Genomic DNA, 57,671 nt, shown 5'->3' with positions numbered 1-57,671 from the left:
TGAATTTTTTCGGCATCTCGGCCTCCAGATCACCAGACTTGATGAAGAGGATGTCGAGTTGCATCTTCCATATAAACAGGAATTGGACAATGTACAGAGTACTGTGCATGGCGGCGTCTATATGAGTGTCCTGGATACGGCGATGGGATTGAAAATCCGCCAGCTCGGTTTAGAAGCGCCGGTGACAATCCAGATGCAGACACAGTTCCTTAAACCTCTGATCGGGGAATCCATGACCGCAAGAGCCGCGCTGATCAGCCAGAACCGGAGTACCGTACTGATAGAAGGGAAACTGTATAACGAGGCAGGCGAACTGATCGGTTACGCCACCGCAACCTTTAAAGTATCAATGACAAGGAAGTGATTCAGTTTGAAAACCATTTTGCTGACGGGCTTTGAACCGTTCCTTGATTATCCCGTGAATCCGACGATGCGGATTGCGGAAGAGTTGGACGGGGCAACGATTGGAGACTATCAGGTTTGCTCGAGAATGCTGCCTGTGGATTTCGGAAAGGCGTCTGCCAGGCTGATCGGGGTCATCCGCGAAGTGGAACCGGACATCACGGTTTCGCTTGGACTGGCGGCCGGCCGGTACAAAATCACGCCTGAAAGGGTTGCAGTGAATGTGAAGGATGGGGACACTGACAATGAGGGGTACCATCCAGTGGATGAACCGATTGAAGAAGAGGCACCGGACGCCTACTTTACGACGCTTCCAGTCCGCGCAATGGTTGATTCACTCCTTGAAGCAGGACTCCCGGCTGAAATCTCCAACACTGCCGGCACATATTTGTGCAATAACGTCATGTACGCCGGTCTTCACTACGCCAGCACGGAAAATCAGGAGATGAAATCAGGCTTTATCCATATTCCTGCTTCGCACGAGCTGGCCATTCGACATGGAAAAATACCAAGCTGGAGCCATGACGACCTGCTCCGGGGAGTCAGGGTCTGCCTGGAAACCATCGTAGGTAAACCTGAGGATGAATGAGGCATGCAGCCGTATTTTTCATCATCTTGAATGGGTGGCAGGATCAGTCGGGGAAATAACCTCTTACTTGAAGGCCGAAGACTTCGACTATCGTACGGACCCGGAAAAACGGTCACTCGGTGAACTGCTCTCACATATCGCCCTCATTTGTGAAGCAGACGCACGGATCTCCGATGAAGCGACGGAAAAAGAAATGACCGACTACTATCTCACGTCGAAAATAAACTCGCCGGAAGAAATGCGTGCTGCACTCCGCGCCAACCTAGAGGGTCTCCAACAACGGTACGAGGGATATACCGAAACGGAGTTGAGCGAGACCACCACATCGTGGTGGGGAACGACGGACACCCGGTTGGGCTGGCTCGTACAGATCCTCACCCACATTGCGCATCACCGCGGGCAGCTTCATTCGATGCTCGTCCGGATGGGGAAGGAGCCGGCCGTCCATTTGTTTGAATAGTAAAAAGCGGCGTTTCCCAAATCTGGGGAATGCCGCTTTTTTTAATCAAAATGCAATGTAAATTTTTATCGCTCTGTAGTGAAATGATTTACTGCTGGACCAAACGGACGAGAAGGTGCGCGAGTGTGTGCTGCTGTTCTTTGTCCGCGACTTTCCACAGTTGCTGTAGCAGATGCTCTTCCCGGTTACGCGGTTCCTCATGCTTCATGAGGTAGTTGGCGACCATTTCGGCACCCTTGGCCAGCTGCTCCTCATTCAGGCCCATTTTTTCGCCTTTATCGACCTTGTCGGAGAGGAATTGCTTGAAGCGGTTAAAGTTCTCGAGAATCAGGTCTTTTTCTTCACTGTTGTACTCCTGCATCTTGTCTTCAATCTGATTTTTAAAGTTGTCCATTTCGGGCTCCTTTCTGATTTCAATCTGATTAAAGTATTTCCCTCCCGTAACAAACTCAAACGTAGGAAGAAGATGGGGGAAGAGGAATAATCTTAATACGGCGTGACTAAATTACTATTTTTAACTGAATACAAAAAACCTTTTGAATATTTATTCTATATATTTTACAATGTATCTATTATTCCGAATGATTGCGAAGGAGGTCATCATTCATGAAGGTTGGAAGCGTTTACACCGAGGGGAGTACGGCTCCGGAAGTGGAACAGCGGACGGCACCGGTACAAAAGGGGGATATCGACTTTGCCCGGGTTGCTCAGAGCAACCGGTTTAGGACATTAACGGAGAAGAAGAAAAAGTTTATTTTGCCGCTTACCGTTTTCTTTCTGGTGTTTTACTTCTCCTTGCCAATCCTGACGTCGTACACCAATGTTCTGGAAAGACCGGCGATTGGTGATATTTCTTGGGCGTGGATTTATGCCGTTGCCCAGTTCATCATGACTTGGGTGCTTTGCATAGTGTACGTCCGCAGATTCCAGAAGTTCGACAAGGATGCGGAGGAAATTATTGAGACGGAGATCAAGGGGGGCTAAGTTTTGAGTACTACAGTCATTGTTCTGTTTTTGAGCATTGTCCTGCTGACACTGTATATTACCTGGTGGGCGGCGAAGCGGACGACAAATGCCGGTGAATTCTATACGGCTGGCGGCGGCCTGACCGGATGGCAAAACGGCCTAGCCATAGCGGGAGATTATCTGTCCGCTGCTTCGTTCCTGGGGATCGCCGGGATGATCGCACTTTTCGGTTTTGATGGGTTCTTTTATTCAATCGGCTTCCTGATTGCGTATCTCGTTGTCATGTTCCTTGTGGCAGAACCGCTCCGAAACCTCGGCAAGTATACACTTGCGGACATGATCAATTCTCGCTTTGATGCAAAGAAGGTTCGTGCGGCGGCTGCCTTCAGCACCATTACCATCGTCATTTTTTATATGATTGCACAGCTGGTCGGGGCAGGGGCGCTGATTCAGCTTTTGTTCGGTATTCCTTACTGGATTGCGGTCCTGATCGTAGGGGTCATGATGACCATTTATGTACTCTTCGGCGGAATGACGGCGACCAGCTGGGTGCAGATCGTCAAGGCAGTCCTGCTCATGCTCGGTACCGTCGTCATAGCAGCACTTGTCTTTGCACGCTTCGACTTCAGCATCATGACGATGTTCAGCGAAGTCAAGACAGCCACTTCGCACGGGGAAGCCTTCCTGCAGCCGGGACTCAAGTATACGGTACCGCTTGATACAATTTCCCTTATGCTGGCACTTGTCCTTGGCACTGCAGGTCTTCCGCATATCCTGATGCGCTTCTTTACGGTCAAGGATGCCAAAACGGCACGCAGTTCCGTTGTCACGGCGACATGGATTGTCGGGATCTTCTATATCCTGACCATCTTCCTTGGCTTCGGCGCCGCGGCGTTTGTGGGCCATGATGCGATTGTGGCTGCAAACTCTGCCGGAAACATGGCTGCACCGCTTCTTGCGGAAGCACTCGGCGGGGACCTGCTCATGTCATTCGTCTCGGCAGTGGCATTCGCAACCATTCTTGCAGTGGTGGCGGGCCTGGTCCTGACGGGGGCCTCAGCATTCGCGCATGACATCTACGGCCAGATCATCAAGAAGGGACAAGCCACACAGAAACAGGAGATGAAGGCTGCACGCCAGGCTTCCCTTTGGGTTTCGGTCTTCTCGATTCTCCTGGCGCTCGGCGCACAGTCCCTGAACGTGGCATTCCTCGTATCACTTGCTTTCTGTGTCGCGGCCAGTGCGAACCTTCCCGTCATTCTGTACACGATTTATTGGAAACGGTTCAACACGACTGGCGCCATCACGGCGATGCTGTTTGGCCTCATTTCGGCACTTGTTCTCGTCGCAGTGAGCCCGAACGTCCTGTCGCCGGAAGCCGGTGCGGCCATGTTCGTCGGCGAGCCGCTCTTCCCGCTTACGAACCCGGCAATCGTTTCCGTACCGCTCGGCTTCCTCGGCGGCTGGATCGGTACTGTCCTTTCTAAAGAAGCGGATGCCCGGCGTTTTGCAGAGGTGTCGGTACGCGCAAACACCGGATACCGTGAGTAACACCATACGACAAAGCCGCTCCTGCCGGAAGATCCGGCATGGAGCGGCTTTGTCTTTGCAATTGTGAATACAGGGAGCAGTGGTGCGGAGAGGGTCAGGCAATGAAATCTTCCTCTGGCATGTCTGCTGGTTGTTTCTTCATATAATACCGGCCCTTGGTCGCAATCGCGAGGACGACGGTCAGGATGGCAGCAAGAATGGCCGCGAAAAACGCTGCGGTGCTGGCAAGGAATTCACCCATGAAGCCGAGTGCGGCAATTGTACCAAGGATGCTCGCGACAATCAGGGAAACGGTTCCGACCGGATTCCACTTATACAGGTATTGCTGACGGGCCTCGTAGTAGAGCGGCCCGATTTTCAACACTTTTTTCACGATGAGCGCATCGGCGACCAGCACGGCGGCCCAAGCGAGCAGGAATACGCCCTGGAATGTCATGACGGCACCGAGGTGGTCGACGATTCCGCCAAGCATCAGCATGATCGCGGCGATGCCCGATACAACGACCCAGAAGCGTCGGCCCGGTGTGAAGCGGAACATGTTCTCGAAGAAGTTAGAAAGGGACAGCGAAGCGCTGTAGATGTTGGTCACATTGATGCGGAGCTGGGTCAGCATCGTAAAGAGTGCACCGCCGAGTCCCAGAAGCGTGACGATGTAGACGCCCGGGTTGGCTTCGGCAAGGCGGACGCCGAACCAGATTCCAAGACCGCCCATGATGCCGAAGCAGAAGAACTGAGGGACAAATCCGATGATGATGGAGCCTTTTTTGATGTCTTTCGGTTTGAGGAACCGGGTGTAGTCGGAAGCGAGCAGGGCGGTGAGTCCCATGATCCCATGGTGCATCCCGATGCACGCGAGAAGTGCTGTGCCGCCCACCTCTACGCCTTCAGGCATATACGTCCAGAATGAGCCTTCATAAACCGAAGGAGTAAAAAAGGAGAATGCGATTGCTGCGATCAGGAAGATAAAGAAGATCGGAAGGGACCACTTTTGAAGCTTGTCCAGCTGTTTGATGCCGAACCAATTCAGAGGGATGACAATGGTTCCGAAGAAAATGATGAGCACCCATTCAGGGATGGAAGGGAAGAAAGTGTAGACAGCGGCAACCAGGATCAGCCCTTCAAACGCAACGTAAAGGATAAAGTTGGATGCGTAGATCAGGGAGGTGAGCGAGGCGCCGATATAGCCGAATCCGCCGCCCCTTGACATCAGGTTGACGTTCATGCCGGATTTCGCTGAGAAATAGGCGATAAACGAACCAAGGACGCCGGCAACGATAATGGCATAAGCTGAGGAGATCAGGGCGTTGATGGCACCGAACTGCAGAGCCATGACACTGCCCATCTGGAAGTAGAAAATCGCAGTGGCGATTCCGAAAGTGATATTTGTGATGCTCAGCCATCCCATGTTCCGTTCGGAACGAGGGACGCGGTCCAATGAATAGTCGTCAGTATGTGCTTCTTGTGCCGTTGTCTGCTTTTCTACGGACACTGAAGTCATTCGATCACTCCTTATTCTATTTTGGTTATGGATTTGGTTGACCACACTCCCATGTGATGGTTTTCACAATCTGCAACTAAAACAGCATAACAAATATTTTGCATATCGGCAAGGCGTGTTCTAACTCAGAACGCGACAAGGGAACCGCTCCCTTGCCGTGTTATTGATCAGTTGGATTAAAGGGCTTGGAGCATACCGCCGTCGATGACGATAGACTGACCGGTGAGATACGTATTGGCGCCGGAGGCGAGGAAGACGACGGCGCGTGCAAATTCTTCCGGTTGGCCGTAGCGGCCCATCGGGATCTGCTGCTTGTGTGTTTCGGTCACTTCTTCTTGTGTAACCCCTGTTTTCTGTGCCAGGATGGTATCCAATTCGATGATCCGGTCGGTTTCGATTCTGCCGGGCCCCACTGTATTCACAAGGATGTTCGACGATGCATATTCCCTGGCGAGAGATTTCGATAGTCCGACCATGCCGGCACGGAATGTGTTGGACAGGATCAGCCCGTCGATCACTTCCTTCGTGGAAGAAGAGGAGATATTGACGATGCGACCCCATTTGTTTTTTTGCATGGCCGGCAGGACCTCGCGGATGGTCCGCGTGTAGCTCAGCAGGTTCTGCTCGAATGCGCGGCTCCATTCCATATCTTCCAAATCAGAAAATCCGCCGGCCTTCGGTCCCCCTGTGTTATTGACCAGAATATCCACATCGCCAAATGCTTCCCGGACTTTATGGAATAGCTTGGCGATATCCTCTCCGCGGGACATGTCGCACGGGTGGAAATGAATCTTGTCATTCCCGTATATCCTCTTTAACTCCGAGGCAGTGTTTTCAAGAGAGTTAGGGTTTCTGCTCGTCAGGAAGACCGCCGCCCCTTCCTTTGCAAACTCCAATGCGATGGCGCGGCCAAGTCCTTTGCTGGAGGCCATCACCAGCACGTTTTTGCACTTTAATCCCAATTCCATGAATATTCCCCTTTCATCCTTCATAACCCGATTGTACCGGAAAACGGCCGTTCTGGTCGGGATTCATCACATTTTGTCATGACTGCTTGAGGGTTACTGGTGGCAAAGGTAAGATGAAAGAAGGTTTGATTGATATTCATTGAAGCAGGGGGAGCGGTGTCCATGAAAAAAATCGTACAGCTTGCGCTGATCTTCCTCTTTTATTACTTAGGGGTGCAGGTCAAAGAATGGCTCGGCTTGCCGATCCCCGGCAGCATCATCGGGCTTTTGCTTCTCCTCGTGTTCATTACCTTGTTCAAAAACCTTTCGGTAAATGCCCATGCGGACGGTGCCTCCATCCTGATTCGCAACTTCACCTTGTTTTTCATCCCGACAACGGTCGCCATCATCCTATACCTGGACCTGTTTCGGACATGGAATGCGATCTCATTTGTGACAGTGCTCGTGAGCACACTTCTGACCATCGCGTTGACCGCCTTGGCGATTGAGCGTTCTGTCGGAAAGGAGGAGGCGTGATGAATATGGGCATCACTTACTTGTTCGGCGCACTGTTGACGCTGGGTACATATGCAATCGGCATTGGTCTTTATAAGCGGTACAAAAAAACTTGGCTGCAGCCGCTGATTGTAGCGACGGTCCTGATCGGCGCAATGCTGCTAGTAGCGGACATTCCCTATGATACGTATATGAAGGGAGCCAATTTGTGGAACTGGCTGCTCGGTCCGGCGGTTGTTGCGCTTGCTTATCCGCTGTACTTTAACCTGCCGATGGTGAAGAAATACTTTGGGCCGATCCTTCTTGGCGTGGCTGGGGGAGGACTGTTTGGCCTATTCAGCGGTTATTTGCTGACAAAGTGGCTAGGTGCGGACACAGCGGTAGCCACTTCGACCATTCCGAAAAATGCCACGACACCGATTGCCATCGAGCTGTCCGAGATGGTCGGCGGCATCCCGTCGCTCACTGTTGTGTATGTGATGATTGCCGGCATCGGCGGTGCGGTACTCGGCATCCCGATTCTTGACAAGCTGGGCATCCGCCATCCGGTCGCCCGTGGTCTCAGCATCGGTATCGCGTCGCACGGATTCGGCACTGCGAAGCTTTTTGAGACGAGCGACAGGGAAGGCTCTGTCAGCACGGTTGCCTATATCCTGACGGCGATTCTGATTACGGTTGTCTGTACGATCTTTTTCAGTTAGCAAGCAGAAGGGACAGATTGCAACATGCTATAAATTGTAAATAAAAAATTTGAATATTGGTGTTATATTTGTTGTATTATGCTTATTGGTTGAGGTGGATAAATTTGAACAGGCAACTGAACGAAATTAATCTGTTGCGTGCAATTGCGTGCATTGCTGTTGTAGTGACCCATTCAATTACCAATTACGCGAAAACCTATGAGCCTGCTCTCTTCGATCAGGATAAATTCATTACATATTTTCGTTTCGCCTTGCTTTGGGCTACTCCTGTATTTGTAATGATTTCAGAGGTACTCATTTCAAAAAATTATCCCAATGGCGTAAGAAAGGGATTTTTGTTAAAAAGGGTCAAGTATATTTTGGTTCCCTATATTCTGATTGGCTTGCTCAAGAGCTATATGCATTCTGAAGGTCAATGGTCGGTCTTTTTCCAGCGTTCTTGGGAAATTGTAGTTCTTGGGCATTGGCATGGCTTTTTTGTTTTGGTTATTTTCCAATTTTATATTCTACATATTTTGCTGGGACGCTTCTTGCAGAAGTCTCATCCACTTCCCCCTATTTTAATTTCTTTCGTTTTGTCATTTACATATTTGTATATACATGCAGGTAATAAAGAATATCGTGTATTCATTGAACAAGTGTATCCTTTTTGGGATCGGACCATTTTTATCGGATGGCTCTTTTATTTCGTAGTGGCTTTCTATATCGGACAAAATTATGAAAGAGTATTAATCTTCTTTACAAAACATTTTTATATCCCGCTAATTACTGCAGTTGTATCGTATGTAATGATGATGAATAGGGTGATGGACAGGGTTTTTGTATCTGTAAAAAGTGATCGGTATGACATGCTCATTTTCGCTTTGTCTGTCTTCATTCTTGCATTAGTTTTATTGAGAATGATTAAAAAACCCAATCATACACTTATCAAGTTGAGTCATTTTTCATTCTTCATCTACTTGACACATCAGCTGACTCTTCCTTATTTAAGCAACCTTACTCAGACAGTGGCAAACACTTTTTGGTCCCACGTGGTCATTTTGACCTTCTTGGGTTTGGCGACATCGATCGGTTGGGCAATGTTATTTTATGAGTCGCGTCTTACCAAACTATTTACTGGAAGAATTAAAGCATTAGATCAACTGGCTAGATGATAGATGTAAGAAAAGCGCTATTCGGGTATTCAGAATGGCGTTGGATTTTCTTTTTTAATAAGGAGAGCTGGCTCTCAAGAAAGTCGAAGAACGGCTGGGTTCATAAAAAGCGCCATTCCGGCAAGTCCGGAATGGCGCTTTTACTCGGTCCGTTATTCAGAAGTCAGAACGCGCCCGATCCGCCACCTCCGCCTCCAACCCCCCCGCCAGAGCTTGTCTGGGAAGATGAAGTGTAAGATTGGGCAGCGTGTTCACCGGCGATTGCAAAGGAGCTGTTCATGATGAGCGGATCATAAGCGAGTACGGCTGGCGTCATATGAGCGGCAGACTGATGGGTTTCCGCAAATCGGGCAAACGGCAGGTCGATGTCTTGGTTTTTCGTGCCGATTGCATAGATGTATCCTCTCATCCGTTCTTCACGAGGCAACGAAGACCAGTTTTCAGCATCAGATTCCTTGAACTGCCCGGCAAAGTGCAGCCACATTTCACGAAGCTGGTGGCCTTTCTCGCTTAGTGGACGATAAAAGGCGGCTGTGGCCAGAGCGGCCAGTGCAAGCGGAATGGCGAGGACCAGATGAATCCAGGCTTCTCCCAAGCCCAGGTAGACAGCTGTGCCTGCAATGACGCTGCCGGTGAAGATTAGAATGGCGGAGAAGACTGGATTCTTCTGTTTTAATCCGGCTTTCTGGAGTTCTCGTGAAACCGCACCGCTCCATTCTGCAATCCGGTTGCTATACTCTGCAGCCTGTCCGTCGTCTTCTGTCCGCTTTTTTAGTTCTTCGAGGTCGAAACCGCCTGTCTCGTCGCCGAAGCGATTGAATAGAAGGGAGCGGAAGATCTCTTCGTGCTCAAGCTCTGGTGGATTGTCGGTTTCCTTAAAACGGGTTTTCGACACCTGAATGACCTGGCCTTTCCGGATGAGGTCGAGAAGCGCGGCAGAAAGGCGTTCCGGTCCGGTGTCAATGGCAGGAGACATGAACTGCATGACGGCCGGCATGCTGACGATTTCGCCGGGTGTCCTGAAGCCGGTTGCTTCTGCAGAGCGTCGCGCTTCCGCCAATTTTCTCCGGGAGTGGCTCCATTCTCTAAAGAACAGCCCAAGAAGGAGAGTGAAGGCCGCAGGAAGTGCGATATTCCCGGCCAGAACAGCATTCCGGTGGCGTGCAGCCGCGGTTTCCTGCTCCTTGGCGATCCGTGTGCGCTCCTCGGCAAGTTTGTCACGGATAGTCCCCTCTACGGTTTTCAGGGAAGGGAAGAGTGAGGCATCAAACACCACGCGGATATCACCGTTTTGACCTGAACCGACATGACCCAGGTCAAAACGGGCCGTGCCGTCCGGATTGATGGTCCCGGTATCCGCTGCTTCATCGTAGCCGATCAGTTCCGTACCGGAAGTCGGTCGGGGAGGGGCAACGGAGATGACCATGTTGGCGTACTCCGATTCATTGCGGTCGTCAAAAAAAGGCCAGTAAAACTCGGCTCCATCCTCGTACCGGGTAACCGCCCCCTCCATCCGGTAGCGGAGTTCCACGATCACGCTTTCATCCTCGCCGCCGCGGAAAATCTTGTACAGGTCACCGTCTTTCTCGGTCTTGAGGGGGCGGCTGTCCTCGAAAGCCTTGAACCCGGTGAGTTTGGTATGCTCCTTCGGAACAAGCATCCGGGTCACTCCGTTGAATTCCCCATCGAATTCATACGTATGGAACTCCGTGACGCTGACCCCACCCGATGCATCCACAATTGCTTCGATCCGGCTATTGGTAATTTCAAAGTCGACAGCAAAGGCTGCTGCAGGCAGCAGGAAAAACAAAACCATTACAGTTGCCGCAATGTTGATCGATCGCTTCATGATGTGCACCTCCGTTCCTACCCACTTGATTGGTTTTACGTTCAGGGAAAGACAAAAGTTTCAAAACTTAAATTTTGCAGGGGCCAATCTCTGTTTTTATCATGATAACCTGCTACACCAGTAATCATTATTCCGATCCGAATGCCTTCACTCCAAGATTCATTGTACAATGAAGGAAAGGGAGGGGATGGAATTGAAAGCGCATACAAATGTGGCGGCGGAAAAGGTTGTGTCCTATACGGGAACGGAACTTCATACAAAGGGGTGGCAGCAGGAGGCGGCACTCCGGATGATCATGAACAATCTCCACCCGGATGTTGCGGAGCATCCGGATCGGCTGGTCGTCTATGGGGGAATCGGCAAGGCGGCGCGGAATTGGGAAGCATTCGATGCAATTGTCGCTGTGCTGAAGCGGCTGGAAAATGATGAGACACTTTTGGTCCAGTCGGGAAAGCCGGTGGCCGTATTCCGTACACACCTTGATGCGCCTCGAGTGCTCATCGCCAACTCAAACCTGGTTCCGGCCTACGCGGACTGGGAGACGTTCCATGAACTCGACCGCAGAGGCCTCATGATGTATGGCCAGATGACTGCGGGAAGCTGGATCTATATCGGTTCCCAGGGGATTGTGCAGGGTACCTATGAGACGTTCGCAGAACTGGCCCGCCAGCATTTCGGCGGTTCGCTGAAAGGCACGATCACACTCACGGCGGGGCTCGGCGGGATGGGCGGCGCGCAGCCTCTTGCCGTCACGATGGCAGGTGGGGTCTGTATCGCCATCGAGGTAGATGAAAGCAGAATCGATAAGCGCATCCGGACACGATACCTGGATACGAAGACTGCCTCTGCGGATGAGGCCATCCGCCTGGCGGAGGAAGCGAAGAGAAACGGCAAGGCACTTTCCATCGGGTTGCTTGGTAACGCATCCGATTTATTGCCGGATCTGTTGGCCCGCGGGTTCGTTCCGGATGTTCTTACAGACCAGACCTCGGCGCATGACCCTCTGAACGGCTATGTTCCGGCTGGAATGACAGTGGAGGAGGCGCTGGCACTCCGTGTATCGGATCCGGAACTAGCCGTGGAAAAAGCGAAAGCATCGATGGCTTGCCACGTCCGCGCCATGCTCGTCATGAAGGACAAAGGTGCGGTGACGTTCGATTATGGAAACAACATCCGCCAAGTGGCCAAAGATGAGGGCGTCGGGCGGGCATTCGATTTCCCGGGATTCGTCCCCGCCTATATCCGGCCCCAGTTCTGCGAGGGCAGGGGCCCGTTCCGCTGGGTGGCGCTGTCGGGCGATCCTGAAGATATCCTGAAAACGGATGAAGTGATTTTGCGGGAGTTTAGCGATAATGCCCATCTCTGCAACTGGATCCGAATGGCGCGCGAGAAAATCGAGTTCCAAGGACTCCCGTCCCGGATCTGCTGGTTCGGATACGGGGAGCGCGCCCGCTTCGGGAAAATCATTAACGGCATGGTCGCATCAGGCGAACTAAATGCACCGATCGTGATAGGCCGGGACCATCTGGATTCAGGTTCAGTCGCCTCGCCGAACCGCGAAACGGAAGCGATGAAAGACGGCTCCGATGTGGTGTCCGATTGGCCGATCCTGAATGCACTTATCAATGCCGTCGGCGGAGCAACCTGGGTTTCCGTTCATCACGGCGGTGGCGTCGGTATGGGTTACTCCCAGCATGCGGGGATGGTGATTGTTGCCGACGGCTCGAAGGAAGCGGAAGTGCGGCTGGAGAGGGTGCTGACGACCGACCCGGGGATGGGCATCGTCCGTCATGCGGATGCAGGTTACGAGCTTGCCATCCGGACAGCGCGGGACAAGGGCGTCGATATCCCGATGCTCGAAAAGGAGGATGATCTGTCATGAGAAGACCTCTCTGGATCAAACATGCCGCGCAGCTCGTGACCGTCGCAGGCGGAAAGGGGCCGAGGATCGGGGCGGAAATGTCGGAACTCGGCCTGATTGAGGACGGAAGTGTATGGGTTGAAAACGGAGAAATCAAAGCTGTCGGCACAACTGCCGAGCTGGAGGCACAGTTCGGTGAATGGGCGGAAGACGCCGATGTTTACGAGGCAAAAGGACGGCTCGTGACACCCGGGCTGATCGATCCGCATACACACTTCGTCTATGGAGGCAGCCGTGAAAAGGAATTCGAAATGCGGCTTGAAGGCGCATCCTATATGGACATCATGAATGCCGGCGGCGGCATTCACGCGACCGCCCGGATGACCAGGAAAGCGACAGAGGAAGAGCTGTATCGGCAGGCGGAACGCAGGCTTGATTCGTTTCTGCGGCATGGGGTGACAACAGTCGAGGGAAAGAGCGGCTACGGGATGGAACTCCAGACCGAGCTTAAGCAGCTGAATGTCATGAAACAGCTGAACGAACGGCATCCGGTTGACATCATCCCGACTTTCATGGGCGCACACGCGGTCCCGCCGGAATTCAAGGGCAGGGAAGATGACTTCGTCCGTCTGATCATTGACGAAATGATTCCGGCCGTTGCAGCGGATCAGCTTGCAGTATTCAATGATGTTTTTTGCGAAGTCGGTGTCTATACGCCCGAACAATCCCGGCGTATCTTGGAAGCAGGCAAGCGGCATGGGCTGGCACCGAAAATCCATGCCGATGAAATTGAACCTTATGGAGGGGCGGAACTTGCGGCTGAAGTCGGCGCCGTCTCTGCAGAACACCTGCTCAAAGCATCCGTAGAAGGCATCCGGCAGATGGCGGCAGCGGGCGTGATTGCATGCCTGCTGCCTGCGACTGCATTGTACTTGAGGGAAGAAGCCGCACAGGGCAGGGAAATGATCGACGCGGGTGTCCCCGTCGCCATCTCGACCGACTGCAATCCCGGCTCTTCCCCTACGACCTCGATGCCGCTTGTCATGAACCTGGCGTGCATCTCCATGAGGATGACTCCGGCAGAGGCGCTCGTTGCGGCCACCATCAATGCGGCACACGCTATCGGAATGCAAGACAAAGCAGGTTCGATCGAGCCAGGCAAGCAGGCCGACCTCGTCATTTGGAACGTGGAGAACTATCAGGAACTCCAATACCTGTTCGGCATCAACCATGTCGGCGCCGTCTGGAAAAAAGGAGAAAAAGTGATCTGACCAAGGTTAATACAGCATTCGGGTACGCGGGGGCATCACCCGGGGGTGATAGGAAATCAGCAAGGGATAGAAGCTGCCTCTTGGACGTATTTTGAATGCCAGTGATCACCTGCCTTTAATGAAAGCAAAACAAAAAGCAGATGGCAGTCCGGAAAGCAGATCCTGCTTTTACCCGGTGCCGTCTGCTTGATTATTTAGGCAGGACACAACAATTTCTTTTCCTGGTTGAAAGTACGCCGCATGATTTCTCTCTCGAGTAGCATGATGAAGCATGGATTGAGCCCGTGTGCAATCGCCGTAAGATAGGTGTCAATAAGCTGATCGTCTGTTAGTCTGTCCAACTTGTTCACCTCCGGTGGATGATCACAGCCTTGTGGATGCGGGGCGCATTTCCCACATTCACAATGTACCAAAGAAATAATTCGGGAACAACTGTTCCGTTATCCACAAAAAAAGGTGGATAACCTGTTGATAGTGTTTGTGAATGGTGCTTCATTGCATGTTTGTCGGTGTGGATGATGTGCATAGAGTTATCCACAGATTCTGGACAAGTCGGATTTTGTCGAAAAGTTTTCTGCCTGCCGCATCATTTTTCGGCTTTCAGCTACATAGAATAGCAGGTTCATTGACTCGCCCGAAGCGGTATAATGAAAAGGGAACCATTAATCAGGCAGCGAATGGAGTGGATCATCATGGAGCAATTCCTGAACAGCCGGCAGACCGAGATGCTCGGCCTTCTCGAGCAGCTTGTCAATACTGACTCCGGCTCAAGAAACAAGGCGGGAATCGACAAAATCGGAAGCATCCTGAAAGAAGCGTACGTCAATCTCGGATTTGACGTGCAGACAGTCAGCCAGGAAATCCAAGGCAATCACCTCATCATCCGGCATAAGGACGCGAAGGACCCTGAAATTCTGATAGTTGCCCACATGGATACGGTTTTCCGTGACGGAACAGCTGCGGAGAGACCGTTTTCAGTGAAAGATGGCCGTGCATACGGGCCTGGCGTCATCGATATGAAGGCGAGTCTCGTCACGCTTCTTTATGCTGTACAAGCCATCGCAGACAGCGGGCGTCCAGGCCTGGACAATATCGAGATCCTTCTCACAAGCGACGAGGAAATTGGCTCAATCACGAGCCGTCCGATGATCGAGGCCCATGCTGAAGGAAAAAAAGCCGCACTGATCATGGAGCCCGCGCGCAAGGACGGCTCACTCGTCAGCGCACGTAAAGGCGGCGGTGACTATACGATCCATGTGCACGGCGTAGCCGCGCACTCCGGTATTGAACCCGAAAAGGGGCGCAGTGCTACGGAAGAGCTCGCCCACAAGATCATCAAACTTCATGCGCTAACAGACTATAATGAAGGCATCACAGTCAATGTCGGCATCATACAGGGTGGAGATGCGGTGAATGTCGTGACGCCTGAGGCCGTCGGGTATGTGGACATCCGAACGACGAAATTGTCTCAGGCAGAGCCGCTTGATCATAAGATCCGGGAAATCTGTGCAACTCCTGATGTGGAAGGAACACGCATCACTGTTGAAGGTACCATCGACCGCCCGCCGATGGAGCGGACAGAAGGGACAGCCCGCCTGATTGAACAGATCCGGGAAATCGGTTCTGAAATCGGGATTGATGTGACTGATACCGCAACAGGCGGAGGAGGGGATGCATCCTATACCTCCGCAGCAGGGATTCCGACAATCGACGGGATGGGCCCGGTCGGAGGGAATGCTCACCGCGAAGACGAGTATTTGGAAATCGACTCGTTTGTTCCGCGATGCCGCCTGCTCGCCGAAACCATCGTCAGCCTGACAGAGCAATGACAGGAAAAGGACCGCATATCCGGGACAAATCCGGATGTGCGGTCCTTTTTGTGAGCTTCAGCGGCGCTTCGTTACGCGGCCGAGCAGGAAGGCGCCTGCAGCGATGGCGATGACGCCATTGGTCTTTGGCGTGAATACTTGCTTTGCAACAAGGTTGAGGTTCTGCGGGCGTTCTGCGAGACGGCGCATGAAGTAGCCGTACCAGTCTTTGCCGAATGGCACATAGGTGGTGAAGAGGTATCCTTCTTTTGCAAGTTCAAGCTGCATGTCGCGACGGAATCCGTAAAGCATCTGGAACTCGAATTGATCCCGCGGTATATTGTTTTCTTCCGCGAATTTTTTCACGTGGTCGATGACGTGGTGGTCATGGGTGGCAATAGAAGTGAATTTGCCGTGAAGAAGGTGGTATTCAATAAGCTTTATGAAGTTCCGGTCGATATCTTCCTTTTCCGTATAAGCGACGCTAGCCGGCTCTTTGTAAGCGCCCTTTACGATACGGAGGCGGTAGTCCTTGTAGTCGCGGATGTCGTCCTCTGCACGGTGGAAGTACGCCTGGATGACGGTGCCGACATTCCCGTAGTCTTTGGAGAGCTCGTCCAGAATGTCGAACGATGGCTGGAGACGGGCATAGTCTTCCATATCGATATTGACGAACATGTCATATTTCGATGCCGCCGCAACAATCTCGCGCAGGTTGGAAAGTGCGAAGTCGTAGTCAATATCAAGACCGAGCTGGGACGCTTTAAGTGAGACATGGGCATCGACGCCGGCTTCGTGGATGGCTTCCACGACATTCAGGATCTGATTTTTGGCGGCGGTTGCTTCTTCCCGGTCATAGACGAACTCACCGAGGTTATCCACCGTAGCGGAGATCCCGTTTTTGTTTAACTCTTTTATTGTCTCAATGGCTTCATGAATATCCGTGCCGGCTACGACACTTTGTGCGCCGAGCTTCAGGCCGTATTTTTGTGCGGCAGCGTTCAGGAACTGGTTCTGGGAAAGACCGATAAAGAATTCTTTAAGCATGTCAACGGCTCCTTGCCATAAATATTAGATTCGACATGATTATATCACTAGTTTGCCGTTGTAAGGGAATATTTTTGCCCCAACAGGAAAAACTCCCTGATTTCAGGGAGTCGGATGACAATATTTTTTGCACCTGATGGGCCGAAACTTAGTGCAGGCCGTGGGCGACCATCGCATCCGCCACTTTTTTGAATCCGGCAATGTTCGCGCCGACCATCAGATTATGTTGGAATCCGTATTGCTCCGCTGTTTTCACACAGTTTTTATGGATGTCAACCATGACGCGGTGAAGTTTCTCGTTTACTTCTTCCTCGGTCCAGGAATAGCGCATGCTGTTCTGAGACATTTCCATCGCGGACACTGCGACGCCGCCTGCATTGGCCGCCTTGGCAGGACCGTAGAGGATGCCGTTTTCCAAGAACAGATCAATCGCTTCCTGGTCGCATGGCATGTTCGCCCCTTCGGCGATAGCAATCAGGCCGTTCTCGATCAGTTTGGCAGCCGAGGCCTCATCGAGTTCATTTTGAGTGGCGCAAGGCAGTGCGATTTCACAAGGGAGCGACCAGATTTCCGTGCAGCCTTCTGTGTAAGTGGCCTCAGGATGGAATTGAACGTAGTCCTTGATTCTTCGGCGCTCGACTTCTTTCAGCTGCTTGACGGTTTCAAGGTTGATGCCTGCAGGGTCATGGATATAGCCATTCGAATCACTGCAGGCGATGACTTTGGCGCCGTATTCGATTGCCTTCTCCATCGCATAGATTGAGACATTCCCGGATCCTGAAACGACAGTTGTTTTATCTTCCAAGTCGAGACCGTGGTGCTTCAGCATTTCGACGGTGAAGTAGACGAGGCCGTAGCCGGTTGCTTCCTTCCGGCCGAGACTGCCCCCGCTTTCCGGGTCTTTCCCGGTGAAGACGCCCGCTTCGTAAGCGTTCCGCAAGCGCTTGTAGTGTCCGAACATATAGCCGATTTCCCTCTTGCCGACCCCAATGTCTCCGGCGGGAACATCTGTGTCCGGTCCGACATGCTTGCTGAGCTCAGTGATGAAGCTCTGGCAAAAGCGCATGATTTCACGGTCTGTCTTTCCTTTCGGATCGAAATCGGCTCCGCCTTTGCCGCCGCCGATCGGAAGGCCGGTCAGCGCATTTTTGAAAATCTGTTCGAAGCCAAGGAATTTAATGATGCTGTCGTTGACGGAAGGATGGAAGCGCAACCCGCCTTTATACGGTCCGAGCGCACTGTTGTATTGGACGCGGTATCCGCGGTTCACATGAACCTTCCCATTATCGTCTTCCCATGTCACCCGGAATGAAATGATCCGCTCGGGCTCCACAATCCGTTCCAGCACGCCGTCCCGAATGTATTCCGGATGCTGTGCGAAGACGGGGCGGAGGGAGTCGAAGATTTCGCGGACTGCCTGAAGGAATTCCTTTTGTCCAGGATTTCGGCGTTTGACGAGTTCGAAGACTTGGTGGACATAGTCATTTGCATTGCGCCGTGCCTCTTCCTTTACGTCTCTGACCATCTGCATGATGCATCATTCCTTTCCTGGAATCGAAAAAAGGAACCGACAGGGATTCCTTGTTCCTTTTCGACTATGTTTTCTCAAAAAATGTTATGAACCTGATTTCATAATTATACACAGACAATGAATCATTTTCAATACCGAATTTTCGGATTATGGAAGTTAATAGAAACTGTTCGAACAATTGTCACAATGTTGACGCCTATTCATTTTGCTCTTTTTGCTGATTCAGGATCCGTATGGTCAGGCTTTTGACATCCACTGCTGTTTTCTCGCTGACTACATCTTCCAATATGACATCGCGGAAATAAGCCACGCTCTTTTTTAGTGGCATCTCCAGGATCTTGGTGAGTGCAATTTCGTACATCTGGATAAAGTCGGGCTCTGTGTTTCCGCGTTTGAGTTCAGCGTAAGCTTCATAGAACTGGTCCAATTTATCGGCAAGTTCCAAAAGCCGGCCTTCCAGTGTACCGTCCTTGCCTTCTTTCATGCGCTGGAAGAATACGCTCTGGAATTCTTCGGGAATTTCCCGCAAGATGAACTTCTCCATCATTTTTTCCTCTACCGTAGCAAGCATTTGCTTAAGTTCCGGGGAGGAATGCTTGACGGGCGTCTTGATGTCACCGATAAAGACTTCGGCAAAATCGTGATTGATCGTTTTTTCGTAGAGCGATTTCCAATCCACTTCCGCGCCGCCCATTTCTTCCAGCGTCCCGAAAAACATGGCGTACTGTGCGACTTTCCATGAGTGGGCGGCTACGTTGTGTTCTTCAAACTTGAATTTTCCGGGTGCGCGGATGATCCGCTCCAAGTCATTCAGGCTAGTGAAAAATTTATGGATGCCCATGCTGCTTCCTCCTTTCTTTGTTCTCGATCTCTTTCAGTTTATTCTTGCCTGTTTCCGGTATTTAAAAACGCCGCCCGGTCCGGACGGCGTTTAAAGCATTTTATTTGTCCGTTGCGTCCTGTGCGACGATGACCAGGCGTCCACCGTCCAGGACTTTCTCGTACTCGTCCGCTTCCTGCTGGGAAAGTCCGACGCCTTCAAATTCCGAACGGAGCTCGTCGCCGCGTTTTGCGACAAGGTTCTTCATGCCTTTGAAAAAGCCGGTATCGCTCATGCCTGCCGTTTCGACGTCGAGCACTTCCGCGATGTCTTTTTCCCGCTCATCGGAGTGTGCAAACAGATAAATTTGATCTTTGTCATATCCCTGCGTGACCAGCTTGTCAATTTCATCACGTGCTTGCACGCCGTTTTCTACTGTCAGTACTTTTACCATAAAGAATCCCTCCTGATTGTCATTCAAGCGTTCATACTTATCTATACCCGGGCAACTTGCGGACTAAACAGCTGCCTCTTCTTCTGCCATTGCGGTAATCTGCTTCCTGAGCCTGACCAGAATGCGTTCACGGCGCTTTTTGATACCCGGAACAGAGATTCCGGCCAGCCGGGCGCATTCAGTGTAAGGCATCCGCTCCGCAAACAGGCGGAACAGCAAAAGTCGGTCATCTTCTGTCAGAGAGGCAAGGGATTTGCGGAGCAGGGGAAGCCGGTCATCGGAAACTTCCAAGTGTTCCTCCATTGCCTGATGGCCTGACAGGGCTTCCATTATATCCGGAGCGAAAGCGGAGGCGGACTCAGCGTACCGGCTTTCTTTTTTGAGTTCATCAAGCATCGCTCCCCGGATCGTCCGGTACGCAAATGGCGCGAAATGCCCCCGCGCACTATCATACCTGACACAGGCTTGACAGAGGGCGAGGCGGGCCGCCTGCCGGAAGTTATCATGATCCCTTCGGATATTCAGCTGGCGAATCGCAGCGGAAATCATCGGTTCATATTGCAATAGGAGGTCTTCCGTGTTCACGTTTATCATGATTCTTCGGCCTTTCAGGCCGTGCACGGCGCAGCGTTTTCCCGGGTATGTACAGCCTAATGAAACCTCGATGCCCAGTCGAATGGGCCAATCTGAATGTCAATCGCTCAACTTTCAATTTTAAAGGCCTCAAATTTTGATTTTGGGACACTCGAACAAAGAAAAAGAGCTTTCTTTTGTGGAATAAGACCTATTTAAGGCTGCTACTGTCTGCTGAAAATTGAAATATGGCTTCTTCCAGAACGGAAACGGTTAGAGGAGCGCAGACGGGTAAATAAAAAAGAGAATGAATGAGGGAAGAAAGGACGGATCAGATGGATATTCAAGTGCAATCGTTTTTCCTGAAAGAGGACGGACAGACTCCGAATAATCCGACACTTCCGGTCATTTTCTACCAGAATGCATTTGACGGGGAGGATGGTGGACAAAGCCCGGAAGACATCGAGGGGGCATTCAAAAGTCATGGCTGGACAACCGGCTGGACAGGCGATGTCCATGATGAACTCCACTACCATTCCAACACACATGAGGTTCTCGGTGTCCGGCTGGGCAGCGGAACGATACTGGCAGGCGGGGACTCCGGCCAGCGCCTGGAGGTCAAGCCGGGAGATGTAATTTTGCTTCCTGCCGGCACTGGTCATATGAAAGTGGATTCCAGTGATGACTTTGAAGTTATCGGCGCCTATCCGGATGGGGCTGAGCCGAATAAGATAAAGCACGACCCGGCAAAGGCTGCCCAGGCCAAACATACAATCAGCAATGTCGGCATCCCTCAACTAGACCCGGTCTTTGGTGAGGACGACCAGAGCCCGGTGCGTCATAAGTGGATCAAATAAATCACCTTGTACAAGGCTTCCGCATACTGCGGGAGCTTTTCTGTTTGTACGCAAGGTGAAGAGAACTTAAAAAAGACGTATAATGAGGAAAAAGAAACAGTGAGGGGGGAGCATCATGGAGGAACAGGACAAGCAGCCGGTTTGCCTCTATCCGGACTGGCCTGAAGCAGGCGGCTGGCTGGCCCGGCGCAAAAAACGCGAGGAACTTCTGGAGCATTATTATCCGAAAAGACAATATGAGAAAGAAGCCCGGCGTGAAATGTCGGCTGTATTATCGGAATTCGAGGAGAAATTCCGGCGCTGGTATCCCGCCTTGCCGGATCCCGGCCACTCCGCCCTTCACCAGAGCAAACCCCGGCGCCATAGCCGCGGCGAGGATGTGCGTGAAGCGGTCAGGCTATACCGGGCAAAGAATATCGGTTACGGGAAGCTCAGCCGGATCCATGATGCGCTCGACTTGTACTACCTGATGGAAGCCCAGTCCGCTTATTACAAGCAGGAGATCGATAAGGCGGCACAGGCTCAAAAATGGATTGGGGAAGATCATTTCAGCGGATTTTTCCCCGACGTGGCCGAATGTATGCAGGAACGGCTGAAAGGACTCGTAAGGAGCGGGTTTGATACGCTACTGGAACTGCAGGAGCGCCAGCGCGAAGCCGAACAGACGGTCCAGCGCCTGGTGGAAGGCAATGGCGCACTTTGGGCGCGTGCAGCCGAGCTTGCCAGCGACATTCTCATGTACCCGGTCAGGCAGATGGGAAAGAAGAAGTAACTCAAATGATGATGCATAGTTGTCGAATCCAACATCATGAAGATTAAAAAACAGGCTTCCAGCGGGGAAGCCTGTGCTTATTGCCCATAGATCCGGTCGATCAGCTTTCGGCTGGATCGCCCATCTGAAAACTCATTCCATTCAGAGTTGAATCGTTCGATACGATTGTAATCAACGGCGGGATCATTGATGTGCATGATGATTTCTCCCGTAGTTTTCGCAATAGGCCCGGGGAAGAAATCAGGTGAATCTGCCCATATCCCCGTTTTTTTCGAATACTCTTCCAGGTCATGCAGGTGGAAAATCATCTTGCGGCGCAACAGGGCATATTCAAACGGAAGTGAGGAATAATCGGTCACAAGTATATCTGCTGCTGCCAGCAGTTCGTTTGCGTTTGGGTATGCGCCGACGTCAATTAGCCGGGGGTGTTCAGGCAGCGAAGAGATTCCCCTTACTGCAGGATGCAGCCTGATCATCACGATGAAGTCATCGGGTATTCCGGTCAGTAGTTCCCCGATATCCAGGGGAATATGCTGATCATCGAGTTGATCTTTCCGGAACGTCGGTGCATAAAGAACGATCTTTTTTCCGCGTACCGCCGGATATCTATGTAAAACCTTTTCTGCTCCTCCGGCTATTGCGGCCGGGTCAAAATAAAAGTCCGTCATCGGAACCCCCGTAGGGAGGAAGTGGCCGTCGCCGATGTTAAACGATGACATAAAGATGGATTTCATCTTTTTGGAACCGACAGGGATCCGGGAAAAACGGTCATACACAGCCTGGAAACGTTTCTGAGCCCTTCGGCTTCTCTTGGATGTTTCGGGATCTGTCCAACCAAAACGTTTAATGGCTCCTGCTGCATGCCATAACTGCACTGGCTCGACGCCTCTACGGAAGCGCAGCCCGGATAAGATCCCGACGTAATTGTCGATAAACACGTATCTGGCGGTTGCCAAATGATAGATCGACATCACCATATCCCGTATATTACCGCTCTCGAACGTGTAGACTTTCTTCCGAGCCGGAGCCGTATCGGAAAAATCAATTCGGCATCGCGAATCATTCAAAAAAATGACCGGCTGATTGTCTATCTTTCCAAGCTCATTCGCCACGTACCAGGCATTATTCCCGAAAGAAGAGAGGAAAACCGTTTTCTTTTGTAATGGGAAGGCCTTAAAAGCAGTGAAAAACAAGGAAACCAACCAAACATAAAGGGATATCAGACTATCCTTCATTGCGCTCTGTCTTTTAGGTCCTCTTTAATCTTTGTGGATGAAATTCCTTCCGTACGTGGAAGATAAATGACTTCGCAATGTTCAGCGAGTTCGTCAAATTTCCCTTCCCAGTCAGAGCCCATAACAAAAACATCGATATGATGATTTTGGATGTCCTCCACTTTCTGTCCCCAGTGCGATTCGGGGATTACTTCATCGACGTATCTGATGGCTTCGAGGATCATTTTCCGTTCCTCAAAAGGGTAGTATGCCTTTTTTCCTTTGATGGCGTTGAATTCGTCAGTGGAAACACCCACAATCAGATAATCCCCGTATTCCTTCGCTCTGCGGAGTATGTTAATGTGGCCGTGGTGGATGAGGTCGAACGTTCCGTAAGTAATGACTCGTTTCATTGTTTGACATCTCCTCAATCTGGGTCAGGATCCTACTCCTGATAATAATAAAATGTTGAATCGTATGTTATTATATACAACATGTTCTTAAAAAAATAGCGCTGAACCTGAAGCGTGCCAATCTGAAACCTATTTGTAATAGGAATGCAATCAAAGTCAAAGGGTGATCGGTTCCATGTCCGTTATGCACAAGATCAAGAAGAGTGCTCTTCCGCAGTGGATCTTCCATGTCGCTTTCAGGGTGATGGGGCTATTGCCGAGAAAAAAGAAAACCGTGTTTTTTGAGAGCTTCCATGCCAAGCAATATAGCGATAGCCCGCGTGCCATTTACGAATATATGAGAAAGCATCGTCCGGAGTACCGGCTTGTCTGGAGTATCGATAAACGTTCAACGGAACTTTTTGAGAGGCATGGCGTTCCGTATGTGAAGCGATTCACCCCCAAGTGGTTCATGGAATTTCCGCGGGCCAAGTATTGGGTGAACAATGTCCGCCTGCCCGGCTGGATGCCGAAACCGCCGGGCACGATCTATGTGCAGACCTGGCACGGAACTCCGCTGAAAAAGTTGGGGTTGGATATTGAGACGGTCCATATGCCGGGAACTGACACAGACAACTATCGGCGGAATTTCCTCAGTGAGTCTTCAAAATGGGATTTTCTTGTGTCCCCGAATGCTTATTCAACAAACATCTTCAAGCGGGCATTCGGGTTCAAGGGGGAGGTCATCGAATCCGGCTATCCCCGGAATGATCTCCTGACAAACTTTGCGGAATCGGACGTGCGTACAGTGAGGAAGGCACTTGGAATCCCTGATGGAAAAAAAGTGATGCTGTATGCACCGACCTGGAGAGACCATGATTTTTATGAAAAAGGGAAGTACAAGTTCGAATTTCAATTTGACCTGAAAAAATGGAAAGACCAGTTCTCGGATGAATGGGTCCTGTTGACGAGAATGCATTACCTGATTGCTGAGAACTTCGATTTTTCGGGTTACGATGGTGCAGTCATCGACGTATCCCATTACCCGGATATCCGGGAACTCTATATCACGTCCGATTTGTTGATTACGGATTATTCTTCTGTGTTTTTCGATTACTCTGTCCTGGGCAGACCTATCGTTTTCTATATGTACGACCTGGATCAGTACCGGGACCAACTAAGAGGTTTTTATTTCGCAATTGAGGAAGAAGCCCCGGGACCCATCGTCCGTACGGAACGGGAACTGTTTGATGTGATCCGCAATATCGGCCAGCTGCAGCCGGAGAAAAGCGAAGCCTATCGTAAATTCCAGAAAACGTTCACTTCATTGGAGGATGGCCATGCGGCAGAGCGGGCAGTCAACGCTTTCCTCGGGTCGTGACATTAATCATGTAGGAGCTACCACTATGAAATCTGCTTTGACCGTTTTAAATGAACAAATCCGAAACTTTTTCCTGGCACGCCGGCTGTCACTTTACGAATTCAGGAGTGCGGCCACTGGCAGCTATTTAGGAGCTGCCTGGGAGGTTATCAATCCGGCTATCCAGATTATGATTTATTGGTTCGTGTTCGGTTTCGGAATCCGACAGCGGGAACCAATCGGGGATATTCCGTACTTTCAATGGATGTTCTCAGGAATTCTCGTCTGGTTCTTTATCAACCAGGGGATTATGAGGGGAACCAAGTCGGTCTATTCCAAGATTAAAATGCTCTCAAAAATGAACTTCCCGATGAGTGTAATTCCAAGTTACGTGATCCTTGCACAGTTTTACCCGCATCTGATCCTCCTTGGGCTGGGAATTCTTGTCCTCCAGTTCACAGGCTATCCGGTTTCAGTGTATTACTTGCAGCTGCCGATCTATACGGCCATCCTGCTGGTTCTTCTCTTAGGAATGACATTGATCACATCAACACTTGCGACGATTGTGCGTGATGTCCAGATGCTCCTGCAGTCCATTATGAGAATGCTGCTTTATTTGTCTCCAATTTTGTGGCCGCCAACTTTGCTGCCGGAATCTTGGCAGACGGCAGTCAAGATCAATCCGTTCTACTATATTGTGGAAGGTTACCGTTATTCCCTGTTAGGAGAAGGATGGTATTTCCTTGAGAATCCGGTCTATACGGTATACATGGTGGGTGTGGTATTGATTCTGTTCATGATCGGTTCTGCCCTTCATGTGAAATTCCGGAGTCAATTTATTGACTTCCTGTAATGAAAGTTGGGAAAACAATGTCCAAAGCAGTCATTGTAAAAGATGTGAGCAAGCGCTATAAATTGTATAAGAAGAATTCCGAACGGATCCTTGATCTGCTTTTGCCGTGGAAGGATGTTGGAGAGGACTTTTATGCGTTAAACGGAGTCTCTCTTGAAGTGGAACACGGGGAGATTGTCGGCTTCATCGGCATCAACGGTTCCGGCAAATCGACACTGTCAAATATCATTGCGGGCATCATTCCGCCAACTTCCGGTGAAGTTATTGCAAATGGAAGCATTTCGTTGATCGCGGTCAATGCCGGGCTGGATAATAACCTGACCGGGCGGCAGAATATTGAGCTTAAGCTGCTCATGCTCGGATTCAGCAAAGCGGAGATTGATTCCATGGAAGAGGAGATCATCGAGTTTGCCGAGATTGAGAAATTCATCGACCAGCCCGTGAAGTCCTATTCAAGCGGAATGAAGTCCCGTTTGGGCTTTTCCATCTCAGTCCGTGTGAATCCGGATATCCTGATTGTCGACGAAGCCTTGTCAGTCGGGGACAAAGCGTTTTCGGAGAAGAGTCTTGCAAAGATGATGGAATTCAAAGAACGGGGCAAGACGATGTTCTTTGTCAGCCACTCTTTAGGACAGATGCGAAAGTTTTGCGATCGGATCGTCTGGCTCGAGTACGGAACCATCCGGGAAATCGGGGAAACCGAAGAAGTGTTGAAGCATTACGATGCCTTCATGAAGGACTATCAGAAAATGTCCAAAAAGGAACGGAACCGGTATAGGGATGACGTGTTGGCCAAGCTCGGGAATACGGGCGGAAATCAGGAATGAATCTGCGACTCATTGACCGGTGGCTCATGCAAACAAGATCATCTTAAAAAGCAGTGGCCCGGACGCGGGAAGCGTCCAGGGCCACTGCTTTTTCTAATCTGCCAGCCACTCATGAAGTCTTCTGTTCTGCATCGAATTCTTTTTGAGCCTCTTTGATCACCTGTTTCAGCTGGTTTTCCGGTACGCCGCGCAAGTAATAAGCGACAGCCGCTTTGCCGATGGCGTAAGTACCGCCGCTGGCAATGGTCGCGCTGAGTGCCGAGCCGGCTCCGGGGAAGATGAGGTTCGCGAACTTGGTGCCCTGTTGGGCGACCATGCGGAGTGTGAAACCGGTAGCCCCAATCCCTCCGAGTGAGACGAGCAAATCCCTCGCGGTTTTAAATTCCAGCTCGCGCCCGGACAGATAGGCGATGATCATCATGAGCATCGACTGGAGGGTGAGGAGCACTGCAATATCCGAAGCGATGATCGGGCTCAGGGCAACGGTGGCACTCAAGGCTGAGAAAATCCGGATAAAGCGCTCAGCAATCCGTGTTGCCACCCGGTTCAGCCGCAAGGTCAGGCCGAGGTGGATGGCCGCCCTGACATCCAGATTGTCTTCCAAAAAATCCAGCAGTTCCTCGATTCCTTTCCGTCCGTCAAAGGCGATTTCCGGGTTGTCCTGGTCATCATTGGCTGCAACTTCGGATTCCCGGTGCCATTCGACATACGAGGAGACGGGAAGAACGGCTGTCGCATTTAATCCATGCTCGCTGAAGATGCGCTCCAGCTGTCCGGTTTTTTCCCTGATCAATTCCAGCTTATCTTCCGGGTACCGGTCAGGTTCCTTGACACGTGATGGATTCAGCTCGTCGATATGGGTCAGGATCGCCACAAGAGGAAGATTGCCGCCGGTCTTTTCCATCAGCTGTTTGGTGACGAGGACATCCTTGTCGATATGCGCCCGCTCCGTCGCTTTTTGGAGGAAAAGGAGGGCATCCGGCCGGAACTCGCGGATCACCCCCGCAAGCTCATCCTCCGCTTTGGTATCAAAGGTTTCCGATTCCCCGATGCCGCGGGTGTCGATCACTTCAAAATAAACCTGGCCGTCCGACTCATAGGTGAACCGCCGGGCCTCTTTCGTGCCGATTTCCACGTCGCTGACTTCGGCAAGGTATTTGCCGCTCATCGCATTGATGAGGCTGCTCTTGCCGACACCCGTCCTGCCGACCAGAACAAAGCGGGGCGGGCGCGGGTTTTTCAGTCCTTCCAGGAGGGCGTTCAGGTCATCGTCATCCGTGACGGCATCGACCAGTTTCCGCCGCTGTTTGTCCGAAATCAGATTTCCGGGCACTTTATCGATCAGCTGTTCTATGTAATTGTTCAAGTTCCCGATATGGCGCAAACGGTTTTGCATTTCCTCGAACTTGGGATTCACATTGAATTCTCCTTCCGTGTGGATGGTCCTATTATATCTTCTTTACCCCGGAGCATACCGGCTGAGACATGGCAGGACGAAAAGACCCTCCGGCAAAGATGCCGGAGGGCTGGGCAGCCAACCTTAAAAAGTTACGTCTTGTGGAGGTTGTCCTTTTTTGTTCATGACACGCATTGCATCGGGCTGCACTTTCAGGATGACGAGATTCGGGTCATCCGGACCGTCGAAATAGCTTTCCATCTGTTCATTCCAGACTTTATCGATGAGGCCTTCATCATCCGTCACTTCGACTGTCCCCATAATCTCCAGGTAGTCATCACCGAAGCCTTCGCCTTCATAGCCGATCAGGATATGTGTGTGCGGATTAACTTCGAGCTCGTCGACCTTGTCGGTCTGTTTCGAGGTGGCCGTGTACAGAGTGAAACCGTCGTTAAAGAATGTCATGTACCGGGTGAACGGCTTGCCGCCCTGGACGGTCGCCATTGTGCCGACCTTGCTTTCATCGAGTATGTTTTGTGCAGTTGCTTTTGTATCCATCCGAATCCCTCCCGTATTTGGAATGTCCCTGTTTACTATTCCCTTGGAGGTTCCAAATAAACGAAGTTGCCGGACGGAGAAAAGGAGTTACTTTTTACGGTCTTCATAGAACACTCTGAAGTCCGGATCCGGAATCCCGACGCCCAGCTCGCGCGCCTTGTAGTCCCGGAGAAGCTCGAAGAACCGTTTGCTCAGGAACAAGAGGACGACCAGGTTGACGAAAGTCGGGATCGCGGTCGTGATGTCGGCGAAGTACCAGACATACTTCCCCGGCAACTCGTAATAAACCGCATAGATGACAAGCAACAATCCCGGAAGCGGATAGACGAGCTGGAAAAACTTCAGTACTTTTCCTTTTAGGGACGCCTGGTCCGGCTTTCCGAACACCTGCCGCAACAGGATTTCATAGTATGTGTACCAACCGGTTGTCGTCGTCAGGCCGAACAGGAAGACGGAGATTGTGATGACAAAACGGCCGGCTTCGCCGATGCCTTCCTCAAAAGCGGCGAGAGTGAGGGAGGCGCCGTCCAGTCCGCTCGACCACATTCCGGTGATGATAATGGTGAGTGCGGTCACCGAACAGATGACCATCGTGTCGATAAAGACTTCTGCCGCGCCCCACATTCCTTGTTTGACCGGATGGTCGGTTTTCGCAGTGGAATGAATCATCGGGGACGTTCCCCAGCCGGCTTCGTTGGAATAGACTGCGCGCGCGACACCCATCTGGATGACCTGTGCAACAGCAGCACCGGTGAATCCGCCGACCGCCGCCATGCCGGTGAAGGCACTATCGAAAATCAGGCCGAATACAGGAAGGATGTCTCCTGCATTGGAAAAAATGATATACAATCCGGCCAACAGATAGAACAGGCACATTGCAGGAATGATCTTTGCCGCCGTCTCTCCGATCCGCTTGATCCCGCCGAGAATAATCAGATAAATTCCGATGACATAAATGATGGACGACGGAATCAGCCCGAATCCGAATGAGGAATCGATCGCCTCGGCGACCGTATAGTTCTGCAGCGTGATAAAGAATGTGGAAAAGATTCCGAAGCCGAACAGGAAGGCGGGAATCCACCAAAGCTTGAAGTTCCGCTCTTCTCCAAGACCTTTCTGCATGTAGTAGGTCGGCCCGCCGTACGGATCACCTTTTTCATCGGTGCTCCGGTAGTGGACGGCAAGGGTGACTTCGACCATCTTGGTCATCATGCTGAACAGTGCGGTGAGCCACATCCAGAACACCGCTCCGGGCCCGCCAACTGCAATCGCCGTCGCGACACCCCCGATATTCCCGACACCGACACTTCCGCCGATTGCCGTACTGACTGCCTGGAACGGTGTCAGAATCCCTTTTTCCGACTTGGATCGCTCCCGTTCCTCTTTTGAAAAGACCTTGCCGAATGTCGCCTTAAAAATGTGCGGAAGGTGAAAAAGCTGGAACACTTTGCTTCCGACAGTGAAATACAGGGCCACGAACAGGACGGTGAAGATAAGCGGCAGCCCCCACAGCCACCCCACGATTTTCTCCAGTATCAAATCCACAGACATTCCTCCTCAAGTAATCGATTCTCATGTATCTTAATTACGAAGATAGAACTTATCATAACGTGAATCATTTTTAAATGATAGATTTTTTAGATAACTCATGCTTAAAGATCCTTATTTCTTGGATATAGAGATTCGAACGCGGCATTAACTTCCTCGATGTTCAATCGATTTGTTTTACAATCGTAAAATAAAAGTCCAATAAATCCGTTTGTCAACCAAATTCACATTAAATCCCTTTTCATGTCTGAATGGTAGTTTTTTAGTTGTGTTATCTTATCGAGACTTTTTTCCTGATTTATAATCATTCATGTGTTGTTATCCCATATTGATGATTGCTTGGCTACAATGGAATAGTAAATATACGGAAAATTATCATTTAAGATGAATAGTCACAGGTGGGTGATGATAGTTTTGACTTCAGTTATTTAACCATGGATGGATACGCATGGTAAAAAGAAGACCAGGGCGCTCGAATAATAAAAAACTTGGATGGAACTGGGAGGGAAAACAACGTGAAAAAAAGAAAAATATGGGCGGTCTCTGCAGTCTGCATGGTACTCCTCAGTTATGGATGCGGCAATATCGAGAATCAAGAGCACAATGCCAGGGGAAAAGCCGAGGAATCCGCCGGCAAAGAATTAAAGGAGGAAGAAAAAGACTTGAATGCTTCCGCAAAAGAAAGTGACTATGTAAAAGAGAACTACGTAAGTGTACAGAGTTACAACGGTGAAGGTTATCAATTAAAGGATGCCAACAAGGAGATTGAAAAGAAAGCCCGTGCGTCGTCTTCTGAAATCGAGCAAGCAGTGAACCATTACTTTCAAGAACATTACAAAACTGAAGTGCAGGTCACAAATATCGTTGGAGCACGAGATGCTGCAACCGTATTTGTAGAATCAGTAGCAGATCCAAAATTTTTTACTTATGCGATTGTTCCCTATGACTTCAGTAATGAAGAGATTCGGATTGAGGGAGTCAGGACAGAAGAAGGGCAAGTAGAAAATGCTATTCATGGGTGGCTGTATGCGAAGGCCTATCCAGAGAAGTTTGAGAAACTGAATCAATTCTTAACGGATTTTGCCGAAATGTACGCAGTTACAGGATTAAATCCACAAGCAGTAAGAAATGTAGGCGGAAATGGATTTTCTAATCAATATTACTTGGTCAATCCGTTGGCGCTGACTTTTGAAGGAGTTTATAACATGTATTTGGAAAACCCTGAAATAGAAGGAGAGGAGATCCGCAAGGAACTGGAAAATTCAGGGGTAGTTGCAGATGATATTGCATTCGGTATTTCGTTGTATATGGATGAGGAAGGAGCGGAGCCTGACCAGTCAATAATGGATGAACTGAAAACATCCTTGACCAGGCTGGAAGGGATTCCGGCAGGTACTTATGCTTTGCACCTTAACGACAATTTCATTGATAAACGAAGAGCTTCAGGAAGCAAAACAAATACGTTAAAAAACATCGGGCCAAATGAAATCATAAAAGAATAAGGCAGTGGATGGAGGAGAAAGCGGTTTGGAGAAGACGGGAAGGAAAGAGTTCACTCAATTGACCTTTGCTCCAGAATCGAATATAAAATCATCCGATAGAATCCATTATGCAACCAATGATCGTGATCTTGTTGAGTTGGCAGGGGCTCATGCATATAAATATGTGCAAGGCAATGCGGACAATATCACTGTAAACGGAAAAGAATTCAAAGTAATCGATACGTTTTATGGCCATGAATCCGGCCTGGACGCTCTAACTGTTCAAAATCGGATCACTAAGGAGTATTCGGTAGTATATGTAGGAAGTGATCGTACTCAAATTGAGGAGGATTGGCTAAAAACGAATGCCAGGCTTCCAGGGGTAGTTGCACCGCCTCAATTGAAAGAGGCATACACTTATTTTCAGTACGTAGAGGACAATATTGGGCCTGTGTCACACGTCGCCGGGAATTCACTTGGGGGCGCAAATGCCAACTATGTGGGGGTCAGACGAACCGAGGTCAAGGTCGTAACACTTAACCCGGCAATGCTACCGGCAGGTGATTTCAATCCCGCCAAACACTACAGCAATATTACAAATTATTATGGAAAGCACGATATTCTGACCCATGTACAGGACACCCTCGGCCTAAACCGGGTACCTGGGAGAATCATCAAGCTCAATCACGGTGTTCCTGTATTGGATTTGTTGGCTCCGAATCATACAGGATATATCAAAGCCGATCCGGACGGGGTTTATGAAGTCGGTAAGCCGGGCGATCCCGGATATGGAAAAATCCAATTCGGCGCTGATGAGCACATTGTCCTCAGTTTCTGGACAGGCGAACCGATTCATGCGAGTGGGGGAGGGCTTATCGACATATCCAAGGCGGAAATGGAACAGCTTTCCGCTGGGATTCATAGTGAACTGATCGGCCGTTTCGGATTGGCAATAGGGTATATCCAATCTGCAGTTGAAATTGTGGAAGATGAAAGCGCGCGTTTTTCAGAGCGCGTTTCCATATTACAGGAGCAATTCGAGCGAATGATCGAGGAGGCGGCATCAGAACCTATTTTCAGTAGAATCGCTACTACTGGGGATTCGGCAAAACGGCTTACTGACAATTTGCTGGCTTTGCTCAGCCTGGCAGAGGCTAAATGCAGAGGGTTTGATAAGTGGCTGAATTCGCCTCCTATGGAGATTTTTGAACATTTCGGTGGTTTTAAGTTAGATGTCGGAACTTTATTTTCTCCGGCAAGAGAAGAGATATATAACTTGCAGCAAACTATCGATCAGTTCGTGGAAGCAAGCCGTTCCATCTTCTTTAATCTGATACCTTCTCTTTTTGAGAGCGGCAAAGACCTATTTGTTGATGCTGTCGTAGGGGAATTATTGGCGCATTATGGCGTGCTGGCAGGAAACCGGGAGAAAATGAGCCGGCAAATGGAAGAGTATGGCGGGCAAGTCGAGGATATCGCGAACAGATTTGTAGACAGGGACAATAGTCTTGCAGCTGCAATTATTTCGGGCACAGGATTGCCATCGGATGTAGGAGAAGTCCGGCAGACAACAGTTTTCCAGTTGGATGACTCACCCTATATGAAACTCCGGATGGGGATTAAAAACTTTCAGGTGGATTCTGCCCACGCTACGCTCAAATCAGCCGTCTCCAAACAATTGATGCCGGTTTTGTTTTCTGTCCAAACCGTTTTGTTCACCATTGAAAAAATGTTGGAAGCAATCCTTGTGGCCATAGATGCAGCGAAAGCTGTTGTGACATACAGCGTGCCGGGAATTGTTTCAGGGTTTGTTTCTTCAGGATACAAATCTGCAGTAGCCGCAGCAGCTAATTCAGCTAAAGAACCGATCATTGAAATAGAAGGCGTCGTGGAAGGAATTCGGAAGGCGGTCATGAATCTCATTGTCAATCTTCCTGGTATGCTCGATTACTTCCGCTCCTACATCGATACAGCCATATTTGAACCGGGCCGCTTTGTATCCGTTCAGATTTATAATCTTGCAGCTTCTGCGATATTGTCTGAAGTGGAAATGCAGTTTAATCATATCCTCTTTCAACTCTCAAATGAAAAAGGTGAAGCTATCGAAGCCTCCATTGATATTTCCAAAAATGTGAGGCATAATCTGGGGATTCTAAGGGAGCAAGTTGAAAGAGGAACGGTCTAAAGTGAATCGAACCCTATAAAGCGGACAGTTTAATAAAAGGCCCTGCTTATGCGGAGATGAGATGACTTCGATATTGTGCCGGAGTCATCTTTTTTAGATTCTAATGGTACCGGCGGTTGTTGGAATCGTAAATATACTCATCCACCAGCTGCTTGAGCTCATCGTATGTTTGGCATTGCCTAAAGTCCATTTCATCTTTCATATGACCGAAGAAGGATTCCATCGGCGCAATGTCCCAACAATGGGACATTGATTGTTTGATGTTCAGGTCCTTGAGGCGTTTCTGATACTCGGGATGGGTGTAGTGGACCCCTTGGTCTGAATGAAAGATGATTTCGGGATGAAGATTCTCTCCAAGAGCCTCCTCCAGCTTGTCCTGCTTCCGGTACACGATTGGCATGGAAAGGCTGATCATCAGTTCATAAGCGAGAATTTCCTTGGTCGCCACGTCCTTCACAGCGGAGAGGTAAGCAGGTTGGCCCTTGTCGTAATACAGATAAGTAATAACAGTCAGGAGGACCTTGCCCGACTCATCCTGCTGGAACTCACGATTCAGGTGATTAGACACCGTACGGTGTTCTAGTGTCGTCTTATCTGCCACATGAAGGATATTGGGATTGTCCTCGAGAAGTCGGCGAATGGATTCATTAATTGGTTGGCGGCTCATCGAAAATCTTCTCCGTTCAACTTTGTGTCCAGTATAACGGAGTTTTTGACCACAAAAAAACCCGAACCGGGACTTTTTTAAATGTCCGCAGTTCGGGGGCCAGTTCAAAGGAGAGTAATCATAGTTCCGATATATGCCGGCGGATGTCGTTTTTATTATTTTCATTAAAATTAGTATGGATTCAAGATAAGGAAGAATCAGGGTTTTAAAATGAATCTTAATACCCTTATAAGCGTGAGCTCTATCGGTCTTTAGATCTGTTTTTTAATCCCATTAAAGGGCATATGTATCTACAATTCTTCGTAATAAAGGTGTTTAATTTTGGTTTTTAATACCTTGAAAGTAGTGTTTACAATTCCTAAGGTCCTAATTTTATGAATCTTGATTTCGAATCTTTTTTGACAATTGGCCTGTACAAATGGTATTCAATAGAAAGAAAGATTTAAAGAATGCCAGGGAATCCCACCCGGTTATGACAGATTGCCCATGATGTGTCGGAAATACCTGCGGTGAAGAGCGCCGAGCTGATTCGCCAGACAGCAGTTATTTTAAATACTTTGAACCAAAAAGGAGATGGATGAAATGTCAGGTATCATTCGCGTAACCCCAGCCGAACTGGAAGCTATGTCCAACCGCTACAATAATGAATCCGGAGAAGTGGCAGCGCAGATCGGCCGTCTCGACGGTATGATTTCGGAACTCACTTCCGTATGGGAGGGTGCTTCGAGCCGTGCATTCGCTGAGCAGTATGAACGTCTCAAGCCACACTTCAATGACATGCGTGATCTTCTTTCGGAAATCGGTGTTCAGCTGAACCGCACAGGACAAGCCCTTCGTGATGCGGACGAGCAGATTGCCGGCCAAATCCGCAGCTGATCTGCCACGCGGTGAATATTTCTTGGAGCGCCTTTCAACCAACCGGAAGGCGCTCTTCCTTCATTAATGCGGGGGTGACTGTATGTACATCGAGATCACTGTGGACCTGACCCATTATGATGGAGGGGTTTTCGACCTCCGGCTGTCGGATTATCACACAATGAAGAAAGTGACAGAGATTGCCCGCCAGGCACAGGGTGTGACAAAATCCCAGCGGGAAGGGCACTGGATCAGGATCGCCAATAAAAACCAGGTGGTTCCAGGACATTTAACATTAGCAAAGTGCGGCATCCAGAGCGGGGACCGCTTGGAAATCCTTTGAAAGCATCTTTCACCACATACATATAGAGTTTGAACTTAGCAAAGGGGTAGACCGAAATGGCGATCGATAAACAACCGCTTACTTATATGGAGAAATTGCTGGACGCGGATATCCTGCATGAGGACCATCAAAGTTCGTTCATTTTCCAGACAGAACGGATCGGGATGAATAATGAAGCCGAAATCTCATTTCTGTCTGCAGCCGATCCGGTCATCCGGAAAGAGATCGATCTTAGCGGTGACGAACTGAAAATTACTGTTTCATTCCCGGAGCGTTATAAGCGGTTTAATTCGCTTATTGCTGAGGATGAGAAGACAAGGTGGATCTTCACCTCCAAGCTTGTCGACCTGGCAGAACGGTTTAGCAAAGGTCGGCTTCAGCCCATTGTCTGCCCGGAAAATATTGTGGTTGACAGCGGAATGACACCGCATTTTCTGCATTTTGGTGTGACGGACAGCCTGCCGCCAGAATCACCGGACCCGGCTCGGATTTGGCAGGAGACAAAAGCGGCGGTTGCTGTTGCGGTGGACGGGTCACGGAAGTTCGAAGAGTATCTTCATCACCACGATACACTCGATTTAAAACCGCATCCCGCAGCTGTCATGGCAGCTGCGGATCCGGACGCGCTCAGGGCCTATATTGACAGGGCAATAGCGAGTGTAAACCGGCGGGAGCAAGAGAATGTCCGCCTCCCGCTGAAGAAGTGGAAAACCGCGAAAATCCTGGGAGTTGTCTCCGGTGTACTCCTCGTTCCTTCACTTGCATTTACTCTGTACACCTTTGTCTATGAAAAACCGAAGACAGCTGCAATCCATGCAGCCCACCAAGCCTACCTGGCGATGAATTACAGTGATACCGTAACAGAACTATCCGACTACAGACCGGACAGCCTGCCGTATATCTCGCTTTTTGAGCTGGCTGATTCCTATGTCATCAATGAACGATTGACAGAGGAACAAAAGGAGAATATCCGTTCAAACATCACGCTGAAGACAGATGAAAACTATCTGAAGTATTGGGTGCTCATCGGCCGGAACGAAGCGGAGGAAGCGGTCGATATCGCCCGTGCGATGGAGGACCCGGTTCTCTTGGCATACGGGCTCGCCATCCGCCAGGAACAGATACGGGCCGACAAGGAACTGAGCGGGCAAGAAAAGCAGGAACAGATCGGGGAAATCGACAAGGAACTTGAAGAGATCCAAAAGGCGATGGAGGAATTAAAGCAAACTTCTGGTGCTAGTGTCACAACGGAAAAAGAGGAAACGCCAGTGAGTCCTGAAAAATCAGGCCAGGCCGATGGTGACGGGAAGTCAGACAAAGGGGATGCGAAGAAGGAATCCCAAAAGAACGAAGACAAGCCAACCGATCAACCGGAAGGCGATGCATCCGAAGAAAAAAGCGGCTCATAGAGCGTTTGAAAGGATAGGAGGTGAACGAATCCATGCAGCAATTGTGGGTCCATTATTCGGAGTACTACCAAAAAATCGATTTCGATGAATATGCCGCGAAGCGGATGTCAATAGGGCCCTCCTCCGATGACACGGTAACCGTTCTCGATTTCCCATTTACCAACGGAACCATCACGCTTGAAGGCGGGGACGACGGCTATCGTGTCAGTGACCGGCAGGGGGACATCGGTTTTCTCAAAATCGGAGATCAGCTGACCGCCCTGCAGAAAGGCCGGTCACTAAATATTGCGATCACCCCGGCGCCACGCAAAAGCGTAAGCTATTTTATCGGCTTCGAAAACCAATTGGTGTTTGCCACGGAAAATCCCGAAGCGACAGTAAACTTGACAGGCACTGGCCAACCCGGAGGAGCCGATAACGTTGTCTTGCTGAAAGGGACGGACGGCTGGTCGGCTGACGTGAAGTTCGGCAACCCGGTTTACCTGAACGGAAAGAAGACATCAGGGGCGGTGCGGCTCTGCGAAGGGGATGTGATCCAGTGGCTCATGCTGGAGATCCGACTGGCAGGGAACGACAGAATAGAGGTTGCTTCACCCTATTCCTACAGGACGGCCCTTCCGGTTTTTGAAGAGCCGGAATCTGAGGTGAAAAAAACCTACCCGGTCTACCGGCGCACCCCGCGACTGATCCACCAGGCGCCCGATGATAAGGTATCACTGTCTTTCCCGATGCAGGAACAGCCGGATGAGGGGAGGGGGCTCTGGCTGGTTATCCTGCCTCCGCTCGTCATGCTGATTGTCATGTCTCTGGTCGTGATCTTCATCCCCCGGGGGCTGTTCATCCTGATATCCATCTCGATGTTCACCGTGACGATCATCACGTCGACTGTCCAGTACTTCAAGGAACGAAAACGCCGAAAGCTTCAGGAAGAAAAGAGGCGCAGGGTTTACAAGGCGTATCTGGAAAATATGCGTGAGGAGCTTCATGAACTCCGTGAAGGCCAACAGAGGATGCTTGACTACCATTTCCCTCCATTCCACGAACTAAAGCGGCTGACGGAAGGACTGTCGGGCAGGATTTGGGAGAAGGCGAGGGACAATGCGGACTTTCTGCAGTTCAGATTAGGGACCGGCACGGTGCCGGCAAGCTACAGTCTTTCGCTTTCAGCGGGTGACCTTGCCAATCGGGAAGCGGATGATCTCATCGAGCAGTCGAAACGGATGGAGGCAGTGTACCGGGAACTTCGGAACGCTCCGATCACAGCCGACCTGTCCAAGGGGATGATCGGGATGTTCGGTAAGGAGGAAGTCATCCGGAAGGAGATCGGCCAAATTATCGGACAGCTGTCCTTTTTCCATAGCTATCATGATGTCAGGTTCATCTATGTGTTCGACACCGCCCGATATGGAGAAGTGGAATGGATGAAATGGCTGCCGCATTTCCAACTGCCGCACATGAATGCGAAAGGGCTGATCCACGATGAACGGACCCGTGACCAGTTGCTGGGATCGCTCTACGAGATTTTGAGGGAGCGTGACAATGATGAGAACAAAGGCAAGATACGCTTTTTGCCCCACCTCGTATTCATCGTGTCCGACTACAAGCTGCTGTCGGAACATATCATCATGGAGTTTCTTGAAGGGAAGGACCATGAAGCCTTGGGCATTTCCGTCATCTTCACGGCCAACGCGAAAGAGCGGATCACGGAGAATGTTCATATGCTGGTGCGGTACGTCAATGACCGTGAGGGTGATATTCTCATACGGGATGGGATCGCAGCGGACACCCGTTTCAGGCTTGATGCGCAGGAAGTGACAGGGAATGAACGGTTCGCGCGGATGCTGCGGACACTTGACCATCAGACGGGGGTGACCAACTCCCTGCCTTCGATGGTAAGCTTCCTTGAAATGTATGGCGTGACGGAAGCGGACGATTTACCGATCGCTGAAAACTGGCGTGTCAACGAGTCTGCACGCTCACTGGCAGCCCCTGTCGGATACAAGGGACGAGAGGACCTGATTGAGCTGAACCTCCATGAGAAGGCCCATGGTCCTCACGGGCTTTTAGCCGGAACCACAGGCTCGGGGAAGTCAGAGTTTCTTCAGACCTATATCCTTTCGCTGGCGGTCAAATTCCATCCTCATGAAGTCGCATTTCTGCTGATCGACTACAAGGGCGGGGGCATGGCCCAGCCGTTCCGCAACATCCCGCACCTGCTGGGCACCATCACCAATATCGAAGGAAGCCGGAACTTCAGTGACCGTGCCCTTGCCTCGATCAAGAGCGAGCTCAAGCGCAGGCAGCGGCTTTTCGACCGGCATACCGTTACCCATATCGATGAATATACCGAACTCTATAAAAATGGAGAGGCACAGGAGCCGATGCCGCATCTGTTCCTCATCTCGGATGAATTCGCCGAGCTGAAGACAGAAGAGCCGGAGTTCATCCGTGAACTTGTCAGTGCGGCCCGAATCGGCCGAAGCCTGGGGGTCCATCTGATTCTGGCGACACAGAAGCCGGGCGGCATCATCGACGACCAGATCTGGAGCAACGCAAGATTCCGGATCGCCCTTAAAGTGCAGGACGCTTCAGACAGCAAGGAAATCCTGAAAAACGGGGATGCGGCGAATCTCACCGTGACCGGACGCGGTTATTTGCAGGTCGGCAACAATGAAGTGTATGAACTGTTCCAGTCAGCCTGGAGCGGGGCGCCTTATCAGAACGAAACGCATGACGGGGAAGATGAAGTGGCCATTGTCACCGATCTCGGACTGGAGCCGCTTACCGGCCTGTCCGCTGTTGCAACTGGCAGACGAAGCGGCCTGACGGAAATCGAGGCCGTGACGGCTTCCATCGCATCGACTGCGGACGGGCTTGGAATCCGGAGGCTCCCAAGCCCATGGCTGCCGCCGCTTCCTGGACGGATTGTGAATGCAGGCGGCTATCGATACGACGGCAAAGGCTTCGCCATCGCCGTCATCGATGAACCGGAAAAGCAGAGCCAGCGGGCAGTCGGCTATGAACCGATGGCCGACGGGAATGTCGGCATCTTCGGGTCGGCCGGCTACGGCAAATCCTATACGCTGCAATCGCTCCTTCTGGGCATTGCAGGGGTCATGACACCGGAAGAGGCGCATTTCTATCTTCTGGATTATGGCAACGGGACGTTGCTTCCGCTCCGCCAGCTTCCGCACTCCGCAGACTATCTGACCCTCGACGAAGAGTTGAAGCGGGACAAGCTGGTCCGGATGATCCGGGCGGAAATCGGTAAGCGGAAGCAGTTGTTCCAGCAGGCCGAAGTCAGCTCCATTCGCATGTACAATCAGATTTCCGGGCGGCCCCTGCCGTTGATCTATCTTGCAATCGACAACTACGACATCATCCGTGATGAGCTGGAAGAACTGGAGCTGCAGATGAGCCAGTTCAGCCGGGACGGCTCGGCGCTGGGCATCCATCTCCTTCTTACGGCGACCCGCCCGCAGTCGGTCCGCCATCACCTCATGAACAATCTGAAGGTGAAGATTGTCCATTACCTCATGGACTCGTCCGAAATGTATGGGATGATCGGGCGCCCGCCATTTACGCCGGAACCATTTCCGGGACGGGCGATTATCAAAACCGAAGAAACACAGTTCGGCCAACTGTTCCTGCCGGCGGATGGAGCGGATGATTTTGGCGTCCTGAACGGAGTCAAGGCGAAGGTTCAGGAACTCCGGAGGCAGTATGCAGGGCAAGATGGCCCATCTCCGATTCCGATGCTGCCGGCGGAATTGCCGGCACACCGTTTCGACGAACTTGCCGGGCTTGCCGCCGCTGCAGGCAGGATACCGATTGGTCTGGACGAAGAGTCTGTCCTGCCGGTTTCGGTCGACTTCAGCAAACACCGCCATCTCCTTTTGGTCGGTCTGCCCGGCCGGGGCAAGACAAATGCAATGAAGCAGTTGCTCCGGACGGCCAGAAAGCAGCAGACGGGCCCGGTCGCAGTATTCGACTCGTTCGAGCGAGGCCTATCTGATTACGCCCAAGACCCTGGCGTCACCTACGCAGAGACGAAGGAACAGTTGGAACAATGGATCAGCGATGCGGAAATGTACTTGCAGGAGGCTGAAGCCGCATATGTCGCAGCGGTGCAAACCGGTTCCGCATTCCGTCCCGTCCCTGTTTACCTGTTTATCGACGGATATTCGAGGTTCATGCAGACCGTGGACTCCCGTATACAGGAAAGGCTTGTCAAACTCATGAAAAACTATGGGCATCTCGGTTTCAATGTGGCCGTGTCCGGCAACAATGCCGAGTTCGCGAAAGGCTACGATGCATTTACGAATGAACTGAAACTTGTCCGCCAGGCACTCGTATTCATGAAGAAGTCTGAGCAGACGCTCTTCAACGTTCCATACGAACGGAAAGAAGCCGAGCTTCCTGCAGGCTTTGCACACTACATCCTGAACGGGAACAGCACGAAAATCATGATTCCGTTATGCACAATGGAGAAGGAGAACGTACGATGAAAAGCAACGTCAAAAAAGCGGCACCGATCATTGGGGGGATCATCGCCATCCTCGCGCTGCCTGTCCTGTTTTTCGGGTTCATGTCGGGCAGTTTCACATCGTTCGCCAAACCGGCGGAACGGACAATCGCCGTAGTCAACGAGGACCTTGGCAGTGAACGGGAAGAACAAAAGATCGAGATGGGAAAAGAGGTCCTCTCCATCCTCTCGGAAGACTCCGAATATAACTGGGAAGTGACTGGCCGGGGCGCTGCGGAAAGCGGGCTGAAATCAAACCGTTACGATGCCGTCCTGTATATTCCATCCGACTTTTCTTCAAATATCATGTCCTATGATGAACAGAATCCGCAAAAAGCTGAATTCAATTACACCATCCAGCAACAGAAGAACGCGGACTCGAAACAAAACGTACTAAAAGAGATTGAGCGCGCGACAGAACGCGTCAACAGCAAAATATCCACGATGTACTGGAGCTACGTCGCTATCGAAATGGATCATATCAAGAAAGAGTTTTCATCGGTCCTGGAAAAGGAAAGTGAGTTCCTGGACGCCATGGTCGCGTACTACGACCCGGGATCTTCTGAACTTGCGGATGTCATGAAGCGGCAGCGCGAACAGATGGAACAACTGAGGGAGACCATTGAAGGTGCAGCCACTCAGGACCATGCAGCCCGTGTCGATCATGTCGAGGCATTCGAGTCCGAACTTTCGGGATTCCTACAGAATGTCCAGTCCTACCAGGCATTCCAACTGGAACAGCGCAGCATCCTGGAAGATCTTCAGTCGGACAGCATCGCGAAAATCCAGCAGATGGCTGCAGGACAGGCGGCGGAGTATGACGAAACCGTCCGCCGCCTAAAGGAAAATAACGGCCAAATGGCTGCGCAATTGGAAAAGATAAATAAGCAGATTGCAGCCAATCAGGAGAAGTTCAGTGACCTTGAACAAATCCGCCTCAAACAGGCAGAACGCCAGGCTGAAGAAATTCTCGCGCTGCAGGGAACGGCGATTGATGAATACAACGACACACTGATAGGTACCTTGCAGGAAAATATTAAAAAAGGTGCCGGTTCTATTATTCCTCCTGTAGAAGTAGAGGATGAGGATTTACCCAAACCTGGTGACTTCAGCGATATTTTAGACGAACTTGAAAAAATGTCCGAAGAGCACGAAAAAGAAGAACCGACACCACCGGAACAGCCAGAACCGGAACCCCCTGCTGAAGGGGACGGACTGCCTTCTCTTGAAGAAGAAAAGGAAACCATCACCGCACTGGCCGCATCGATCGATGGGCTGAAGCAACAGATCGTGGAAGAACAGCCGGAGTCAGAGATTCCGGTCCGATTGGATGAATTGTCCAGTCAGCTTTCAGATGTGAACCAGTCCATCGGGGCTAAGGAAGAAGAGGCCGAGAAAGAAGAAAACGGCAATGGCAACGAGGGCAACAATGGAAGTGGCAGTGGTAACGGCAACAGTGAAGAGGAAGCCAAAGAAAATGTTGCAAAAGTTGCTGCGGGCTACTACGGTGAATTGTTGAGCGCTTATGAACGGCTCATGGCAATCTATTCGGAGACGAAACTGTACCTCGAAGACTATCCGGAAGATGCAGTCGCGATCGTCCGGGAGATTGAACGGAAAGAAGCGGGACTTCTTGAGTCGAATCTCCTCTCACCGGAACGAAAGAAGGAACTGAGAGGACTGTTCAAGCAGGCGCCGGCAGCCAAAGATCTTGACTCACTCCTAGTTTACTATGCGACTCTGGAGCAAATGGCGTTCACCCTAGATGAAGATCGGAAGAACGGGCGCCAGCAGCGGAAAGACGAAGTACTGAAAGACGAGATCATCCAGACGCTGACGAAAAACGTTGCAGCTCTGAAAGAAGAGGAATTGCTCCAGTGGGCAAAGGTCAGTGAAGGGCTTCCTGAGACAGGTGCGCGTGTTGAAGAGTGGAATTCTTCATTCGCTGCGATTGTCACCGGATATGAAGAGTCCGTCGGTATGCAACATGTGAAGCTTCTTGAAAATCTTCAGTCGATCGGAGATCAGGCGGATTCACTTCTTGCCCAGCTACGTGAACCCGGTACCCGCCTTCCGGGCAGCGAGCCGGAGATCTCCGCAAACGAAGGAGAGCTTGTCTCCGGCCAGCAGACGATTGGCATGCAGCTTCTCAGTTTGAGTTCGACAATGAATGCAGTATCGGAAGGTCAGGACAGTATTGTCGGCTATGCCCGTGAGCTCCAGGGCAAAGCGGAAGGCTTTGAAAACGCGACCGATTCGTACAGCAGAACATGGCAGCAGAACCTGGAAGCGATTTCGGCATTCAATGAGGACGTTGCAGGATTCCTCGACAATACGTACGTGGACGGACAGGAAAATGGATATGTTTTCGATCACTTCACCAATCCGCTCAGTGTCAGAGGCGAGGCGGTTGCAGGAGAAGAGATGAAAAAAGTGCCGCCGGCTATCCTATTTGTCATCCTGATGATCACCAGCCTGGCGATTGGATTCTTCAGTCATAAGATGCGGGAAGGCACCCCGTTGCTCCGGACTGGAATGCTTGCATTGTTGAGTGGGATTAGTGGACTGATCATCAGCCTCTACAGCGTGAATATGTATGCGCTAAATGACCAGCGGGCGCTGGAATGGACGATTTTCACCATTCTCATCGTCATTGCGGGAGCGGCGCTGATCAGTGCGGCGCTTGATGCGGCTGAAACCGCGGGCTGGATTGCGGCGATTGGGCTGGTCTGCCTGTACATCGCCCCACTACTGAAATTGGGTGTTCCGGAAACCAACATTCCGGATATCCTCTCGCCGGTTTATATGTCGATCAAGTATGACCCTGTCACTTTGTTTGACTCCGGAGCTGCAATCGCGGGTATTTCGGCAGTTATTCTGCTGATTGCTGCATGGCTCGTCAAAAGGTGGCGTACCGGTGAAACCATCATTCAGGAAGAATCGTATGAAAGTTAAGCGTGCCGGAGCCGTTCTTCTGGCAATGATTTTCTGCTCATCGGCAATTCCCGCAGCCGCAGACACGGGGGAAAATCCGGGCGACTCGCTGGACCCGCTTGAATACAAGTCGCTTCCATTCAGAAAGAAGACGGAATACCTGCATGACAGCAGAAAAGTTGAGATGAAAAATACCCTGACCGAAGCACAGGTCAATCTTGACTTTTCTGAACCGGTACGGTTCAAGTCCTCTATAGAGGTTTCAGACTTATTTCTTGAGCCGGGGCGTCCGGAAACAGGGACGGCGGCAGCAAAGGCTGCAGAGCTTGGCCTGTTCACTAAATCGGCAGAAACAGCAGCGGGGCAGTCCGGCAAGACGGCAGATATTCCGGATGAGCCAACCGGTGATCACCGAATCCGTACCTATATTTTTATCGGCTTTATAGGAGCGGCGATTTTTGGGCTCTTCGGCCTGATGATTCCCGCTATGCTGAAAAGCAGCAAGGAAGCACCGACTGTCAGCCGCAAGAAAGAAACGGAGGAGAAACTCGCATGATCTCGTATTATCAGATGCTGGTGGAGGAAAAGCGACAGCAAGTCCGGCGGTTGAACAGCTGCAGGGGGGAACTGCAGGGGAAACAGGGCGAATTCCAGCAGAGTGAGCCGAAGTGCATGGAGCCCGAGCTGACACCGAAAACCTGGCACGGAAATCTGGCCAAGGCGTTTGATGAAATCCGGCAAATCGGCATCAAGACACCTTACCGGGATGTGTCCGGCCCCCAATTCGATGCCGCCTATGCAGCGATTTCTGTGAAAATCACGAAGTTAGAAGCGGAGATCGCCTCGCTTGAAGCCATTATCGCCCAGCTGCGCGCAGCGGAGGCTGCGGCACGAGCAGCCAAATCCTGATAAGGAGGATCACTGATGACAGAAATCAAAATGGTCTATGACGAAATCCGTCCCGTGATCGACGATCTGTCGAGCAAGGCGAATGCTCTGGACCCGTCGGCCCCCGAACCGATTTCGGGAAATACATTGGACGTGTCCGACAAGCTGAATGAGCTGATGACCCATCTGGAGCAGATGCTGATCCGCTACAGGACCGTCCTCCAGGCAAATATCGAGACCACAAAGAACTCCGTGAAGTTCATGGAAGAGACCGACAACCAGGTGGCGACCGCCATCGACGGAAGCGGCGGATCCTCCGGCGGCCAGGCGCCGCACAGGAACGGTCCTGTGCCGATCCGGTAACCGGGGAGGAGAATCCGATGAAGATATTGGACGTCACACCGTTTCAGGAAGGGCTTGCCCGAAACCAGGAGACACTGACCCGCATACAGGAAGAGATGGATGCCATCCGGACCGCTGCCCAGCAGCTTTCCGACTTGGGTGACTCCCTGACCGGAGAGGGCGGAGAGTCGATCAAAGCCTTCTACCGGGAATGCCATCTGCCATTGCTTGAGACTTTTGCGAATTTCAAGAATACGTTTGCGAGCACGATGAACAGCATCAAGTCTTCCCAAGAAACGCTTGAGCCGGCGCCCGACGGCTACATCATGGAGAGTTTTCTTGAAGGAGAAGTTGATACTGGACTGACGACCATTTCTACGACCACTTCCAACCTGACCTCGGACGCAAACGGCATCATGGACTCCGTCGCCGACATCGTGGCACTTCCTCACTTGGACGACAGCGAAGTCCAGGAAGGTGTCCGGGATGCCAGGAAGAAAAAGGAGGACACGGTCACAGACCTGAATGAATTCGATTCCACACAGACGAATTCACTGACGTCTATCGAGAATGACATACTCAGGATGGAACTGTGGGTGCTGGATCTGGAAGGCGCCATGCAGGACGGTTTGTCGCCGGTTGATTTCCCTGAAGAGGACTGGGCAGCCTTTGCCGAGATCCATCCATTGAACACCGGTCAGAACAGCGTGCCGATGGAGACGGAGACGGTCGAGGATAAGGAAGAGTCCGGAGAGTCGGGGGATGTTAATCAAACAGAGGCTGGGGGAGTCTCCCATACTGATGTTAAATCGACTGTTGGGTGGTTAAAAAGAATCAGGACAGGAGCAGAAGGCGGAATTTCTGCATTCGGATTATACCAAGCGCAAAAACATGGGTTGTACGGGATGACCAAACCTGTTTCAGGTGGAGGTTCAGGTTACCGTATTGTTGCTACGAGGAAAGCATTAGAAGCTCTTGGAGTTAATATAGACGCAGATGCAAACCGACAACTCAATAAGAATTTACCGAAAAACCCAAATAAGAAGTGGAAAGATTTCCACCATCAAGCTGCTGCAACAAATACTGCTTATTTAAAGTTTGCAACCAAGAAGCAAGGGACTAGCGGTTGGTCGACAGTTGGTGAAGAAGTATTAGCGAAGCATCCATCCCTAGCCTATTTTAATGATGAAGCGGGATTGATGCAGAAATCAAAAACAATTGGAATGGCAACCCTTAAAGGTGCCGGAAAGTCCTTCAAAGACATTGTTGATGTTAAAGGAATTTCACAGGAATTTAAAAAGGTGAAAAGTGCAGAGAACGCAGTTGGAAAAGGAGGAAGTCTTCTAAAAGGCGCAGGAAAAGCACTTGGACCAATTGGTGCGGGAGTTAGCTACTACAGTAACTACCAAAATGCGGAAGAAGAAGGCCTCACCGGAGGACAAGCCCATGCTAAGGCGGCCAAGGACACGGCAATTGAAACAGCTGTGGGAGGGGCTGTACAAGCAGCCTCTGTTGCAGTCTTTACAGCGGCAGTCCCTATTCCAGGTGTGGGAACTGCCATTGGTGTAGGAGTCGGTATCGTTGCAAATACATTGTTAAACAAGAAGTTTGGCGGGGATGAGAAATCTGAGGGAAAATCTGCTATGGATATAGTAAAAGGTTGGTTTCATTAAAGGAGGAAGCAGCTTTGCTCCAAGAAAAAGATGTGTTTGTGTTAAGAAAGCCGCTTGAATCGGGGCGGCAGAGTCCCAAAGCATTAGGAGGAATCTTGTTCATTTTTGCGTTTTTCCAGGCAGGTCTGTTCGCGTTAGAATATTATGTCGCGGCGGACGGGACGATCCATCCTATGAAAGAGCAAATCTTGGAAGTACACTTTTGGATCACTGCTGTACTTTCTCTATCAGCATTGGTGTGCTCCTTACCGTTTATCTATAAAAAAGCAGAGCGACTTCAGTATTTAGTCTTAATTTTGATCAGCCAAAACACGGCGGGTGCCATCCTCCCAATATGCGCACTGTTCATTATGGGAAACGAGCGTTCGGATGCCACTGCTGCTTCAATCTTAACAGCCACATGGGTGGTACTTTCAGCAGGATTGCTGATTTTTGTATTAACGGCAATCCGTTTTTGGAAAAAGCTTAAAAGAGGTGATTATAGGGAGGGTACAAAGGCTGACATACAGAGGGAAGCCTTGGAATACAAGTCTTTTGCACCCATGGCCACTGTTGCCGGGCTAGGACTATTTTTTGTCTTGCAATACACAATTAGAATGTCCGGTTGGGCAAGTATGGAGGATATGATTTTAATTGTAATAGGTATTGGCATTTATTTTGCTATGATGTTTGTCCTGCCGGAACAATTATTTATCCTGTATTGTAAATATCGGTTTAAGAGCTTTAATTTTTCTGAATCCGGCAGACTTAAACAGGTAGAAGAAATAAGCTGAAGGAAGACCGGAAATTATGATCAGTAGCGTTAACTAAGGAGATTCTACGTTTAAGCTAAGTACGCAGTCGGCCGAGAAGTTTGTTGTATTCAGTAGATCGTTAGAATCAGGGCGCCAAAGTCCTGCCAACTTAGCCGGGAATTTTATCGTGGCTGCGTTTCTGTCGGCTTTTATGGTCGGCATGGAATACTTCTTCGCAATCTCTGGCACCGCACACCCATGGCAGGATAAAATATTGTCCGTTCATACATGGTTCACGGGGATCTTGATTGTCCTGTCGCTAATTCTGGCGGTTCCTACGGTTTACAAAAGGGCGGAAAAACTCCAGTACCTTGTCTCGATACTTGTTTCACAAAATCTTTTTGGCCTATCCTTTTATATATGGGCACTTCTTTTGATAGCAGAGGAAGGAAACGGAATGTCGGCAGAGACAATTCTGGAAGTGACACGGTGGACACTGGCCACTGGTGCAATCGTGCTTTTACTTACCTTTATCCGCCTGATTGTAAGGATTTATAAAGGGAAGTACCGGGAAGGTTCCGCCCAGGATGAGATTAGAGGTAGGTTTGAATATAAATCCCATTTGCCGGCAGCTGTAGCTGGGGGGCTTGGGATATTCTTTATTCTCCGTTATTCTGATCACTCATACAAACTCTGTGGGTGCTGACATTCTTCTGATTGTCTTTATCGGCTTGTTCCTGTTTTATATAATGTTGTTTGCCGGAACAGCTGGTGATCCTATACTGCAAATTCCGATTCAAGAGTTTTAACTATTACACGAAATAAAAAACACCCGAAAAAGGAAGTGGGGACATGGCGATTGAACGGCGCCCGCTCGTCTTTGATCACGTGCTGACGTATCGGACGGAACAGCGGAAGGCAGACTGGCAGGAACCTCTTGGTCTGCTGGAGTCATTCGTGCTCGACAAAGGGGTCTACAAGAATGGCCCGGCTTTCTTTACCTTCGTGCCAGGATCAGAAAACGAATCAACAGGCACGTTCACCTATTATCAGCCGGTCAACGGACCGCTGGATACCGATGAGGAAAATGGCTTCGGATACGAGGTGCGTTTCCATTCCGGGGATGCACTGGTCATGCGGCAGGCGGAGCAGGAAGCCGACTTTGACGCGGCTTACGTAAAGGTTCAGGACGTTGCCGCACAGGAAGGGCTTGTCCTTGGCGAGACATACTATTGTGTTCTGCTCGATGTCTACGGTGACATCATGATCGACCTTGTCGTGCCGCTGGAAGGCGGTCGTCCGGAATGATCGTCGCTGAAAACCGGTCCATCACCCATCGCAACATCGTATCCAAGCTGTACAGTTTTGTACCGGCGGAAATCGGAATCGCCCTTGAAGACTTCCGGGGTATTCTGGAACAGCACGGCGTGACTCCCGACGGCAGGCTGTTTTTCACGATGCTGAGTGAACCGACGGCCGATGTGATGACGGCGGAATTGTTCATGGGCATCGAAGAGGACGACATCACGGTGCCCCCTGGGGAGGACGTGATGTTCCGGAGCTATTTCGAAGTCCGCAATCTCCACACGATCCGTCTCATGGAGGACATCGATGCCCAGTCACAAGTGGCTTACTGGGAACTTGCGAAGCATGTGGATACAGGAGGATATCATCAGACGACGCCTGTATTCGTGGAGTATAAGCAGTCCCCGCAGGATGGGACTTACGTGGAAATGAGTGTCGGTGCTGTACGGTGAAAGGACGGTCAGGTTGTACATGGAACCGCTAAAGATCCAACTGCAGAAATACGACCAAGGGGAGTTCACTAACCCGGGAGCGGAGCAATTTTATTCCGGTCTCCAGGAATGGGCTGCCGAGAATCCTGACGGCGGAATCGAACAGGATTTCAGCATTCAGGTGCTCGGGGTGACGGCGGACTCATCGATGCTATTCGTCGCGATCAACCGGTTCGGCGTCCCTGTTAAAAATGTCTCTTTTGTTTACTCACTGGGGCTGCGGAGCGGGGAATGGATATGGAACCGGGTTCGGATCCATCTTTCCGAAGATCAGGTGGGAGTGATCATGCCGGACCGCGCCATGCCGTTTCTGATTGACCTTTCTCCTGAGCAGGAAGCGCTGTTCGACCGGATGACAGAAAGGAACCAGGTCGGGGAGTTGGAATTCTTTACATATGACCGGGTAGAGTAACGTCTGGAGGGGAAAATGAACTGCAGATGAATCCGAGCATATCGGCGAACTGCAGTTTTTCTTTTTCGGCTTGTTGTAGAGGCTGGTTTCATTAAGGAGGGAAGCAGCTTTGCTCCAAGTGGAAGAAGTGTTTATGAGAGGGTTAGAGATATGAATAACACTAAGCAAATTGAAGATCAGAGAAACTACGCAGCCCTCCGCAAACCCCTGGAATCAGGAAGGCAAAGCCCCCAGAACCTTGCGGGTAATATGGTGCTAGCTGCAGTTCTCCAGGGAGGACTGTATGCTTTGGAGTATTATGTCTTTGCTTATGCAACCGACCATCCATGGAAGCGTCAGATTCTGACGGGACATTTTTGGTTCACCGCTATTTTGATCGCCCTGTCATTAATTTACTCATTGCCTGTTGTGTATAGGAGAAGCGAGAAAGTGCAGTATTTGGTCAGTATCTTGGTTTCTCAGAACCTGTTTGGAATCACATTTTATATCTGTGCACTTTTATTAATAGCAGAGGAGACAGATTCTTCAGCCGAATCGATGATTACCTTCACCTGGATTAGCCTGACGTTCGGCCTATTAGTGTTTCTGCTGGTTTTTGCAAGGTTCATCAGGAAAATCCGGCGGGGAGATTATCGTGACGGATCCCGTCAGGAATCGATGCGTGAGACGATTGAGTACAAAAGTTATCTCCCTGCTGCAACTGCTGCCGGACTCGGGATATTTTTTATCCTGCAATATGTGATCAGGCAAAACGGATGGACGGATTTTGACAGCCTCGTCTTTGTTCTTATCGGTTTCGGATTATTCTATGTGATGCTGTTTATCCTGCCGGAGCAATTGGTCATCCTGTATTGCAAGTTCCGGTTCAAAAGCTTTAACTACTACACTAAATGAGCATTTCAGTTCTGATCGCTTAGAGGGGACGCTTACGTTATCTTTTTGATATTCAAGAAAACATGGTCGGTTGAAAGGCGGGTGGCCCGTGAACAGTAATGATTTTGAAGTATTGAGAAAGCCGTTTATCTCGGGCAGGCAGAGTCCGTCCAAATTGGGAAGCATTTTGCCGCTGGCAGCAGTTGCCCAGACGGGTTTGTATGCGCTGCAGTATTGGGTCACATCCGCTCAAACCGTACACCCGAAGAAAGATGATATCTTGCAATGGCATTTCTGGATCACAGCCCTTCTCGTGGCCCTGTCATTGATCTATTCCATCCCGCCGGTTTATCGCAAGTTTGAAAGGGGACAATATCTAATATCCATTTTTGTTTCACAGAATATCTTTGCAGTGAACGGATATCTTATCGCTTTGTTTATTTTGGGCCTTAATGGGACGGGGATTTCACCGCAGCGCCTGATGACGCCCACTTGGATCACGTTAGGGATTGGAGCCGCTGTTTTTCTTCTCTCAGCTATTAGGTTCCGGAGCAAGCTGAAAGAAGGGGCTTACCGTGCAGGAACAAGAGTGGATCAGGCAAGGGAGAATCTCGAATACCGATCCTATTTGCCGATTGCTGCGGCTGCGGGTCTCGGCATTGTCATCACCATGCAGTCCTACATCCGAGCAACCGGCCTTGAGGGGCTCAATGAAATGACGGCAATTATTCTTGGGCTGGCAAGCTTTTATGTCATGCTCGTTGTTCTTCCGGAACAGCTCGTTATTCTTTACTGCAAGTATTGCTATCCTGAATTTAACTTCTATATAAAATGAACAATTGCATTGAACATGATTAGCGTGGTTGCTTGCAGTGGAGGCGCGGACTCCTGCGGAAAAGGAAGGGCGGAAAGACCCTGCAAGGGGCTTGATGCCTTCCCCGCGGAAAGCCTGCGCCGGAACGTAAAGCAACTGCACACTATGGATGTTAATTTTGTTTAATCGATTCTATATACTAAGATTTCTGCCTTCATATCATGACTATGGGAAATGCCAAAAGCACCGTGCGGAAATATCCGCGCGGTGCTTTTGTTCGGAATCATTTTATTGAATGCCCTTCTCGGAATGGACCGCAATAAGCAGAATGGCCTCGGTGTCTCCGATGTTTTTCACAAAGTGGGGCACGCTGGCGTTCCAGCTGAATGAATCGCCTTCTTCTGCGATGACCGAGTCCTCTCCCTGTTCGGCCAGGACGGTGCCTTTCAGGACGACATGGGCCTCCTCGCCTTCGTGGGCGATCGCTTCTCCGGTCGAGGCCCCGGGCGGCAGTTCGACGTGCATCATCCGGAGGCCGCTTTGGGAAGTGAGGTGCTCGATCTTGATGTTATTGAACGACGTGTACACCCGCTCGGCTTTCCTCACAACTTTCATGTGTTCCTTTTTCTCCAGAAGCAGGTAGGGGAGAGGAATATCGAGAAATGCCGCGATGGCCTGCAGCGTATTGAGGGAGGGCGAAGTATGGTCGTTCTCGATGTTGCTGATGAAGCCTTTGGACAGTCCTGCCTGTTCGCTCATCTGTGCAATCGTCAGTCCCTTCCGTTTGCGGATCGCACGTATTTTAGAACCAATCTCCATATCCAGCCCTCCCTGAAATCTTGATTTCGCATATAATCGTAACATGGATAAAGTGACGTTATCCATCATAGGGTGTTACTTTATAGAAAATAAATATTCATGTAAGAATACTTTTTCTTCAAGTATACAACCCATTAGAATGGCCAATCTAAGAAAAATTTATCGATATAAGGAATGATTTTATATGGTCCAAGCAAAGCTGGAAACCAAAGTGCTGGATGTTCTGAAAGAAAAGATTCAAATGATAGAAACCGGAGAAGGTGCCATCTATCTGGTAGGCCCGATCAGACTGCCCGTCAACCTTTACGGGGAGACGGTGGTATTCCAGTGGTATTGCTGGCTGAACCAATGCCAGGTGACCGAGGATTACCAGGAAATCATCGACCGGCTGTCCTCTGCAAATCTCGCGGAATACCAGCAGTCGAGCGTCCTGGTCTACGGTGATTTTGAAAACGCGGATGATGCCCTGATCCGCCTGCATTCTATCTGCCATACCGGGGATATCTTCGGCAGCAAGCGGTGCGATTGCGGCTATCAGCTCAAGCAGTCCATGAAGAATATCGTGGATCATGGAACGGGAGCCCTGTTTTATCTGGCGAATCATGAAGGCCGCGGAATCGGGCTGTTCTCCAAGGCGATGGCTTATGTTCTGCAGGAGCATGGCTACGATACCGTGGAAGCAAATGAAAGCCTCGGCTTTGTCGATGACTCCAGGAACTATGACGATGCGATCCGCGTCCTGAAGACACTGAGGGAAAAGCCGGTTACCCTCATGACCAATAACCCGAGAAAGTTGGATGCCCTTCAGAAGGCAGGCCTCCCGATTTCCGGACGTCAGCCGCTATGGGGCGATCGCTCCGAATTTAATGAAAAGTATCTGCAGACCAAGGTTCAGCGATCCGGACACTTGGAGGGAGGCTCGCTAGATCCAGATGACCAACCATGAATTTTATATGAATCTGGCACTTGAAAATGCCCGTGCGATGAAAGGGCAGACCGATCCGAACCCGCTCGTCGGTTCAGTCATCGTCAATGACAACCGGATTGTGGGCATCGGGACGCATCTGAAGGCAGGCGAACCGCATGCGGAAATCCATGCCCTAAGGATGGCCGGGGACAAGGCAAAGGGCGGAACCATCTACGTCACGCTTGAGCCATGTTCCCATCATGGCCGGACAGGGCCTTGCGCAGTCGCCATAGTAGAAGCCGGGATCCGCAAAGCCGTCATCGCCACCCTTGATCCTAATCCGCTAGTTGCCGGCAACGGGGTCAGGATCCTGGAGGAAGCCGGGATTGAAGTGACGGTCGGAGTCATGGAAGAGGAATCCCGCAGGATGAATGAAGTGTTCAACAAATTCATCGTGACACAAAGACCGTTCATCACGATGAAAGCGGGCAGCACACTGGACGGGAAAATCGCCACCCATACAGCCGACAGCAAATGGATCACGTCTGCAGAGGCACGCAAGGATGTCCATCAGCTTCGGAATGAATACCAGGCAATCCTGGTCGGCGTCAATACGGTGATTGAGGATAATCCGGAACTGACGACACGGATCCCGAACGGCCGGAACCCGATCCGCGTCATCCTGGATTCCACGCTCCGGGTTCCGCTCGAGTCCAAAGTGGTCACGGACGGGCAGGCAGAAACCTGGATCTTCACCGCGCAACACTACGACCGGGACGCGAGGGAAGTGCTGGAGGATAGAGGGGTTTCCGTTTATCCGACTTCAGGAACCGAGCGTGTGGACCTGGATGATGTCCTCCGCATTCTCGGGGAACAGCTGGTCTCCTCCGTTCTGGTCGAAGGGGGAGGCTCGATCCATGCGGCTTTCCTTGAGAATAAGCTCGTGGATAAAGTGGAGATCTACCTAGCCCCGAAACTGATTGGAGGCGCAAAGGCCCCTACATTCCTGGAAGGCACCGGCATCGGGCTGATGCGCGATGCCATTGAGCTGGACAATCTCGTGATCACGAAGATCGGGAAAGATTACAAGTTCACGGGCTATCCGAACTACAATACCGAACAAAATGAGGGAATCTGATTTGAAATTCGGCTTCGATATTGATGATACACTGATCAACCTGAGGGAACATGCCTTTCACCTGTACAATCGGAAATTAAACCGGAATGTCGACATTTCCCTCTTTTATGACCTGGACAAAGTGGAAATCCATGAACTGTTCGGCATGACGGCCGAAGAAGGCGGAAAGATGTGGAGGGGGTCGCTTGAGGATATCTATTACACAAACTGCCCGCCATATCCGGATGCCGCAGAAACGCTTCAAAGACTGGAAGAAGAGGGTCATGAGATTTACTATATAACGGCCAGGCCAAAGGAACACGGAAAGCGCACGATGGAATGGATGATCCAAACCGGTTTTCCGGTCCGGGAAGACAGATTCTATTACGGCATGAATGATGAGGACAAGGTCCATATCATCAATGAACTGGAACTTGACTATTATTTCGATGACAAGCCCGCCGTTCTGGAAACGCTTAGCGGCCGTCCCCTGAACGTGTTTGTGAAAAACCAGTCCTACAACCGGTACCTGAACATACCGAGGATCAATAACTGGTCCGAATTGTTCGAATTACTCTCAGAAGAACAAGAAGGACATCAGTAAAGGCACCTCCCGCGAATCCGCGGGAGGTGCCTTCTTTCGGTCATCCGATAATTTCCCATTTCCGTTCAGACGCGATGTTCCGGAGGCCCTCTTCCGGCCGGACGGCGACAGGGTTTCCGACGAGTTCAAGAACCGTCATGTCAGACAATGTATCGCCGAATGCCGCGCTTTCCTCCCACGCGACGGTGGAGTCTCCGAGAGCGGAGTGGATCCGTTCGTTTTTCCGTTCGCTCCGGATATGGTAGATGTTCGTCTGCCCGTCATAGGTAGCTCCGGAATACGGGATGTCGGTTCCGATGACATCATCGAACGGAAGATCCTTCACGGCCTCGCGAAGGAGCGGGGTGAAGGCGCCGGAGACGAGCATGACCCGGTCACCGGCTTCCGCGTGTTGGTGTACCCTCCGGACGACTTCCGGATTGAACCCGTCCCGCATCAATGCGGCCATGTCGCGAAAAAAGCGGGTCAGCTCCTCTTCCGAAATTCCCGAGAAAGGGGCGAGATAAGCCCGCATCGATTTTTCTTTCATGATAGGAGAGGGAACGAGCTTCATTTTGTAGCCCGTATACAAAGGCAGGATGCGCCTGAAAAACTTCCCGTATAGCTTTCCGTATTCAGGGTGGTGCTTCAGGTGGCGCATCATGAAGTCAAACGTCTCGTTTTGGTAAAGTGTCCCGTCAAAATCAAAGATCGCGACGCGCATGGTTCTGACCGTCCTTTCCTGTTCCGGGGCGAACCCCGTTTATCCGGAGAACTGATATTCCTTAAGCAGGTTTTCAAGCTTCAGCGCAAAGCCGACATTGCCAAGGACTTTCAGCTTGCCTGTCATGAATGCAGCCATGCTGTTCAGGTCACCTGTCAGCAACTTGCGGAAGTGCTTTCCGCTCAGTTCAAGGGTACAGGCCGGTTCACCGGCAATGCCGGGGAAGATCTCCGCCCGTCCGTTGTCGAGCAGCAGCTGCCAGCGGCTGACTTCGCCTTTTTCGTCGATGATGAATTCATACCGGACATGCTCATCCTGATAAGGTTCCGGTTTGGCATTTAGTTCCTGACCGATTTTTGCCCAGATCTCGTCAAGCGAGAGGGCATTCAGAGAGTTGCCCATGTTCATGCCCCCATCTTGTTAATAGGTACGTATCAATCTTAGGCAATGCGGAACATTTTGGCAATCACCATCCGCCCAGTGTTTTGCCGACGATGGTGCCGATGTAGTTGCCGATGATGTAGCCCATCGTGCCGACGAGCATGATGGGGACAATCAGGTCTTTCCATCCTTTTGCAATCGCCATGGCAGCAGCGGTGGTCGGCCCGCCGATGTTGGCGTTGCTGGCGACAATCATTTCCTCCAGGCTGAACTTGAACAGTCTGCCCACGCCGAATGTGACCACCATGTTGGTGAATACCATCAGGAGCACGAAGACGAGCAGGAGCGGCGCGTTCTGGATCAGGAGCGGCAGGGAAGCAGGAACACCGATCACGACAAAGAAGATGTAAATCAGGTATGTTCCGATCTCCTGGGCACCGTTCAGGCTGTCGAAAAACTTCGGAATGAGGGTGACTGCGGTGACAGTGATGGTTGTCAGCATCAGATAGCTATCTCCAAGAAGGCCGCCGAGTAGTTGCCAGCCTGCCCCTTCATCAGGAATGATGGAGCCGAAAAACTCCGCGATATTAAAGGAGACAGCGACAATGACAAAAGCGCTTCCTGCGGAGAGGGCAATGTCTTTCAGTGAGATTTCTTTGCGCTGCCAGTAGGAGGCAGCCGGCGTGCCTGACTCGCCATCTGCCGATTGTTCGACCCGGTCAATATGGGGCGTCCGGAAATTCCGCCGGAAAAAGCTGACTGCAGGAATGGCGATCAAGACAAAAAAGTAAAGCGCCATCATGAGGTTATCCGCGACAATGGTTGACGACAGCATCCCCTCGCTAACATCAAACTTGGCAGAAAGCGCGACCAGATTCACGCTTCCGCCGATGTAGGACCCTGTCATCACCGCCGTGATCAGAGCCAGTTCGGGGATGAACCCGCTTAACGCGAAAAATGCAATATAAGCGCCGACGACGGTCCCGGCAGAACTGATAAGAAACAGGATCAGCAACCGCCCGCTTTCGTTCCAGACCCGCTTCAGATTGGCCTGATAGAGAAGAAGCGGAATCGCCAGCGGAATGACGTAGGTCCAGACGGCGTCGTAGGCAGGGGCATCAGTCGGGATGATGTTCAGATTGGAAAGAATCAGTGCGCCGGCGAGGGCGATGATCGCGCCTGTCACTTTCGACGCCCATATGTACTTTTGTTCGAGGTAGATGCTCACGGCAGCCCATCCGGCAAGAAACGCCCAGAGTAGCCATGTATCCTCTGGTTTGATCAATGTGGTATCCATGCGGCACCTCGCTTTTTCCCACTATTATATAGGAACACGGAGACAGGAGGGAGGGGGCAGTGAAGCGAGGGGCGGGATCATTATCCCGGATTCAAAAAGAACCGCAGAGAGACTCTGCGGTTCAGACTGTAGACAAA

57 protein-coding genes (1 of these 57 running past the window's edge) are annotated in these 57,671 nt (G+C 50.8%); 37 read left to right on the top strand and 20 right to left on the bottom strand.

Annotated elements, in window-relative coordinates:
- The 3 genes in view from BLT01_RS03510 to BLT01_RS03500 are tightly spaced (at most 6 nt apart) and all read left to right on the top strand, a layout consistent with a single transcriptional unit that may run on beyond the window.
- On the top strand, positions 1–364 hold the 3' portion of the coding sequence (locus tag BLT01_RS03510; RefSeq protein ID WP_092094655.1) for a PaaI family thioesterase. It extends 47 nt beyond the left edge of the window; the window shows 364 of its 411 coding nt (coding positions 48–411); the start codon falls outside the window, past its left edge; the stop codon is at positions 362–364.
- 6 nt (positions 365–370) lie between these two features.
- A complete protein-coding gene (gene pcp / locus BLT01_RS03505) occupies positions 371–991 on the top strand; it encodes a pyroglutamyl-peptidase I (protein WP_092094653.1) in 621 nt (206 codons plus the stop codon).
- Complete coding sequence (locus BLT01_RS03500; protein WP_092094651.1) at positions 984–1,451, top strand: DinB family protein; 468 nt, start codon at positions 984–986, stop codon at positions 1,449–1,451. The genes pcp and BLT01_RS03500 overlap by 8 nt, the downstream gene beginning before the upstream one ends.
- 88 nt (positions 1,452–1,539) lie before the next feature.
- On the opposite strand, the gene BLT01_RS03495 is transcribed toward BLT01_RS03500, so the two are convergent.
- Positions 1,540–1,845 (bottom strand): DUF3243 domain-containing protein, encoded by a 306-nt coding sequence (locus BLT01_RS03495; protein ID WP_092094649.1) that lies wholly within the window; start codon positions 1,843–1,845, stop codon positions 1,540–1,542.
- 212 nt (positions 1,846–2,057) lie between these two features.
- Between BLT01_RS03495 and BLT01_RS03490 the strand changes: the two genes are divergently transcribed.
- Both BLT01_RS03490 and BLT01_RS03485 read left to right on the top strand, forming a co-directional pair.
- Positions 2,058–2,435: a DUF485 domain-containing protein gene (locus tag BLT01_RS03490; protein WP_092094647.1), complete on the top strand. Its 378-nt coding sequence runs from the start codon at positions 2,058–2,060 to the stop codon at positions 2,433–2,435.
- Positions 2,436–2,438: 3 nt separating this feature from the next.
- Positions 2,439–3,968: a solute symporter family protein gene (locus tag BLT01_RS03485; protein WP_092094645.1), complete on the top strand. Its 1,530-nt coding sequence runs from the start codon at positions 2,439–2,441 to the stop codon at positions 3,966–3,968.
- A 94-nt stretch (positions 3,969–4,062) separates the two neighbouring features.
- Here the strand turns inward: BLT01_RS03485 and BLT01_RS03480 are convergent, their stop codons facing one another.
- Together BLT01_RS03480 and BLT01_RS03475 are read right to left on the bottom strand one after the other, a co-directional pair.
- Positions 4,063–5,466, bottom strand: coding sequence for a purine-cytosine permease family protein (locus tag BLT01_RS03480; RefSeq protein ID WP_092094643.1), 1,404 nt, complete (start codon positions 5,464–5,466; stop codon positions 4,063–4,065).
- A gap of 176 nt (positions 5,467–5,642) precedes the next feature.
- Positions 5,643–6,434 (bottom strand): SDR family oxidoreductase, encoded by a 792-nt coding sequence (locus tag BLT01_RS03475; protein WP_092094641.1) that lies wholly within the window; start codon positions 6,432–6,434, stop codon positions 5,643–5,645.
- Between the two features lie 162 nt (positions 6,435–6,596).
- Between BLT01_RS03475 and BLT01_RS03470 the strand changes: the two genes are divergently transcribed.
- The 3 genes from BLT01_RS03470 (at position 6,597) to BLT01_RS03460 (ending at position 8,784) form a co-directional block, all read left to right on the top strand.
- A complete protein-coding gene (locus BLT01_RS03470) occupies positions 6,597–6,950 on the top strand; it encodes a CidA/LrgA family protein (RefSeq protein WP_092094639.1) in 354 nt (117 codons plus the stop codon).
- Positions 6,950–7,630, top strand: a complete 681-nt coding sequence (locus tag BLT01_RS03465; protein WP_092094637.1) for an LrgB family protein — start codon at positions 6,950–6,952, stop codon at positions 7,628–7,630. The genes BLT01_RS03470 and BLT01_RS03465 overlap by 1 nt, the downstream gene beginning before the upstream one ends.
- Positions 7,631–7,734: 104 nt before the next feature.
- Entirely contained in the window at positions 7,735–8,784 is a 1,050-nt protein-coding gene (locus tag BLT01_RS03460; protein WP_176765020.1) for an acyltransferase family protein, read from the top strand.
- A 163-nt stretch (positions 8,785–8,947) separates the two neighbouring features.
- On the opposite strand, the gene BLT01_RS03455 is transcribed toward BLT01_RS03460, so the two are convergent.
- Positions 8,948–10,633, bottom strand: a complete 1,686-nt coding sequence (locus BLT01_RS03455; RefSeq protein WP_092094633.1) for a DUF2207 domain-containing protein — start codon at positions 10,631–10,633, stop codon at positions 8,948–8,950.
- Positions 10,634–10,826: 193 nt separating this feature from the next.
- Between BLT01_RS03455 and hutU the strand changes: the two genes are divergently transcribed.
- Positions 10,827–12,515: a urocanate hydratase gene (gene hutU, locus BLT01_RS03450; protein WP_245696864.1), complete on the top strand. Its 1,689-nt coding sequence runs from the start codon at positions 10,827–10,829 to the stop codon at positions 12,513–12,515.
- Positions 12,512–13,765 carry an imidazolonepropionase gene (hutI, locus tag BLT01_RS03445; RefSeq protein ID WP_092094629.1) on the top strand — a complete coding sequence of 418 codons (1,254 nt, stop codon included), beginning with the start codon at positions 12,512–12,514 and terminating at the stop codon, positions 13,763–13,765. Before hutU ends, hutI begins: the two co-directional genes overlap by 4 nt.
- A 194-nt stretch (positions 13,766–13,959) precedes the next feature.
- Here the strand turns inward: hutI and sda are convergent, their stop codons facing one another.
- Positions 13,960–14,115: a sporulation histidine kinase inhibitor Sda gene (sda, locus tag BLT01_RS15020; protein WP_245696863.1), complete on the bottom strand. Its 156-nt coding sequence runs from the start codon at positions 14,113–14,115 to the stop codon at positions 13,960–13,962.
- 342 nt (positions 14,116–14,457) lie between these two features.
- Here sda and BLT01_RS03435 point away from each other — a divergent pair, with 342 nt between their 5' ends.
- Positions 14,458–15,594: a M20 family metallopeptidase gene (locus BLT01_RS03435; protein ID WP_092094986.1), complete on the top strand. Its 1,137-nt coding sequence runs from the start codon at positions 14,458–14,460 to the stop codon at positions 15,592–15,594.
- A 57-nt stretch (positions 15,595–15,651) separates the two neighbouring features.
- Here BLT01_RS03435 and BLT01_RS03430 read toward each other — a convergent pair whose 3' ends face one another.
- The 5 genes from BLT01_RS03430 to BLT01_RS03410 form a co-directional block, all read right to left on the bottom strand.
- Positions 15,652–16,620 (bottom strand): proline dehydrogenase family protein, encoded by a 969-nt coding sequence (locus BLT01_RS03430; protein WP_092094625.1) that lies wholly within the window; start codon positions 16,618–16,620, stop codon positions 15,652–15,654.
- A 148-nt stretch (positions 16,621–16,768) separates the two neighbouring features.
- A complete protein-coding gene (gene gdhA, locus BLT01_RS03425) occupies positions 16,769–18,151 on the bottom strand; it encodes an NADP-specific glutamate dehydrogenase (protein ID WP_092094623.1) in 1,383 nt (460 codons plus the stop codon).
- 196 nt (positions 18,152–18,347) lie between these two features.
- The gene (locus tag BLT01_RS03420; protein WP_092094622.1) at positions 18,348–18,992 is read right to left on the bottom strand and encodes a YfbR-like 5'-deoxynucleotidase; all 645 of its coding nucleotides are present in this window, start codon (positions 18,990–18,992) and stop codon (positions 18,348–18,350) included.
- A 100-nt stretch (positions 18,993–19,092) separates the two neighbouring features.
- Positions 19,093–19,425 (bottom strand): general stress protein, encoded by a 333-nt coding sequence (locus tag BLT01_RS03415; RefSeq protein ID WP_092094620.1) that lies wholly within the window; start codon positions 19,423–19,425, stop codon positions 19,093–19,095.
- 63 nt (positions 19,426–19,488) lie between these two features.
- Complete coding sequence (locus BLT01_RS03410; RefSeq protein WP_092094618.1) at positions 19,489–20,019, bottom strand: sigma-70 family RNA polymerase sigma factor; 531 nt, start codon at positions 20,017–20,019, stop codon at positions 19,489–19,491.
- 314 nt (positions 20,020–20,333) lie between these two features.
- On the opposite strand from BLT01_RS03410, the gene BLT01_RS03405 reads away from it, so the two are divergent.
- The gene (locus BLT01_RS03405) at positions 20,334–20,855 is read left to right on the top strand and encodes a cupin domain-containing protein (protein ID WP_092094984.1); all 522 of its coding nucleotides are present in this window, start codon (positions 20,334–20,336) and stop codon (positions 20,853–20,855) included.
- A gap of 115 nt (positions 20,856–20,970) precedes the next feature.
- Complete coding sequence (locus tag BLT01_RS03400; RefSeq protein ID WP_092094616.1) at positions 20,971–21,627, top strand: hypothetical protein; 657 nt, start codon at positions 20,971–20,973, stop codon at positions 21,625–21,627.
- Positions 21,628–21,704: 77 nt separating this feature from the next.
- Here the strand turns inward: BLT01_RS03400 and BLT01_RS03395 are convergent, their stop codons facing one another.
- Both BLT01_RS03395 and tagD read right to left on the bottom strand, forming a co-directional pair.
- On the bottom strand, positions 21,705–22,862 hold the full coding sequence (locus BLT01_RS03395; RefSeq protein WP_092094614.1) for a CDP-glycerol glycerophosphotransferase family protein: 1,158 nt from the start codon (positions 22,860–22,862) through the stop codon (positions 21,705–21,707).
- Positions 22,859–23,254 carry a glycerol-3-phosphate cytidylyltransferase gene (gene tagD / locus BLT01_RS03390; RefSeq protein WP_092094612.1) on the bottom strand — a complete coding sequence of 132 codons (396 nt, stop codon included), beginning with the start codon at positions 23,252–23,254 and terminating at the stop codon, positions 22,859–22,861. Before tagD ends, BLT01_RS03395 begins: the two co-directional genes overlap by 4 nt.
- Positions 23,255–23,438: 184 nt before the next feature.
- Between tagD and BLT01_RS03385 the strand changes: the two genes are divergently transcribed.
- Genes BLT01_RS03385 through tagH form a run of 3 tightly spaced genes read left to right on the top strand, consistent with a single transcriptional unit; the run spans position 23,439 to position 26,273 of the window.
- On the top strand, positions 23,439–24,614 hold the full coding sequence (locus tag BLT01_RS03385) for a CDP-glycerol glycerophosphotransferase family protein (protein WP_245696866.1): 1,176 nt from the start codon (positions 23,439–23,441) through the stop codon (positions 24,612–24,614).
- Between the two features lie 25 nt (positions 24,615–24,639).
- A complete protein-coding gene (locus BLT01_RS03380; RefSeq protein ID WP_092094607.1) occupies positions 24,640–25,446 on the top strand; it encodes an ABC transporter permease in 807 nt (268 codons plus the stop codon).
- A gap of 17 nt (positions 25,447–25,463) precedes the next feature.
- Entirely contained in the window at positions 25,464–26,273 is an 810-nt protein-coding gene (tagH, locus tag BLT01_RS03375; protein ID WP_092094605.1) for a teichoic acids export ABC transporter ATP-binding subunit TagH, read from the top strand.
- A gap of 109 nt (positions 26,274–26,382) precedes the next feature.
- Here tagH and BLT01_RS03370 read toward each other — a convergent pair whose 3' ends face one another.
- The 3 genes from BLT01_RS03370 to BLT01_RS03360 form a co-directional block, all read right to left on the bottom strand.
- Positions 26,383–27,690 carry a GTPase family protein gene (locus BLT01_RS03370; RefSeq protein ID WP_092094603.1) on the bottom strand — a complete coding sequence of 436 codons (1,308 nt, stop codon included), beginning with the start codon at positions 27,688–27,690 and terminating at the stop codon, positions 26,383–26,385.
- A gap of 123 nt (positions 27,691–27,813) precedes the next feature.
- Positions 27,814–28,227, bottom strand: a complete 414-nt coding sequence (locus tag BLT01_RS03365; RefSeq protein WP_092094601.1) for a pyridoxamine 5'-phosphate oxidase family protein — start codon at positions 28,225–28,227, stop codon at positions 27,814–27,816.
- 87 nt (positions 28,228–28,314) lie between these two features.
- Positions 28,315–29,778 (bottom strand): alanine/glycine:cation symporter family protein, encoded by a 1,464-nt coding sequence (locus BLT01_RS03360; RefSeq protein ID WP_092094599.1) that lies wholly within the window; start codon positions 29,776–29,778, stop codon positions 28,315–28,317.
- Positions 29,779–30,290: 512 nt separating this feature from the next.
- Between BLT01_RS03360 and BLT01_RS03355 the strand changes: the two genes are divergently transcribed.
- The gene (locus BLT01_RS03355) at positions 30,291–31,277 is read left to right on the top strand and encodes a DUF1672 family protein (RefSeq protein WP_092094597.1); all 987 of its coding nucleotides are present in this window, start codon (positions 30,291–30,293) and stop codon (positions 31,275–31,277) included.
- A 25-nt stretch (positions 31,278–31,302) separates the two neighbouring features.
- Positions 31,303–33,441: an SA1320 family protein gene (locus BLT01_RS03350; RefSeq protein WP_092094595.1), complete on the top strand. Its 2,139-nt coding sequence runs from the start codon at positions 31,303–31,305 to the stop codon at positions 33,439–33,441.
- 100 nt (positions 33,442–33,541) lie between these two features.
- On the opposite strand, the gene BLT01_RS03345 is transcribed toward BLT01_RS03350, so the two are convergent.
- Positions 33,542–34,108 carry an IS3 family transposase gene (locus BLT01_RS03345; RefSeq protein WP_176765019.1) on the bottom strand — a complete coding sequence of 189 codons (567 nt, stop codon included), beginning with the start codon at positions 34,106–34,108 and terminating at the stop codon, positions 33,542–33,544.
- 582 nt (positions 34,109–34,690) lie between these two features.
- Between BLT01_RS03345 and BLT01_RS03340 the strand changes: the two genes are divergently transcribed.
- The 16 genes from BLT01_RS03340 (at position 34,691) to BLT01_RS03265 (ending at position 51,727) form a co-directional block, all read left to right on the top strand.
- On the top strand, positions 34,691–34,984 hold the full coding sequence (locus BLT01_RS03340) for a WXG100 family type VII secretion target (protein ID WP_092094591.1): 294 nt from the start codon (positions 34,691–34,693) through the stop codon (positions 34,982–34,984).
- 82 nt (positions 34,985–35,066) lie between these two features.
- A complete protein-coding gene (locus tag BLT01_RS03335) occupies positions 35,067–35,306 on the top strand; it encodes an EsaB/YukD family protein (protein ID WP_092094589.1) in 240 nt (79 codons plus the stop codon).
- A gap of 56 nt (positions 35,307–35,362) precedes the next feature.
- Positions 35,363–36,715, top strand: a complete 1,353-nt coding sequence (gene essB / locus BLT01_RS03330; RefSeq protein WP_092094587.1) for a type VII secretion protein EssB — start codon at positions 35,363–35,365, stop codon at positions 36,713–36,715.
- 32 nt (positions 36,716–36,747) lie between these two features.
- Positions 36,748–41,223: a type VII secretion protein EssC gene (gene essC, locus BLT01_RS03325; RefSeq protein ID WP_092094585.1), complete on the top strand. Its 4,476-nt coding sequence runs from the start codon at positions 36,748–36,750 to the stop codon at positions 41,221–41,223.
- Entirely contained in the window at positions 41,220–44,195 is a 2,976-nt protein-coding gene (esaA, locus tag BLT01_RS03320; RefSeq protein ID WP_176765018.1) for a type VII secretion protein EsaA, read from the top strand. The genes essC and esaA overlap by 4 nt, the downstream gene beginning before the upstream one ends.
- Positions 44,185–44,730, top strand: a complete 546-nt coding sequence (locus BLT01_RS03315; protein WP_092094581.1) for a type VII secretion EssA family protein — start codon at positions 44,185–44,187, stop codon at positions 44,728–44,730. The genes esaA and BLT01_RS03315 overlap by 11 nt, the downstream gene beginning before the upstream one ends.
- Complete coding sequence (locus BLT01_RS03310) at positions 44,727–45,083, top strand: YwqH-like family protein (protein WP_092094579.1); 357 nt, start codon at positions 44,727–44,729, stop codon at positions 45,081–45,083. Before BLT01_RS03315 ends, BLT01_RS03310 begins: the two co-directional genes overlap by 4 nt.
- A 15-nt stretch (positions 45,084–45,098) precedes the next feature.
- The gene (locus BLT01_RS03305) at positions 45,099–45,425 is read left to right on the top strand and encodes a YwqI/YxiC family protein (protein ID WP_092094577.1); all 327 of its coding nucleotides are present in this window, start codon (positions 45,099–45,101) and stop codon (positions 45,423–45,425) included.
- A gap of 17 nt (positions 45,426–45,442) precedes the next feature.
- Positions 45,443–47,077 carry an LXG domain-containing protein gene (locus BLT01_RS03300; RefSeq protein WP_092094575.1) on the top strand — a complete coding sequence of 545 codons (1,635 nt, stop codon included), beginning with the start codon at positions 45,443–45,445 and terminating at the stop codon, positions 47,075–47,077.
- Positions 47,078–47,091: 14 nt separating this feature from the next.
- On the top strand, positions 47,092–47,850 hold the full coding sequence (locus tag BLT01_RS03295; protein ID WP_092094573.1) for a hypothetical protein: 759 nt from the start codon (positions 47,092–47,094) through the stop codon (positions 47,848–47,850).
- 148 nt (positions 47,851–47,998) lie between these two features.
- Positions 47,999–48,517 carry a hypothetical protein gene (locus tag BLT01_RS03290; protein ID WP_092094571.1) on the top strand — a complete coding sequence of 173 codons (519 nt, stop codon included), beginning with the start codon at positions 47,999–48,001 and terminating at the stop codon, positions 48,515–48,517.
- A gap of 146 nt (positions 48,518–48,663) precedes the next feature.
- Entirely contained in the window at positions 48,664–49,119 is a 456-nt protein-coding gene (locus BLT01_RS03285; protein WP_092094569.1) for a hypothetical protein, read from the top strand.
- On the top strand, positions 49,116–49,568 hold the full coding sequence (locus BLT01_RS03280; protein ID WP_092094568.1) for a DUF5085 family protein: 453 nt from the start codon (positions 49,116–49,118) through the stop codon (positions 49,566–49,568). The genes BLT01_RS03285 and BLT01_RS03280 overlap by 4 nt, the downstream gene beginning before the upstream one ends.
- Before the next feature lie 19 nt (positions 49,569–49,587).
- A complete protein-coding gene (locus BLT01_RS03275; protein ID WP_125903552.1) occupies positions 49,588–50,019 on the top strand; it encodes a hypothetical protein in 432 nt (143 codons plus the stop codon).
- A 150-nt stretch (positions 50,020–50,169) separates the two neighbouring features.
- Positions 50,170–50,913, top strand: coding sequence for a hypothetical protein (locus BLT01_RS03270; RefSeq protein WP_092094565.1), 744 nt, complete (start codon positions 50,170–50,172; stop codon positions 50,911–50,913).
- 154 nt (positions 50,914–51,067) lie between these two features.
- A complete protein-coding gene (locus BLT01_RS03265) occupies positions 51,068–51,727 on the top strand; it encodes a hypothetical protein (RefSeq protein ID WP_245696862.1) in 660 nt (219 codons plus the stop codon).
- 267 nt (positions 51,728–51,994) lie between these two features.
- Here the strand turns inward: BLT01_RS03265 and BLT01_RS03260 are convergent, their stop codons facing one another.
- Positions 51,995–52,525, bottom strand: coding sequence for a helix-turn-helix domain-containing protein (locus tag BLT01_RS03260; RefSeq protein ID WP_092094563.1), 531 nt, complete (start codon positions 52,523–52,525; stop codon positions 51,995–51,997).
- Positions 52,526–52,709: 184 nt separating this feature from the next.
- Here BLT01_RS03260 and BLT01_RS03255 point away from each other — a divergent pair, with 184 nt between their 5' ends.
- The 3 genes from BLT01_RS03255 to BLT01_RS03245 are packed head-to-tail and all read left to right on the top strand — an operon-like array spanning position 52,710 to position 55,153.
- Positions 52,710–53,471: a GTP cyclohydrolase II gene (locus BLT01_RS03255; protein ID WP_092094562.1), complete on the top strand. Its 762-nt coding sequence runs from the start codon at positions 52,710–52,712 to the stop codon at positions 53,469–53,471.
- Entirely contained in the window at positions 53,458–54,570 is a 1,113-nt protein-coding gene (gene ribD, locus BLT01_RS03250; protein WP_092094561.1) for a bifunctional diaminohydroxyphosphoribosylaminopyrimidine deaminase/5-amino-6-(5-phosphoribosylamino)uracil reductase RibD, read from the top strand. The genes BLT01_RS03255 and ribD overlap by 14 nt, the downstream gene beginning before the upstream one ends.
- Position 54,571: 1 nt before the next feature.
- Positions 54,572–55,153, top strand: a complete 582-nt coding sequence (locus BLT01_RS03245) for a 5' nucleotidase, NT5C type (protein ID WP_092094560.1) — start codon at positions 54,572–54,574, stop codon at positions 55,151–55,153.
- Positions 55,154–55,193: 40 nt separating this feature from the next.
- Here BLT01_RS03245 and BLT01_RS03240 read toward each other — a convergent pair whose 3' ends face one another.
- The 3 genes from BLT01_RS03240 to BLT01_RS03230 all read right to left on the bottom strand — a co-directional run bounded on the left by BLT01_RS03240 (position 55,194) and on the right by BLT01_RS03230 (position 57,534).
- On the bottom strand, positions 55,194–55,856 hold the full coding sequence (locus tag BLT01_RS03240) for an HAD family hydrolase (RefSeq protein ID WP_092094559.1): 663 nt from the start codon (positions 55,854–55,856) through the stop codon (positions 55,194–55,196).
- A gap of 39 nt (positions 55,857–55,895) precedes the next feature.
- Positions 55,896–56,258, bottom strand: a complete 363-nt coding sequence (locus BLT01_RS03235) for an SCP2 sterol-binding domain-containing protein (protein ID WP_176765017.1) — start codon at positions 56,256–56,258, stop codon at positions 55,896–55,898.
- Between the two features lie 64 nt (positions 56,259–56,322).
- Entirely contained in the window at positions 56,323–57,534 is a 1,212-nt protein-coding gene (locus BLT01_RS03230; protein ID WP_092094557.1) for a DUF819 family protein, read from the bottom strand.
- Positions 57,535–57,671: the final 137 nt, after the last annotated feature.

The sequence above is a fragment of the Bhargavaea beijingensis genome (assembly GCF_900101985.1).
Taxonomy (GTDB): domain Bacteria; phylum Bacillota; class Bacilli; order Bacillales_A; family Planococcaceae; genus Bhargavaea; species Bhargavaea beijingensis.
The sequence above is the reverse complement of the archived record's forward strand: the minus strand, read 5'-3'. Positions and strand labels throughout refer to the sequence as shown.

Excerpts from the sequence above, each read along its gene's own strand:
- BLT01_RS03240 (WP_092094559.1), bottom strand. The coding sequence starts at position 55,856 with ATGCGCGTCGCGATCTTTGATTTTGACGGGACACTTTACCAAAACGAG.
- BLT01_RS03395 (WP_092094614.1), bottom strand. The coding sequence starts at position 22,862 with ATGAAGGATAGTCTGATATCCCTTTATGTTTGGTTGGTTTCCTTGTTT.
- BLT01_RS03475 (WP_092094641.1), bottom strand. The coding sequence starts at position 6,434 with ATGGAATTGGGATTAAAGTGCAAAAACGTGCTGGTGATGGCCTCCAGC.
- BLT01_RS03235 (WP_176765017.1), bottom strand. The coding sequence starts at position 56,258 with ATGGGCAACTCTCTGAATGCCCTCTCGCTTGACGAGATCTGGGCAAAA.
- BLT01_RS03415 (WP_092094620.1), bottom strand. The coding sequence starts at position 19,425 with ATGGTAAAAGTACTGACAGTAGAAAACGGCGTGCAAGCACGTGATGAA.
- essB (WP_092094587.1), top strand. The coding sequence starts at position 35,363 with ATGGCGATCGATAAACAACCGCTTACTTATATGGAGAAATTGCTGGAC.
- esaA (WP_176765018.1), top strand. The coding sequence starts at position 41,220 with ATGAAAAGCAACGTCAAAAAAGCGGCACCGATCATTGGGGGGATCATC.
- BLT01_RS03430 (WP_092094625.1), bottom strand. The coding sequence starts at position 16,620 with ATGCTTAAAGAATTCTTTATCGGTCTTTCCCAGAACCAGTTCCTGAAC.
- BLT01_RS03310 (WP_092094579.1), top strand. The coding sequence starts at position 44,727 with ATGATCTCGTATTATCAGATGCTGGTGGAGGAAAAGCGACAGCAAGTC.
- BLT01_RS03385 (WP_245696866.1), top strand. The coding sequence starts at position 23,439 with ATGCACAAGATCAAGAAGAGTGCTCTTCCGCAGTGGATCTTCCATGTC.
- BLT01_RS03420 (WP_092094622.1), bottom strand. The coding sequence starts at position 18,992 with ATGGGCATCCATAAATTTTTCACTAGCCTGAATGACTTGGAGCGGATC.
- BLT01_RS03305 (WP_092094577.1), top strand. The coding sequence starts at position 45,099 with ATGACAGAAATCAAAATGGTCTATGACGAAATCCGTCCCGTGATCGAC.
- BLT01_RS03345 (WP_176765019.1), bottom strand. The coding sequence starts at position 34,108 with ATGAGCCGCCAACCAATTAATGAATCCATTCGCCGACTTCTCGAGGAC.
- BLT01_RS03260 (WP_092094563.1), bottom strand. The coding sequence starts at position 52,525 with ATGGAGATTGGTTCTAAAATACGTGCGATCCGCAAACGGAAGGGACTG.
- BLT01_RS03500 (WP_092094651.1), top strand. The coding sequence starts at position 984 with ATGAATGAGGCATGCAGCCGTATTTTTCATCATCTTGAATGGGTGGCA.
- BLT01_RS03465 (WP_092094637.1), top strand. The coding sequence starts at position 6,950 with ATGAATATGGGCATCACTTACTTGTTCGGCGCACTGTTGACGCTGGGT.
- BLT01_RS03455 (WP_092094633.1), bottom strand. The coding sequence starts at position 10,633 with ATGAAGCGATCGATCAACATTGCGGCAACTGTAATGGTTTTGTTTTTC.
- BLT01_RS03480 (WP_092094643.1), bottom strand. The coding sequence starts at position 5,466 with ATGACTTCAGTGTCCGTAGAAAAGCAGACAACGGCACAAGAAGCACAT.
- BLT01_RS03470 (WP_092094639.1), top strand. The coding sequence starts at position 6,597 with ATGAAAAAAATCGTACAGCTTGCGCTGATCTTCCTCTTTTATTACTTA.
- ribD (WP_092094561.1), top strand. The coding sequence starts at position 53,458 with ATGACCAACCATGAATTTTATATGAATCTGGCACTTGAAAATGCCCGT.
- hutI (WP_092094629.1), top strand. The coding sequence starts at position 12,512 with ATGAGAAGACCTCTCTGGATCAAACATGCCGCGCAGCTCGTGACCGTC.
- BLT01_RS03335 (WP_092094589.1), top strand. The coding sequence starts at position 35,067 with ATGTACATCGAGATCACTGTGGACCTGACCCATTATGATGGAGGGGTT.
- BLT01_RS03410 (WP_092094618.1), bottom strand. The coding sequence starts at position 20,019 with ATGATAAACGTGAACACGGAAGACCTCCTATTGCAATATGAACCGATG.
- BLT01_RS03365 (WP_092094601.1), bottom strand. The coding sequence starts at position 28,227 with ATGGATACAAAAGCAACTGCACAAAACATACTCGATGAAAGCAAGGTC.
- essC (WP_092094585.1), top strand. The coding sequence starts at position 36,748 with ATGCAGCAATTGTGGGTCCATTATTCGGAGTACTACCAAAAAATCGAT.
- BLT01_RS03400 (WP_092094616.1), top strand. The coding sequence starts at position 20,971 with ATGGAGGAACAGGACAAGCAGCCGGTTTGCCTCTATCCGGACTGGCCT.
- BLT01_RS03255 (WP_092094562.1), top strand. The coding sequence starts at position 52,710 with ATGGTCCAAGCAAAGCTGGAAACCAAAGTGCTGGATGTTCTGAAAGAA.
- BLT01_RS03230 (WP_092094557.1), bottom strand. The coding sequence starts at position 57,534 with ATGGATACCACATTGATCAAACCAGAGGATACATGGCTACTCTGGGCG.
- BLT01_RS03405 (WP_092094984.1), top strand. The coding sequence starts at position 20,334 with ATGGATATTCAAGTGCAATCGTTTTTCCTGAAAGAGGACGGACAGACT.
- BLT01_RS03300 (WP_092094575.1), top strand. The coding sequence starts at position 45,443 with ATGAAGATATTGGACGTCACACCGTTTCAGGAAGGGCTTGCCCGAAAC.
- BLT01_RS03380 (WP_092094607.1), top strand. The coding sequence starts at position 24,640 with ATGAAATCTGCTTTGACCGTTTTAAATGAACAAATCCGAAACTTTTTC.
- gdhA (WP_092094623.1), bottom strand. The coding sequence starts at position 18,151 with ATGCAGATGGTCAGAGACGTAAAGGAAGAGGCACGGCGCAATGCAAAT.
- BLT01_RS03360 (WP_092094599.1), bottom strand. The coding sequence starts at position 29,778 with ATGTCTGTGGATTTGATACTGGAGAAAATCGTGGGGTGGCTGTGGGGG.
- BLT01_RS03270 (WP_092094565.1), top strand. The coding sequence starts at position 50,170 with ATGAATAACACTAAGCAAATTGAAGATCAGAGAAACTACGCAGCCCTC.
- tagD (WP_092094612.1), bottom strand. The coding sequence starts at position 23,254 with ATGAAACGAGTCATTACTTACGGAACGTTCGACCTCATCCACCACGGC.
- BLT01_RS03315 (WP_092094581.1), top strand. The coding sequence starts at position 44,185 with ATGAAAGTTAAGCGTGCCGGAGCCGTTCTTCTGGCAATGATTTTCTGC.
- BLT01_RS03280 (WP_092094568.1), top strand. The coding sequence starts at position 49,116 with ATGATCGTCGCTGAAAACCGGTCCATCACCCATCGCAACATCGTATCC.
- BLT01_RS03435 (WP_092094986.1), top strand. The coding sequence starts at position 14,458 with ATGGAGCAATTCCTGAACAGCCGGCAGACCGAGATGCTCGGCCTTCTC.
- BLT01_RS03490 (WP_092094647.1), top strand. The coding sequence starts at position 2,058 with ATGAAGGTTGGAAGCGTTTACACCGAGGGGAGTACGGCTCCGGAAGTG.
- BLT01_RS03495 (WP_092094649.1), bottom strand. The coding sequence starts at position 1,845 with ATGGACAACTTTAAAAATCAGATTGAAGACAAGATGCAGGAGTACAAC.
- BLT01_RS03275 (WP_125903552.1), top strand. The coding sequence starts at position 49,588 with ATGGAACCGCTAAAGATCCAACTGCAGAAATACGACCAAGGGGAGTTC.
- BLT01_RS03340 (WP_092094591.1), top strand. The coding sequence starts at position 34,691 with ATGTCAGGTATCATTCGCGTAACCCCAGCCGAACTGGAAGCTATGTCC.
- BLT01_RS03285 (WP_092094569.1), top strand. The coding sequence starts at position 48,664 with ATGGCGATTGAACGGCGCCCGCTCGTCTTTGATCACGTGCTGACGTAT.
- tagH (WP_092094605.1), top strand. The coding sequence starts at position 25,464 with ATGTCCAAAGCAGTCATTGTAAAAGATGTGAGCAAGCGCTATAAATTG.